Consider the following 57671-nt stretch of genomic DNA (forward strand, 5'->3'; position numbering starts at 1 on the left):
AACTATCCACCAAAAACCTTCAGGGAATGATGATGGGAATGTGGTTCCTGGCTTCCGCCTACGGTCAGTATGTTGCAGGAATCATCGGAGCAGGGCTTGCTACGGCAAAAGAGGGTTCCACCAATTATGATTCACTGATTACGTATACTGATGGTTATAAGCAATTGGGACTATACGCCGTTATTGCCGGTGTTGTATTAATAATGATTTCTCCTTTTGTAAAAAAATTAATGCAGGATGTGAAATAAAACTGACTAAATGCTTACTTTTACTTAAAATACCAAATCATGAAGAAGGTGATAAGCATACTCTGCCTGTTTTTGATGACGTTCAGCTTTGCGCAGGTAAAGTGGATGACGATTGAAGAGGCCCTGAAAGCACAAAAAGAAAATCCTAAAAAGATACTGATCGATTTTTACGCAGATTGGTGCGGCCCATGCAAGATCATGGATAAAAAAACGTACGGTCATCAGGTGATTGCCGATATTTTAAATGAAAATTACTATCCGGTAAAATTTAATGCAGAAGAAAAGAAAACCGTTGAGATCTTCGGCAGAAAGTTTTCCAATGAAAATAAGGAACATAAAAAAGGAAGAAATTCACTGCACGGATTTACCCAGTATATGAATGTCGCCGCTGTTCCGAGCACGGTATTCCTGGATGAAAACGGAGGTCCGATTACGATCTTACAGGGCGAGTTGTCCGCAAAGGAACTGGAACCCTACCTTGAATTTATTTCCAAAGACCTCTTCAAAAAAATACGTTCCCGGGAGCAGTGGGAAGATTACCAGAAGAAATTTAAATCAAAAATAAAAGATTAATCTTACAAAGACTTTCAGACCCGAAAGTCTTTTTTAATTTCTAATTTTTCCCGAAATTCGTGGCTCTCTAAAAATGACGTTAGAAACTTCCATAGAATACGTAAAAGGAATTGGTCCCGAAAAAGCCAAGCTCATCAAAAGTGTGCTGGGAATTTCTACGGTGGAAGATCTCCTGAATTTTTTCCCTATCCGTTATCTCGATAAAAGCAAGGTGCATAAAATTGCCCAGCTGGGAGAGCTTTCAACAGATGTTCAGCTGAAAGGGCGAATTACCAACATTCAGGAAATACAGACCGGAAAGACCAAACGACTTTCAGCCAAATTTAATGACGATACCGGTTCTATGGATCTCGTCTGGTTCCAGTATTCGAAATGGCTGAAAGAGCAGCTTCCGGTAAATAAAGAAGTCTATATTTTCGGGAAGATCAATGTTTTCAACCACCAGTTTTCCATGCCGCACCCGGAAATTGAGATTGAGGAAAAAAAAGATACGGAAAAACGGCTGCGACCAATCTATCCGAGTTCGGAAAAGTTAACCAAGCGAGGACTGAATCAAAGGTTTTTTCAGGTGGTTATTAAAAATATCTGTAAGGAAATCCCAAATCTTATTTATGAGAACTTTCCGGATTACCTGATGAAAGCTTTTAAGTTTTTATCGAAACAGCATACCTATCTCAACATCCATTTCCCAAAAGATATGGAACATTTCGAAATGGCTAATTACCGTTTGAAATTTGAGGAATCTTTCTTTTTCCAGCTAGGATTCGGTTTGAAGAAACTACATCATAAAACCCATACCGCCGGGAATCCTTTTCCGGTAATCGGAGATTATTTCAATGATTTTTACGAAAACCATCTGCCGTTTGAATTGACGGGAGCCCAGAAAAGAGTACTGAAAGAAATCCGCATGGATATGAAGCGTCCGATCCAGATGAACAGATTGCTGCAGGGAGACGTAGGTTCGGGAAAAACGATGGTAGCCCTCCTTACGATGCTGATTGCCAAAGATAACGGTTTCCAAAGCTGCATCATGGCGCCGACTGAAATTCTGGCCCAGCAGCACTATAATGGAATAAAAGAACTTCTGGAAAATACGGAAGTTAGCGTCAGGCTTTTAACAGGGTCCAGCAAAAAATCCGAACGCAATGTTATTCATGAAGAGCTGGAAAACGGCGAGCTTTCGATCCTTGTGGGAACTCATGCGATTCTGGAAGATAAGGTTAAATTTAAAAATCTGGGACTTGCTATTATCGATGAGCAGCACCGTTTCGGCGTAGCACAGCGGGCAAAACTCTGGGCTAAAAATAAAATTCCGCCGCATATCCTCGTGATGACTGCCACTCCTATTCCACGGACTTTGGCCATGAGCTTTTACTCAGACCTTGATGTTTCCGTGATTGATGAGCTTCCTATCGGACGAAAACCGATCATTACCGCTCACAGAAGAGAAAAAGACCGGGCATATGTCTACAATTTCTGCCGGGAAGAGATTCAGAAAGGGCGGCAAGTATATTTTGTGTACCCTCTGATCGAAGAATCAGAAACATTGGATTACAGAAACCTGATGGAAGGAATGGAAAATATCATGGATAATTTTTCGAAATACAATGTAACGATGCTTCACGGGAAAATGAAACCTGATGAAAAAGATGCGGCAATGACGTACTTCGCTTCCGGCAATGCCCAGATCATGGTGGCGACTACCGTGATTGAAGTGGGAGTTAATGTCCCGAATGCTTCGGTAATGGTGATTGAAAGCTCGGAGAGATTCGGACTTTCACAGCTTCACCAGCTGCGTGGACGTGTGGGGCGTGGTGCGGAGCAAAGCTATTGTATTCTGATGACTTCGGATAAATTATCTAAAGACAGCAGAACCCGCATCAAAACTATGGTGGAAAGTACCGATGGCTTTAAAATCTCTGAAGTGGACATGCAGCTTCGGGGTCCCGGAGACATCCTGGGAACGCAGCAAAGCGGTATTGTCGATTTTAAAAAGCTGGATCTGGTAAACGATTCGGCCATTATCAGGACGACGAAGAATACCGTAGAAAAAATTCTGGAAGCCGACCCTTTACTTACCAAACCGGACAATCAAATCATTAAAAATTATTACCTGAGGAATTATAAAGGTAAAAACAAATGGAGTAAAATCTCATAAAAAAACCGCACAAAGACATAATCTTTATGCGGTCCCCCTTATAAAACTGTTATTTGAAGAAATTACTTTACTTCGATGATAATTACTTTAATATTTTGTGATTTGGTTTGAAAATATTTATTTTAATGTGATTGGTTTACGATTTCATAAATAAAAAAACAAAATGAATTATCTTCCAACTTGTTATTATAAAAACTAACTGATATTTCGCCGAAAGGTTAATGAAACGAATAACGCCTTCCGACTCCATTTAAGTTTTCATGATTGTACCGTTTTGTTTAAAGATCTCCTGCGCTTTCTAATTGGAAATTCTATAATTCATTTTGTTCAAATTAACATTGTGATTTATATAAGCAGTTTCGCGAACGAAACCAATTTCTTACTATACACTCTGAAGCAAAAATTCTAAAATATTCTGCTGCTTTCCGGTAATAATTATCACCATTATGTGAATATTATAGTACAAAGATAGTATAATAATTTTAACTTCAAAATAATTAATCGATTTTTTTCACTCTTGCATGATAAATTTATTTTTGTTCAGTTCTGGTACATGATATTTCCGATTAACCATCATGATCTCCACAAAATTTTTCCTATATCTATATAATGATCAGCATGTTGCAAAACGGTAAAGATATTTTGAAAGATCGCCTTTTTTTTATTTTTTAATACTCCGAGGCTTGCTAACGAATGGGTAGGAATCTATTTCACAAATATTTTCATCCTATACCTTTTACCTTCAATATTTAAGATAAATAGTATAATCCCGTTTAGTAATAAACTAGAGGTAACTGACCACAGAGCAAAAAAACTCCTGCATTATTGATAAATACAGGAATTTAAACACTAAGGATGAAAAAAATATACTGATAAAAAGCTAAAAAGCTTAGCACCAAGCATATGAATGTATTGTTTTACGTGATTTGGTTCTGAAGCAAATATACAAATTTATAAATCACTTTTAATAGAATTATAAAAAATTTTATAAAAATTTTTTATCTGTTTGATTTTCAATAGGTAATTGCATTAGATAATCGTCCATTACAAAACCGTTGCCGATATCGAAAACCCCTTTGTCATATACGCTGAAGCCTTGGGATTCGTAGAAATTCCTCGCCGGATTATATTTGTTAACGTTCAGAATAATTCTTTCATCACCATATTCGGCCACTTTCTCCTTCAAAAATTCAAGACCATACTTCCCTATGCCCTTTCCTTTGCTTTCCGGAACCAGATAAATCCTGTGGAGTTTTGTCGTCCTTTCCTCATAGTCGTTTTCATATCCGATAAAGCCTGCAAATACACCATCACTTTCATCCTTAATTAAATAATAATGATACCGAGGATTCTGCAGCTGTTCTGCAATTTCTGATGCAGAATACATCGTGGAAAGCATATATTCCATCTGTTCACCGGACAGAATTTCTGCATATGCATTTTCCCATGATCTTCTGGCGAGATCCTGAATAGCCGGAATATCTTTTTCTGTCGCTTTTACCATTTCCATAATTCCAATGATTTTAAATTCAAAAATAAAGGTGAAAAGCATTCAACCTTTCACCTTTTTATCATACAATTTTTAGTCTGGTACCAAACTGAAATTTCTTTTAAATGTTTGCCATTTCGGCTTTTATTTTAGCATAAAGGTTTTCAGAAGCAGGAACCAACGGCAATCGCAAATAATTTTTAACGATCCCTTTTTCCGTTAGAACCGCTTTAATTCCACATGGGTTTCCTTCTGCAAAAATAAGTCTCGTAATGTCTACCAGCTTATTGTGGATTTCGTATGCTTCATTTACCTTACCGTCAAAAGCCAGCTGAACCATCGTCGAAAACTCTTTCGGATAAGCCTGGGCAATTACTGAAATTACTCCGTTTCCTCCGGCCAGTGTTACCGGAAGTGTATATTCGTCATCTCCGGATACCAGATTAAAGCCTTCCGGTTTCTTTCTTAAAATATCAAAATACTGAAGAATATTCGGTGCCGCTTCTTTAATCAGGAACAAATTCGGGAATTCGTTTGCCAGGCGTAAAGTGGTTTCCGCTTCAATATTCTGCCCTGTTCTCGAAGGAACATTATAGATGATAATATTCTTGCCTGTGGAAGCCAATGCTTTATAATGCTGATACAGGCCTTCCTGATTGGGTTTGTTGTAGTATGGAGATACAGAAAGTACAGCTTCAAACGCCGATAAGTCTGTTTCTTCGATCTGTTTCTTTACTTCAAGAGTATTGTTTCCGCCAATTCCCAACACCAGGGGAACGCGTTTACTATTAACTTTAATGATATGCTCAATTACCTGCTTCTTCTCTTCAGCAGAAAGCGTTGCCGCCTCCGCTGTAGTTCCCAGCACTACTAAATAATTGGTTCCGTTTTCGATGTTATAATCCACTAATCTGGTGAGACTGTCGAAATCTACGGATAAATCTTCATTAAAGGGTGTTACCAGCGCAACACCTACTCCTTTTAAAATGCTCATCTGTTAGAATTAATTTTCGCCAAATTTAATAATTTACGGTAAGAATTTCTAATAATTACTAATGTTTTATTATACATATAATTATATTTGCATATACTAAAAGACAGAATGAAACCGCCCCGGAAAAATCTGCGGCGGACATCTGTAACGATAATCTGCTGTATATGAAAAATAAATTCTTGTTATTAGGAATTGCCCTGGCTGCACTATCCGGCTGTAAGACGGCTTCATCAGCCTCTTCCATGCATCTTGGAAAAGTGGAGATCCGGAAGAATATTTCTATTAATAATGAGCTAAAGAATGATGAGGAGTTTGTAAAAACAATTGCCCCCTATAAACAGAAGCTGGACAAGGAAATGAACCAGAAGATCTCCCATACCAATGTGGATCTTACAAAACAGGGCGACAATAGTAACCTAGGTAATCTTTTAGCAGATTATACCTTCGACGGGGCTGATGAATGGGCAAAAAAAAATCTGCAGAAAAATGTAGATGCAGCGCTGATCAATATCGGCGGGATCCGTACAACCATCGGTAAAGGCGATATTCTACTGAAAAGCGTATTTGAAGTAATGCCTTTTGAAAATGAAGTGATTATCGTAAAAATGAAAGGCACCGATCTTCAGGGGCTTTTCGATTATTATGCAGAACATCAGGTAAATAATCCGGTTTCTCATTTATATATTGAAACCAACAACGGACAGCTTACCAAAACGCTGGTTAATGGAAAAGCAGTATATCCTGATCAGGAATATTACATTGCCACATCTGATTACCTGGCTTTAGGCGGGGATAATATGAAATTTTTCTCCAAAGGACAGATGATCCCGACGGGAATTAAATTAAGGGATCTTTTTATCGATTATTTCAGAAAAAGTCCTGAGGTGGTTCCCAATACAGATGTTCGTTTAAATTTTATCGGTAAGAAATAATGGATAGAAAAAGTTTTTTAAAAGCAATAGGTGGCGGAACTCTGGCAATGGCTTTGGCTCCGAATATGATGATGGCGGAAGAGCTGAAGATCATCGATCTTAAATCCGCAAATAAACTGACCATTCTTCATACCAATGACCAGCACAGCAGAATAGAACCTTTTGATGAAAGCTATACCAAAAATCCCAACCAGGGAGGTTTTGCCAGAAGGGCCAGCCTGATCCAGCAGATCAGAAGCCAGGAGCCGAATCTTCTGCTTTTGGATTCCGGGGATATTTTTCAGGGAACGCCTTATTTCAACTTTTTCGGAGGAGAACTGGAATTTAAGCTGATGTCCATGATGAAGTACGACGCTTCCACCATGGGAAATCATGATTTTGACAACGGCCTGAACGGATTCTTAAAAGTACTTCCGAACGCTCAATTCCCTTTTATCTGTTCCAACTACGATTTTAAAAACACCGTATTGGATGGTAAAACTTCACTTTATAAGATCTTCAATAAAAACGGAATCAAGGTAGGAATTTTTGGAGTAGGAATTCAACTGGAGGGGCTCGTAGGGAAAAAGCAGTATGGAGAAACCGTATATTCGGATCCGGTAGAGGTAGCACAACATTATTCCGATTTCCTTAAAAACGAACAGAAATGTGATCTTGTGATCTGCCTTTCACACATCGGCTACGATTACAAAGACGAACCCAATAAAATAAGCGATAAGATTCTGGCTTCCAAAACGGAAAATATAGATCTTATTCTTGGCGGCCATACCCATACTTTTTTACCGGAACCCCAGACGTTTACCAACAGAGCAGGTAAAAATGTTCTGGTAAACCAGGTAGGATGGGCAGGGCTTCTACTGGGCAGGATCGATTTCTTTTTTGATTCAGATAAAAACATAAACCATATTTCCTGGAACAACCAGGTCATTGACAGCAGCATAATAGCATAAGCATGAAAAAACTCTCTTTAATTTCTCTTGGTATTTTAGCATCCCTGCACGTTGCAAATGCACAGACCATTTCTTCAAAAAAATGGGCCGACTTATTTTCTTACAATAATGTCCTGGCCATGAAGGAAGATAATGGAAAAATAGTTGCAGCAGCAGAAAGCGGAATTTTTTATTATACCATTTCCACAGGCGAAATTACCAAGCTGTCCAAAGCGAACGGCCTGCATGAAGTTAAGATTTCAGCTTTTGATTATAATCCCCAAACCAAAATCGGTCTGGTGGGCTATCAGAATGGATCCATGGATGTAATTACTCCTGACGGCGTTACTTATGTGGTGGATATTCCTATTGCAACAGGATATAACGGGAGCAAAAAAATCAACCATATTTCCATTACGGGAGACCTGGCTGTAATTTCTGTGGGATATGGGGTTTCTATTTTCGATTTAAAGAAAAAAGAGTTTAAAGATTCGGCATTTTTCTTATCAGGGGGTGTCTATGAAGCCAGTAATGAAGCAACAATCTTCGGAACAAAGGCCTATTCCGTTACCAATACAGGCTTAAAAAGCCATGAGATGAATACCACCTTCCCAGTTTATACTACATGGACAACGGAAATGGCAGGTTCATTCAAACATATTGATTCAGAAGGGGTGTTAAGTTTTTCATCTGCCAATACTGCTTATGTATCAAATGGCGGAGCTCCGACGCAGATTGCGCAGTCCTTTACGGATGTACATGATGTGGTAGTAACTGCCGGCAATATCGTCGTTACCGATCTCACCAGAGTCTATACCTTCAATACCAACGGAACATTTAATAATAATGTTACTTTCGGAGAAGAATGCAATACGGCCATTAAGGTCGGGAGCAGTGTGTATGGAGGAAGCATCATGTCGGGGATAAAAAACGAAGGCGGAAATTCTTTCAGACCGGACGGACCCTATTTAAATTTTGCTTACAAACTGAGTGTTTATGGCGATAACCAGATTTTGGTTTCCACAGGAGCAAGGGAAAGCAGGTTCAATACTGCCGTTTCTAATTTAAAAAACCCTGGGTTCTACTATTTTAATGGAATGGAATGGATCCATCCTACTTATTTTAAACCCAATACCAATATATTTAACGTACTGGATGTAGTCTCTGATCCGGTAAATCCAAACGATGTATTTTTCACCAATTATATGCTTGACGGAACCCGAGGCGTATATAAGATGAAATATGATCCGGGCAGTAAAGATTTTGTATTTAATAAAAGATATAATCTTGGAACAGATGACGGTTCTGCGAGACGTCCTGTCGGACTGACATTTGATGACGTAAATAACCTGTTTGTAACCATCGCATTTTCTAATGACGGACCTTCATTCGGGCCATATACCGCAGTTGGCGCTTATGACAGGGCAACCGATGATTTCCTGATCAGAAACACTACTCAAAGTTTCGGGGTAGCACAAAAACCTCTTTATTATGAAGGGCTCCTTTGGATCCCAACTCCGAGGGTTAATAACTTCATTGCATACGACGCAAAAAAAACCGTTAATACGTCTGATGATAAAGATTATATATTAACACAGGCAAACGGCTTTGCCCCAACTTCCGGAGGTACCATCTCCGTAGCCATCGATAAATCCGGTGATGCGTGGATCGGCGGTGATATCGGATTACGAGTATTGCCGAATGCAGTGACTGCAGTAAAGACACCTGCAACCGCTAAAGTAGAGCCAATCATCATTGAGCAGAACGGATTAGGAGAAGAACTTTTCAGGGACGGACAGATCTTACAGATCGAAGTGGATGCCGGAGACCACAAATGGGTTTCTGTAGACGGCGGAGGTGTTTATTACCTATCTGCAGACGGCCAGCAGACCATTAAGCATTTCACCAAAGAAAATTCTCCGCTTCCTACCAATACCATTACCGATATAAAAGTTGACAGGAAAACCGGGAAAGTTTATTTTGCTTCCTATGACGGAATTGTAACGTATCAGGGGGATGTTTCGGATGTAACTTCGGATTTCGGAAATGTTCTTGTCTATCCCAACCCGGTGGTGTATTCCAATTTTAAGGGGAAAGTTACCATCAAAGGACTGGCGGAAGTTACCAACATCAGAATCGCTGACGCTACAGGAAATGTAGTTCATTCGGCAGTAGCAAGAGGAGGATATTATGAATGGGATCTTAATAATCAGCGGGGACAGCGCGTCGCTTCCGGGGTTTATTTCGTGTTGATGACCAATGAGGACGGCAGTGATAAAGCAACGGCAAAGATCGCTGTGGTAAATTAAATGAATTCACAGAACGGATTTTTATTATCTTATATAAAATATGGTGAAAACGATGCCGTGCTGCATTGTTTTACTGAAGAAGACGGGTTTCAGTCTTATTTTTTAAAAGGAATTTATACCAAGAAAAATAAGAAAAAGGCCCTTCTTCTGCCATTGAGCAAACTCAGCTTTTCTTTAAACCCGCTGAAAGGAAACGGGATCCAGACGATTTCAAAATTTGAGATGGTCAAAAGCAACGATATCTACATGGATATCCGGTGCAATACCGTGGTGTTTTTTATTTCAGATTTCCTGAATCAGAATTTGAGGCATGAAAATAAAAACCATACGATTTTTTTCTGTCTGGAGGAATTTATCGACGAGCTGCAGAACCGGAATTACCAGTCGCACCTTATTTTTTTAGTCAAAATCCTGAAAATTCAAGGGGTGGCACCACTTATCGGTAGCGGCATCTACCTTGACCCGGAAACCGGAACATTTACTTCCGAAAGCATGCACCAGCTGTTTACTGCGGAAATTTCTGAGGTATGGAAAAGTATCCTTACGGCAGAAACTCCCTACCATACAAGAATTCCTTCCCGGTTACGGAAAGACTTTTTAGACAGCATCCTTGTCTATTATCATTATCATATCACCGAATTTAAGATTCCTACATCCCTAGAGGTAATCCAGCAGATCTTTGAGTGAGACCGTTTACTAATATTTTACTTCTTTTCCGGTGCTGATTTTTCCGGCATTTCGGTTTCAGATTCTGCGATTTGTTTTTTGGAAAATCTTGGCATCAGGATTTTAGCAATCAGCCCGGTCCAGCCTGTTTGATGCGAGGCTCCTACCCCACGGCCGTTATCTCCGTGAAAGTATTCGTAAAACAGGATATAATCCTTAAAATCCGGATCTGTCTGAAATCTTGGATACTGTCCGTTAAAAGGCCTTTTACCATTTTCATCCATTAAAAACAATCCGGATAATCTTTTGCTTAAAGCATCCGCAATTTCATCCAGGTTTGAATATTTTCCGCTTCCGGTAGGAAATTCCACCAGAAAATCCGGGCTGTAATAGAAGAAAAAGCGCTGCAGGCTTTCGATGATTAAAAAATTAATCGGAAACCAGATCGGTCCGCGCCAGTTGCTGTTGCCGCCGAACAGTCCGCTGTCACTTTCAGCAGGAGTATATTTTACAGTGTAGTCCGTTCCGTTCAGTTGTAACGTATAAGGGTTTTCTTCGTATTCTTTGGACAAGGCCCGAACGCCGAAGTCGCTTAAAAACTGGTTTGGATCCAGCATTCTGCTCAGCAGTCTTTTTAATCGGTGTCCACGTAGCAGGGAAAGCAAGTGCTTGGAATCGTCGCCTTTCACATCCCAATGGGATACCAATGCCGCCAGTTCCGGTTTGTTTTCCAATACCCAGTTCATTCTTGCTTTAAAATTAGGCAACTTTTCAATCATTTCATCATCGATCACCTCAACGGCAAACATCGGAATCAGGCCGACGATCGTCCGCAATTTCAGATACATATGGCTGCCGTCGTTTGAAGCAATGGCATCGTAGAAGAATTCATCCTGCTCATCCCAAAGGCTGAAACATTCATCGCCCATATTGTCGAGGGAATTCGCAATCGCAAGGAAATGCTCGAAGAACTTCATGGCCATTTCTTCGTAGATGTTGTTGTAAAGTGCCAACTCAAGGGCTATCCTCATCATATTGAGGGCAAACATGGCCATCCAGCTTGTTCCGTCGGATTGTTCCAGATGTTCTCCGTTCGGAAGCGGCGCATTCCGGTCGAAAGCACCGATGTTATCAAGCCCGAGAAATCCGCCTTCGAAGATATTGTTACCGTTTTTATCTTTTTTATTTACCCACCACGTAAAATTCATCAGCAGCTTCTGGAACGCACTTTCCAGGAATTCAAGATCGGGCTTTTCCTTCAGGTATTCATCAATTTTAAAAACCCGGAATACTGCCCAGGCGTGAACCGGTGGATTAACGTCGCTGAAATCCCATTCATAGGCCGGAAGCTGTCCGTTCGGATGCATATACCATTCAAAAAGGAATAGTTTCAGCTGATGCTTGGCAAAATCCGGATCAATCAGTGAAAAGCTGATGGTATGAAAAGCCAGATCCCAGGTTGCATACCAGGGGTACTCCCATTTATCAGGCATTGAAATAATATGCTCGTTGTTGAGGTGTTTCCAACCGGAATTTCGGATCTGTACCCGCGATTTCGGCGGTGGAATCTCGGCTGGGTCTCCTTTCAGCCATTTTTCCACATTGTAATGATAAAACATTTTGTTCCACAGCATTCCGGCAAAGGCCTGCCGCTGGACAAGCTTTTCATCATCGCTTTGTATTCCGCACTGAATGTCGGTGTAAAATTCATCAGCTTCCTGCTGCCTTGAAGTAAAAACAGCATCAAAATCTGCAAAAGGCTGTTGTAAGTCTTTATCGGCTAGCCTGAATTCAAAAACTTTGGTCTCTTTGGCTTTAAAGTTTTCATCGATAAAAAATGCGGCTTTTGTTCCGAAATCTTTAGGATTAACTGCCTGTGAATTGCCGTTGATCACAAAATCGTTGATGCCGTCTTTGGTATATTTGGACGTATTAGGCGACTCGTAAAGTCTTTCGTTATTGGTTTCATTATCACAAAACAATACTTTTTCAGACTGCTTTGCGTAAAGATTTTTAATTTCGAGATCTTTGTGGTTGATTTTAATGAGGGTAGCCTCCTCAGCATTCATCTGCGGTTTATAACCGTCATAGCCCCAGTTCCAGGTGTTCCGGAACCATACGGTAGGCAGTATGACCAGCGGCGCTTCCTGTTCGGATTTGTTAACGATAGTCAGCTTTATCAGAATATCGTTCTGACCTTCTTTGGCATATTCTATAAAAATATCGAAGTATTCGTTCCGGTCAAAAATTCCAGTGTCGATTAGTTCATATTCAGGTTCCTGCTTGTTGCGTTGGGCATTTGTGCGGATCAGGTCCTCATACGGAAAAGCATTCTGGGGATATTTATATAACATTTTCATGTAAGAATGCGTGGGTGTGGCATCCAGGTAATAAAAGTATTCCTTCACATCTTCCCCGTGATTCCCCTGCTTGTTGGAAAGTCCGAAGAACCGTTCTTTCACTATTTTATCCTGCTTGTTCCAGAATCCGACGGAGAAAACCAGCTTCTGAAGGTCGTCACAGATCCCGCAAATCCCTTCTTCCCCCCAACGGTAGGTTTTGGCTTCCGCAATATCGTGATTGGTGTAATTCCAGGCTTTGCCGTCCGGGCTGTAATCTTCCCGCACCGTACCCCATTCGCGGTTGCTGACATAAGGGCCCCATTTTTTCCAGGTAACGTCGGATAATCTTTCTTTTTCTTTCATGCGTCAGAGGATGAATGATATTTATAATTGATGAATGATGATTGATAAATGATGAGATGAAAGCTTTTTTAGTCTGGATATAAAAGTCACGCTTTATTTCATTTGATTTAAAATACTGCCGGTCCTGCTTTAACTGGAATGCGCCCCAGATTGAGCGGCCTGTCTGAGCTCTTTTTGTAAGCTCGGAAAAGCCCGGGGACAAAAAAGCGAGTAGCGAAAGCCGGAAATGTGCGTCCTAAGCTTATCCGCCAGTTGAAAAACTTTCAAAAGTCGTCATTCCGCCATCAACGAAAATGCTGGCCCCGGTAATGTAATCGGAAAGGTCGCTGGCTAAAAACACCGCCAGATTTCCGATATCCTGCGGCTGCCCGATCCTGTTGTAAGGAATCAGGGTCATCAGCGCGTTTAAAGCTTCCGGCGTACTCCATGCACTTTTGTTGATCGGAGTCTGTATCGCACCCGGACAGATGGAATTAACACGGATTTTGTCGGCTCCGTATTCTTGGGCTAATGTCTGCATCAGCATCCGAATGGCTCCTTTGCTGGCCGCATAGTTGGCATGTCCTGCCCATGGAATCACTTCATGCACCGAACTGATGTGAATGATTTTTCCGCAGGCTACTGAACGTGACGTATCGATCCCACGGCGAAGGAATTCTTTAATGGCTTCCCTTGCGCATAAGAACTGTCCTGTAAGATTGATTCCGATAACGGTATTCCACTGGTCTAGGGTCATTTCCGTGAATTTCGCATCTTTCTGGACACCGGCATTGTTTACGAGAATATCGACTGTTCCGAACTGTGAAACGACTTCACTGAACATTTTGATGACCTCATCTTCTTTGGAGACATCGCACTGCCAGGTAATTCCGCTTCCTCCGGCATCGGTAATTTCTTTTAAAACCGCCTGAGCGTCACTTAATGAATGTTCTGAAGAATGGTTGACAATAACTGTGGCACCGGCCGAACCCAATGATTTTGCAATTCCTGAACCGATTCCGCTGGAGGCTCCTGTAACGACAGCCACCTGATTGTGAAGAGAGATTTCCATGTTTTATTATTTGATGTTACCCAAATTTAGCAGAAAGTTTCACGCCAAACCCGAAAAATAGGGATTAAAATTTATTAAAGTTTTGTAAATAGCGATTCATTTGAGGTGAATGGTAAATTTTCATGGGTGAATTTATTCGATTATTGATTTGATTGATGTTTGTTATGATTGTTGGAATGCGCAAGAGCGCAAGGGTACTGAATAATTATGCCGCTGTAAGACGCAAGGAATTTGACGCTGTCAAATTTGTATATCGCTAATACTAACGGTAAATTTTTAATCTTATTAAAACTAAGCAATATTCAATTTTATCAGAGATAAAATCTTTGCGTCTTAAAACGTTCTGCATTTTAAAAGATTTGCGCCTTGGCGTTTTCAAACAATTCTATATTTGTAATTCACCATTGACCATTCACTTGCGAAGCAAAATTCACCTATCGGTTTTAGATACTTTTAAACATTAGATACTGCGGACCGGTTCTGCCGATTCTTGTTTTGCCCTCATATTGGTAACCCACTTTTGTATAAAGTTCATAAGCAGAGATATTATTCTGGTTAACCGCAAGAACGATTTCATGGCAGTTTTCAAAATTCTTACGAACAAAATCATCCACCTGAATCATTGCTGCCCTTCCGATTCCTTTTCCCTGCATTTCAGGATGAACCGATAACGACCGTAGCAAAACCGAATTCTGATTTTCGGTAAACTCCATTTTATCTCCGCCGAAATCCAGTGTGAAAAATCCAGCGGGGATTCCATTCATGAAAATTGTCACCGGAAATTCAAGCCCGGTATCGCGGTCGGCTATTCTTTTCAGTGCATTGGCAGCAGAGGATGTATATTGCAGCTGATTTTCATCCAATGCATAATTGACACCGGAAAAATCTTCTTCTGTAAAAAATTGCAGGCTCACCATCGCTTAATGATGATAGATGTCTTCATACATTACTCCGGCACGGATTTCCACCGGCAGCCTGTTTTCTTCGGGCACAATCGGACAATTATAATCGTACGCATTGTAGGCACAGTATGGCTGATAGGATTTGTTGAAGTCCAGAATAATGGTATTGCCTTTGGGAATGGTTAAATCCATATATTTTCCACCGCCGTAAGTTTCCTTTCCATTCGTAGTATCGCGGAACGGCAGAAACAGATAATTCCGGTATTTCTCCTGTTTTATCAGATCCAGGCTTTGGTATACAGTCAGGGTGTACGGTTTTCCATCCAGTGTAAAAGTGGCTTTCCCATATTCCTGATAAGCTTTTGTTTTCCCGGAAGAAGTCGGCAGATCAAAAGGTTGTGCATTTTCCGTCCTGGTAAATTCTGCCACAACCCTGTATTTCAGATTAACCGGAAAGAAAGGATGTGCTTTGAAATTGGTAAAATTATCGCCTCTCAAAGGAGTTTCTTTCGGATTCCGGTATTCGGCATTCAGTTCCCGCTGAAACTTCTTTATTTCAGATTCTTCTTTGGAAATCTTCTGTGATAGAAAGAATACAGGCAACAGTAAGAAAAGCAATAGGTATTTTTTCATGGGATGTGAAGTGGATTAAAGAAGTTAGCTGGTGGTAATCTAGATATAAGATTCTGAAATTTTTACCCGGTAAATGTCGGATGAGTTCCTTTTGATGGACTCTACAAAAAAGCCGCCTTCTTCAGGAATAACTTCTTTCAGATCGAAACTTTTACAATCTTTGGGTAAACCCGAAAAAACGAGTGTAAACCAGAAATCCCTCATGAACGGAACCGGTGTCCAGTTCGGGTAAATGGTAATGTTTTCAGCATGAATGAGCCCGCTGCGATGTTCCGACTGGTTATCGAAAAGATAAGTCGACTGCCAGATCCTGATAAGATTTCCCAAAAACGGCGAAGCGGGAAAACAGCAATGCACAATTACCTGCTGTTCCTCTTCCACTTTTGTCTGAAGGGACTCCAAGAGTTCTTTGACGATGACGGGTTTTACTATAGTTTCAGACATGGATGATGGATGATGGGTAATGGGTAATGAGCAATGAGTAATGGTGAATGGTCAATTGTGAATTGTGAATTAAAAAATTGACATTTGCAAAATAATTGACCATTTACCATTCACATTTTAATATTCGAGTTCTAATTTTTCCTTCGAGTAGTTTCTTACTTTTTGGGTAAGTTCCGGATTGCCGGCTAATTTCTGGCCATACGACGGTACCATTTCCAGTAATTTTTCTTTCCATTCGCCGTGAAGCTTTTCAGGGAAACATTTTTCAAGAACATCCAGCATGGCATACACCGCGGTTGATGCTCCCGGAGAAGCTCCCAAGAGGGAAGCAATCGTTCCTTTTTTATTGACCACCACCTCAGTTCCGAATTCCAGCTTTCCACCTTCTTTCTCGTCTTTTTTGATAACCTGTACCCGTTGGCCGGCCACTTTCAGTTCCCAGTCCTCTTCTTTGGCATCTTTAATGAATTCCCTTAGATGCTGCAGTCGCTGGGCCTTGTTCATGGCCACCTGCTGGATAAGGTATTTCGTTAAAGGAATGTTGTGCCACCATGCTCCGAAAAGCGAACGTATGTTTTTGAAATTCACACTTTCCGGCAGATCCAGATAGCTTCCTTCTTTTAAAAATTTGGTGGAAAATCCTGCAAACGGCCCGAACAGCAATGCTTTTTCGCCGTCGATGATCCGGAGATCAAGATGGGGAACCGACATGGGTGGCGCTCCCACCGTAGCCTGCGTATATACTTTTGCCTGGTGCTTTTCCACAAGCTCCTGGTTGTGGCTTACGAGCCATTGTCCTGAAACCGGGAAGCCACCATATCCTTCGCTTTCTTTGATGTCCGAGCTGTCCAGTAATGACAGTGCATACCCTCCGGCGCCGATGAATACAAAATCGGCTTCTACCTCCTGCTTATGATTGTTGATCCTGTCTTTTACTTTCATTTCCCAGGTTCCGTCTGTCTTAGGATCGATGTCTTTTACTTCATGGTATAAAAATACTTCTACGTTGGAATCTTCTACCAAGTGCCTTCCCATTTTTCTGGTAAGTGTACCGAAATTTACGTCGGTTCCCATATCCATTTTGGTAGCAGCCATTACTTCCGACTGATTTCTTTTGTGCATTACCAAAGGAATCCATTCTCTCAGTTTATCATGGTCTGTGGTAAATTCCATTCCCTGGAAAAGAACCGATTCAGACATTTTATCATGCCTTTTTTTCAGGTATTCGGCATCTTTCTCTCCAAATACCAGGCTCATATGCGGGCAGGAATTGATGAAATCTTTAGGATTCCGAATATACTCTTTCGAAACAAGGTAGGCCCAAAACTGCTTGGATATTTCAAACTGTTCTGCAATGCTTTCCGCTTTGGATATATCAACAGAACCGTCAGGCTGTTCAGGGGTATAATTGAGCTCACAAAACGCAGAATGTCCTGTCCCTGCATTGTTCCAGGCGGCGGTGCTTTCTTTGGCAAACCGGCCTAATCTTTCAAAAATGGCAATTTCAAGATCCGGATCAAATTCATGGAGTAATGTGGCTAGGGTAGCACTCATGATGCCCCCTCCAATCAGAACCACATCGTATTTTGGTTTGGGTGTTCTGCTGATAAGTTGTGACATAAAACTAAATTTTACATCAAATTTCGGGAAAAGTTTTAATAAATGGTATGACTTTGCTGATTTTAACAGCTGTTTTTCCCGATGAAAACTAAGTTTTTAATATGCTATCAATTGTAATGGAAATTATCGATTATCAGCTATTGAAACGATTAATCATTATCAGATATTTAAAACTTATCCTATCAGATTGTTTTTCATGGGGTTATCCGATAATGATGTATTCTTCGTCGGTCTGCGCGATGCTGTTTAATACCGCACCTTGTGGCTTTATGAAGATTTTTTAATTTATGATTTAAAGAGGTATGAAATGATCACTCATTTAATCTAATTTGGCCGTGAGTTTTTTGAACTGTTTTTCTGCATTTTTACCTTCATACAAAATACTGTAAATGGTATCGACAATCGGGAGCTTTAAGCCTTTTTCTTTTGATGTCTTGTAAATGGAATCAGCAGCGTAATAGCCTTCCGCCACCATGTTCATCGACTGGATCGCAGATTTTACCGTGTATCCTTTTCCGATAAGATTTCCAAGATTCCTGTTTCGTGAAAAAAGTGAGTAGGCAGTTACCAGTAAATCCCCGAGATAAGCGCTTTCATTCACATCTCTTGGCGCTTCGTAGATCGCTTCCAGGAAGGTTTCCATTTCACGGATGGCATTGGAAACGAAAACTGCCGTGAAGTTGTCTCCGTATCCCAGTCCGCTGGCGATACCGGCACCGATGGCAAAAATATTCTTCAGGATGGCACTGTATTCATTCCCTAAAATATCTTTGCTGGAATGCATTTTTATAAAATCAGAGTTGAACATCGTCACCAATTTGGCAGATACCTCCTCTTCCACTGTAGCCACCGTTAGATACGAAAGCCTTTCCATAGCAACCTCTTCTGCGTGACAGGGCCCTGCGATCACGGCCTGGTTTCGGAAGCCGATTTTGAATTCGTCTCTCAGGTAATGTGCGACAACGTCGTTCACTTTAGGAATGATCCCTTTAATGGCGGAAACAAAGATTTTGTTTTTGCAGTCACACGTCATTTTGTCCATGGTATCGGAAAGGTAAATGGATGGCGTGGCTAGCACGACTACTTCACAGGCTGAAACCAATTCGTTGATATCGGTCGTCAGCTTCAAATTTTTAAGGTTAAAATTTACCGCAGTGAGATAGGTTGGGTTATGGCCTCTTTGCTCGATGGCCCCTTTTACATATTCGTTTCTTACGCACCAATGGACCACTTTACAGTTTTCCACCAGCATTTTCACAATAGCCGTAGCGAAACTCCCGCTTCCTACAACTCCCACCGGGACATCGTTTTTGCTTTTTTTCGGATTCGATTCTGTATCGGTTTTCTTTTTAGCCATAATAGAAAATGTGAATTGCAAATATATTAAAACAAAGATGGAAGAAAAATGTTTAGACACATGATAAAACCCACTTTTATGTTAAATTAACACTTCTGCACAATTAAATAGCTAAACAGCCGTTAATTACGGATATGCCTAAACTTATGTTAAAAATAAGCCGTAAAGTTTATTTTTAATTAAATTTGCAGGCTTAAAACCGTTTTGTAACTTACCAAGAGAAGAAAAATGAAGAGATTTCTGAGCCGTAAAAAGAACGTAAATGTACTTTTAGGGGTGCTTTTATTAGTAGTTTTTGCACAAGGGATTTTCATTGCGAAGCTGTATTCCGAGAAGGATAACAGAAACTATGAAGTAAACCTTGTAAAGATAAACACTGAAAAGGACAGTGTGGATTACTTAAGAATGAAGACCGATCTTACTTTAGTGGATCAGACCGTAGCAGAGCTGAATTCTTTCCTGAAATCCAAAGACGTGCCGAGCGAAAAGGTAACCATCCTTAGCAAAGACAGCATTTCAAATTCTATTTACCTGGCCAAGCAGGCCAACCGATACAGCCAGTATTTAATGGACCTTCAGAAGAAACTTTTGCAGGTTCCGCTGGGAATGCCTACCGAAGGGTATATTTCATCCAACTTCGGAATTCGTAAAAATCCGATCCCCTTTAAAACCGTTTTTGCCGCCGTACAAACAGGCAGTACAAAACCTGCAGCTGTTGCAGCCGCTGCTCCGGAAGTGAAAGCTGAACCCGTGGAAAAAACCATTGAGGTAACCGACAGCTACGGAAACAAAAGGGAGGTAAAAGTAATGGTGACTCCTAAAGCTGCTGCTCCGGCTCCGGCGGCCAATACTTCGGCAAAAGCAGTTGCTGCCAATACCTATAAGCCGGCCGAGAAAAACAATCCTCCTGCAGAAGCCGACCAGATGCAGTTCCATAAAGGGCTGGATATTGCCGTTGCGTTCGGTTCGGATGTCGTGGCTACGGCTGCGGGAACCGTGATTTTCTCCGGGCAAAAAGGCGGTTACGGAAATTGTGTCATCGTATCCCACGGAAACGGATTGGCAACGCTGTACGGGCATTTGTCGCAACTGGTGGCGAAAGTAAATGATAAAGTGAAGGTAGGACAGGTCATTGCCAAGTCTGGAAATTCAGGACGTTCTACAGGACCGCACCTGCATTATGAAGTACACAAAAACAATACGCCGGTCAACCCGAGATTGTTTATGAATCTGTAACAGGCTGATAGCAATTGGCTGCTGGCTTCAGTACCGTGATAAAAATAAATAGGATGCTTTTGGGCATCCTATTTTTATTATAAACAAAGCTGCATGGGCAGCGTTGGAATTCTCTTTAATGAAACTGAATTAATACGCTGCTGTAAAACGCTCGCGGATATGGTTGTTCTGCTCTAGTTCATCCACCAGGACTACTGCTACATCTTCCACGGAAAGAACGCTTCGGCCGTTTTCATCAAATACCGGATTTTCCAATGCGGTTCTGTATTTTCCGGTTCTTACGCCTGCGGTTCCCTGGTGCATTTCAATCGCCGGGCTGAAGAAAGTCCAGTCCAATGTATTGTTTTCTTTAATTTTATTCAGGTAATCTCTTGCTGCGGTAGCGCCGGGTTTGATGTCGGCCGGGAAATCCGGACCGTCTACCAGCTGATTTCCGTCGATGTACAGGCTTCCTGCTCCGCCAACGGTAATAAATCTTTTAACCCCTGATTTTTCCACTGCTTTTTCGATATTTACTGAACCGTTCAGGAAGTCATCATACAGGTTCGGGTTGGTCCATCCTGCATTGAATGCGTTAATCACCGCATCAGTTCCTTTCAAGGCTTCTGCCAGTTCATCCACATTATTCACATCAACGCTTTTGGCTGTTACTTTATCGTTCTGCTGAACTTTTGAAGCATCTCTTACGATAGCTTCTACTTCATACCCTCTGTTGGTTAATTCATTCACTAATGGTTTTCCCACAAATCCTGTTGCTCCGATTACGGCTACTTTTTTCATAGTAATTTTATTTAAATTAATTGTAATAATTATTGTTACATTTATAGTCAAAAAAATTTTATCCGAACTGATCGCGAAATTCTTTCAGGGATTTGTTGCCCAAAAAATTGATCACCAACTGATCGGTTTCGGAAAATAACGTATTTAAATGAGCATTGATATCTTTTCCGACAGGACACGCCGGATTCGGATTGCTGTTTTTTTTACCCAGCACTTCCGTGTTCTTTACCGCAAGATAAATCTCGGAAATACTGATTACATCTGCATTTTTTGCCAATTGGCTCCCTCCTTCTTTTCCCTGTCTGCTGACAATTAATCCCGCTTCCCGCAGTACACTCAATTCTTTACGGACAATAACCGGATTAATGCTGATGCTTCCTGCGATCCATTCGGAAGTAAGCCAATCCTGGGGACTTTCCGCCAATAAGGTCATAATATGTACTGCCGTGGCAAATCTTGTATTATTCATTGTAATTACAGGGCAAAGATAAATAAAATATTTAATGTAACAAATTTTATTACAATTAAATTTTATTAAAGAATAAGGCGATCAAGATCCAGCAACAGATAATTAATATTCTGGTTAATGGTTCGTGTAGCCGACTGCATCTGGTTGAGCATGGCCGCCCGGTTATGAAGATCATCGGACCGGTAAAAGCCGCCGTCGCTGAAAATAACAGAATGATCCGCTTTCTCTTTGTCATCATCGAACTGGTAATGCAGCCAAACGCTCTTTCATGCTGGAAATAATAGACTGTCTTTCTTTGTTCGAAAATCTTCTCTCGGTGTACATGTACCAGATAAACGGCGGGAAATTCGGGGATTGCAGCTTTCCTCTCCAGACATCCCGCAGCAGGTTTCTCTGGTGGATAAATTCCACTCTTTTTCCTTTCGGATTGAGGGTGGCAAGTCCGAAACCGGCTCCCAGGCCACCTCCGCCGATATCGATTGCGCTGCTCCAGGCACCATCTTTCACAATTCCTCCGGCGATGGAGGCAGCAGCCCCTGCAACGATAGAATAGAGAATAAGTTTATTGTTTCTGGAATCGTTGAGGTTATCCACATAATTTCCGATCTGCGCTACCCGTTCCCCTTCACAGTCGAACTCTGCCGCCACCGCATCCAGTTCGGTGAGGGCAATCGTAATTTTACTGTTGATCTTGCTTTTCAGCTGTAAAACTTTTACCTGGGATTCCAACGAAGAATCTTTTTTAAGCTCCATGATTTCATGAACCTCATCAAGATTATCAAGCGCATTAAGAATCAATATGCTCTGGTCGGAAAAATTACCTTTCAGTTCCTTATTGGCTGCAATAATGGAATCCGAGTTGTATGAAGGCAGTTTATTGGAGTAGTTATATTTAAAGGGCGCTTTGCAGTAGCTGTCCCTCAGGGTAAGGATATTCTGCCTGATGGCCTGGTTCTTTTTTGAAACACAGGAAGCCAGCAGAAAGATCGCGGGTAAAAAGTACAGTAGTTTTTTCATGCTGTATTTTAAAGATGAATCCATGTTTCTTCACAGTGAGACACTAAAATACATAAATAAAAAAATTTACCCGGAGTCCGGGTAAATTTTTAAGCTATTTTTAAGGAAATTTATTTAATATCCAGTAATTCCACTTCAAAAACCAGCGTGGAGTTCGGGCCGATCTCCTTGCTGATCTGCTGATCTCCATAAGCCAGATGCGGAGGGATGATCAGTCTCCATTTGCTTCCTACCGGCATCAGCTGAAGGGCTTCCGTCCAGCCTTTAATCACTTTATTCAAAGGAAAGGAAGCCGGCGTTCCTCTTTTTACAGAGCTGTCGAACACTTTCCCGGTAATCGTCGTTCCGTGGTAATGGCATTTTACGGTAGATCTTGGTCCGGGTTTCGGCCCGTCGCCTTCCGTGATGATCTCATATTGCAATCCGCTAGGCAGCTCAACAACACTTTCTCTCTTGCCGTATTCCGCCATGTATTCCTGACCGTCTTTCAGGTTCTTTTCAGCCTGCTCTTTTTTACGTTTAAATAACATATCTGCTACGCCCATAATTAAATTTTTTACAAAGATAAGATTTTAAGGCGGGATGAAGGAAGCCCAGTGATTGAAGTTTTACTTCATCATCAATATCAAAAGCATTTAGAAATTTTATTTCTATAATTTCAACTTTCTGATAATCAATCTATAATTTTTACACCCGAAAAGTTCAGATATGTTTAATACTGTGTTAACCTGTTTGCGGAAAGTTGGCGTTATAATTGGACTTAAAAACTAAATGCCAAGTCCATTAAAATATAATAAGAGGTTTGATAAGCTGACTGATGAGGAACAGGAACTCCTTGAAATCAACAAAAAAAGCATTGCCGATTTTGTAGAGCAGTCGTCTTCCGTGAGTGACGTTAACTACGCAACCCGAAATGCTCATGCGAAAACCTATGCCGTCGCAATAGCCGAACTGGTAATTGATCAGCATATTCCTGAAATGCTGCAGCCGTTTTTTGATAAAGAAAGATATGATCTTACCATACGCTTCTCCAATGCCCATCCGAAAATTATAAGAGGAAAGAAGGATATTCCGGCTTACGGCTTTGCTGTAAAGATCAAAGATGAGAACGGAACTCTGCTGGCTAATTTCCCTTTGGTAAATTTCCCGCTGTTCCCGATTAATTCCGTGGGTACCTTTCTGAAACTTTTCACTTCGGTGAATCGTTTTTTCGTAAAAAAATGGAGTTCATTCTCCCTGATGATGCAGATTATTAAAGTTATCCCTTCAACTTTTACAGGCTCATTTATAAAGAATATCATTAAGCTCTGGAGGAAAAGAAATGATTTTTTCCTGTCTTTTGACTATCATTCGGTGGGTGCTTACCGTTTAGGAGATTATATGATGAAAATTAAGCTGAAGCCACAATCCGTATCTAAAAATTTCGGAAAACGGCTGAAAGTAAAAGATGCCCTAGAAAGTTATCTGAACACGGAAAATTTTACTGCCGATGTCCTGATCCAGCTTTGTTACGACCTGAAAGATCAGCCCGTCAATCAGCTGAATGTGGAATGGAAGAACTCTCCTTTCGTAAAAATCGGGGAGATTAACATTGACAAAAACAACCTTCTTGATCCGTATGCCTGTGAAAACGAAATGCTTTCCTTCAATCCTTTCGAGAGCAAAATGTTCTTCCAGCCTGTCGGAAAACTGCAGAAACTCCGTGAGGATGCTTACAAGGTTTCGATGCAGACGAGACTGAAGATCAACAAGCTGCTGAAATATGATAAATGAGAGGTGAATTTTGCTTCGAAAGTGAATGGTGAATTATATGATACGGATGCTGTTGGCAAGGGCCGACAGGAATAAAGAAAAGGCAACGTTTAAAGACGCAAGGAATTTGACGTTTTAAATTTTTATATCGCTGATGCTGGTTATAAAACTTTTATTCCTTAAAAAATAAGCAGTCCTCAATTTTATCAAAGATAAAATCCTTGCGGCTTTTTATGCAAAGTATTTTGAGCCCTTTTGCGCCCTTGCGTTTTCGAACAAAGATCACAAGCATCAATTAAAATTGACAAGCGCAGCGAATCCACCCGCAGGAATTGACCATTCACCATTCATCATTCACCAACAAAAAAGGCTCTACGCATGGTAAAGCCTTCTATTTTTATCGATTGAATGAATTATTCTTCGATTTTTTCTTTCTCGTCGTCATCATCTTCCTTTTTGTCAGGGAAGATCAGGGAAAGGATAACGGAGATTACAAGAACCCCTCCTACGATTCCCAATGACACCGGAGACGGAATATGAATCCAGGGAGCGATCAGCATTTTAACCCCGATGAATGTCAGGATTACGGCCAACCCGTAAGGCAGCTTGCTGAACATATGGATAAAATTCGCCAACAGAAAATACAGGGACCGCAATCCTAAAATCGCGAAAATATTCGAAGTATACAGGATAAACGGATCATTGGAGATGGCAAAAATTGCCGGAATGGAATCTACCGCGAAAAGAACATCGGTAAATTCGATAACTGCTACAACTACCAAAAGCGGCGTTGCCATTTTTACTCCGTTCTGAATCGTGAAAAATTTATCCCCAACGTAGTTATCAGAAACTTTCCAGAATCTTTTGATCAGTCGGGCTCCGGCCGTATTGCTGTAATCTTCATCTTCGTCATCATCGCCGCCACCCCAGGATTTGATTCCCGCGTAAACGAGGAAAATCCCGAACAAAGCCATCACAATGTTGATCTTTACCGGATGTCCGAAAATATTCATCTCCGGCAGGTAGGTAAGATTAATCAATCCCACGCCTGCAAAGATAAAGACGGCTCTGAAGATCAGTGCTCCGATAATTCCCCAGAACAGCACCTTGTGGTGAAGATACTTCGGAACTTTAAAGAATCCAAAAACCAGGATGAATACGAATAAATTATCGACCGAAAGTGCCTTCTCGATCCAGTAGGCCGCCTGGTACTGGGTGAATTTTTCCACAGCCAGCGCATGGCTTCCGGGTCCTAAGTCCGAGTTGTACACCCAGTAAACCACACCCGAAAACACCATGGACAGCGAGATCCATACAATTGACCAGATCGTGGCTTCTTTAGAAGAAACCTCATGACTTTTTTTATTGAAAACCCCTAAGTCGAGGAGCAACATGATAACTACCGTTACCGCAAATCCCCAAACCAGACCGGGATGAAGATCTAAAATACTAGTATTTTGTCCCACTTTTACTATGTGTTGTTATATGATAAAAGCAATAGCTGAAAACAGATATTGCCATTCATTGATTATTATTAAGATTCGACAGAATTCTGCCTATTCTATAAATATTTCTGCTTTACGGTTTCAATGGTTTCCTGCAGCTTTCGGTCAGCTGTCGGATCTCCGATCGCGTTGAATTTCCATTCTCCGTTTCTCTTGTAAAAAACACCCATTACCATAGCGACATGGCCTTTGAATGAAGCATCGTTTGCAATATCATATTTGGCGAAAACTTCTCTTACATTCGTTGGCGTTCCTTCATAAATCCTGATGGATGCGAAAGGAATTGTCCCGAAGTCCTGACCTTTGTAGCTGTTCAGCACCAATGCCACGTGTTCTACATTAGCATCCAGATTGCCGAAATCTACGGTGATCACTTCATTATCCAGTCCGTCGTTCCCGTTTACGTCACCGGTTAAGTCATCCCCGCTGTGTCTTACGGCACCATTTTTAGACTTCAGGTTCCCGAAATAGATTACTTCGGTAGCATTTTTATTCGCGTCATATAAAATACAGCTTCCGTCAAGGTCTACTGCTTCTCTGGTAACACCACCGAAAAATCCTTTTTTCTCGATTGCTCCCCAGTTGATCCCGACACAAGCCTGTGAAAGCGTGGTTCCGTTTTCTTTGGTAAGATTTATTCTCTGACCTTTTTGTAAGTTAATAGCCATCTTTTTATGTTTAGTATTGTTAATCTGTTTTTTGCGAAACCATCAAAGTGAATTGATTTTTAGTTTTGCTTTAGTTGTTATTTAAATTTAAATTCAGCATTGCGCGGAGAATGTTGGTCTCTTCATTAATGTCGAACATTTTACTCATGATGTCGGTGTTTTCAAGATTTTTAATGTAATCTTTCAGCACGCTTATCACCTGATCGGGCAATATTCTCTTCCTTTCGTTCATTGTTTCTTCCAGCTGTTCGTTTTTTCTTTTGAGCTGATAAACAATGGTTCCCTGGTTTGATTCGTTTGGGCTGATGTCAAGCTTTTCCAGTTTTTTCGGATCTGCCAGATACATTCTCCTTCCTTCGATATCAAAGATAAAGTAATCATCAGACTGGAAAATCCTGAACAGCTCATATTCGTTTCCGGAAATCTGATAACCGCATACGAACCGTACTTTAAAATTCTGAATATTGAGCCTTCCCAGCAGCTTCCTTTCGATCCGGTATTCCTGATACTGATAGGCCGGAAAGTTTCCGGATTTCAGCAGCTCTTCATCCACTCCTGATCTGTAGAACTCGGCAGCATATTTTCTATAAAAATAGAGCACATGGTCCCAGTTCAGCCGGAATTTGTCTTCCGTAAGATCGTTGTACAGGCTTTTCAGCTGATTGGAAAAAATACCGCTGTACATCTTCCGTTCGGTTTCAAAACCGTCTTCGTGCTTTTCTTCAAAACCGGAAATGTACCTGCTGTTGACCTCCATTTCATTAATCACCGCCAGCATGTCGTTTTCCTTCTGTCTTTTAATCTTGGTTAAAAGTTCGATCAGGCTGTCGGTGAACTGAAGGTGGAAAAGTTCGAGCTTGCTGTAATCCAGTCCTTTGTTTTCCTGAAAAAGATTGTGGATAATATCCGTCTTAATGTAGATGGAAATGATATCGACATTTTCAAAAAAATTTGCGAGAAGTTTAAGTTTCGTTAATCTTCTCTTGCTCTGGGACATAATATTTACAGCATCGTCATTCACCTTATTCGTGCGATTATCCTCTTACGTTTGCTTTTAGTTCGTGTTCCAGGGTCATCAGATCCTGATCCAGCTTTCTTCTTCCTTCCGCACCCTGCTTCTGGATTTGTTTTACTTCATTTAAAGTATTGATCAGCTTAGCTGTTGTTTCTCTTAATACATCTACTGAAACGATGGTCTGTTCGTTCGCCCTTGCTACGTTTACGGAATTCTGCCCCAGACGTTCAGCATTTTTCCTTAAGATTTCTTCAGTAGTTGCGGAAACTTTCTGCTGGATCTCGATGCTCTGCTGCTGTCTGTACATCGCCACTGCCAATGAAAGCTGATTTTTCCAAAGCGGCAATGTTGTCGTAAGGATGGTCTGTGCTTTTTCGGCAATCGAAACGTTGTTGTTCTGAACCAGCCTGATCTGCGGAAGCGACTGCATCATGATCAGACGAACCACTTTCAGGTCTGCCAGTCTTCGGTCCAGTCTTGCGATAAAATCTCTTTTGTCGGCAATCTGATAATCCTGGAATTCCTGCGGATTGGCTTCCATGTGGGCCAATTCGGCTCCTGCTTTTTCCATTCTCAAGTTCCCGATGATCACAAGCTCTTCAATCTGCTTGATGGCATTCACATTGCTTTCGAAAATCGTCTGCAGCACGGCATTATCCTTAGTGGAAGTAATGATCCCCGCGTTTACTTTATAAGCAATCTGATCGATGTTGTTGATGATCTTATCGTATTTGGCAAATAAATTCTCGATCTGCGTCATCACGCTTTTCATGAAAGGCAATTTGCTCAGAAAGCTTTTGAATTTATTCTGGTTTAATTCTTCAACATCTACGTAATTCAGCTCGACCAATAGATTATTGATCAGCTCCCCTACTTCCCCGGAATTCGATCTTCTTACATTTCCTAAGAAACTGTCACTCTGGTTGGATAAGGTTCTCTGTAGATCGGCTCCAAAATTAACGATGGATCCGGGATTGGTTTCATCGATCGAATCTGCAAGGGTTTCGTACTTCTGGCGTTCTGCCGATTTAAGCTGGGTAAGGTTTACATTTCCGTCCCGGTCTACAAGAGGAGCAGGCGGCGTACTTGGTGTCGCCATGCTTGGCGGCGGTGCCATCGGCGTAGGTTCGAATGTCTTTAAAGGCTCGATGGATCCAAGCGGATCTATAGGTTGATTTTCCTGATTGTCCATGGTAAATTATTGATAGATTGCTACAAATTTTTCAAGGCCTTCCCTTTGTCCGGAACCTACGGCTTCAAACTTCCACTCTCCGTTTCTGTTGTAGATTCTTCCGAATTCCACTGCAGTTTCAATGGAGAAATCTTCATCCAGTTCGTATTTCAGAATTTCCTCGTTGGTATCGGTATTGAAGATTCTGATAAATGAGTTTCTTACCTGTCCGAAGTTCTGTCTTCTGGCATCCGCTTCGTGGATCGTCACCACTACGGTGATTTCTTTTACGGCAGGATCAATTTTGGTTAAATCGATTTTAATCTGCTCATCATCCCCGTTTCCGTCTCCTGTCAGGTTATCTCCTGAGTGGATCACCGCTTTATCCGGAGATTCCAGGTTGTTGTAAAAAATAAAGTGGTTATCGGAAACCAGTTTTTTGTTTTCGCCTAATAAAAATAAGGAAGCATCCAGATCGAAAGCCGTTCCGGTAGAAGTATTATTGGTATCCCATCCTAAACCTACGGTGAATTTCGGTGCATTTATATTTTCTCTCTGTCCTTTCTGTAAGTTAATAGCCATAATATAATTCGGTTTGTGTTAAAGTGTTTATATTGTTTTCGTATTCTTTTATTAAATGATAATTGTTGCTGATGGCCAGCTCCAGAAGATGATCCATCTGCTCCTTTTTTACTTTAGACGTAAGATACTCAAAATTACCTGAATCCAGGCCTAAAATATATTTTACGATTCTTGTATTGAACTGAAAATCCGGTTTTACCATTACTTCTGCAATATGCTCTACATTTTTCACCGCATAGTAATTGAAATAGTTTTCAATTTTAGGGTCCAGGTCAAAGTTCATCAGTTCCGCATAATACATGAATAAAAAATCGGCTTCCACCTGGTATTCATCCAGTATTTTATTTACAGTAAACTCGTGGCTTCCCGTAATTTTAATATCATCTATAAAAATACAAAGTTTTCCCCGAAGAAAATCTTTATCCAGGTAATAAGTATCGTTGGCTATTAAATTTTTACGGTCTTCAAAGCTCAGATTCCCATAATCTGTCGTATAGGTATGATTCCTGTTGATTTTTGAGAGAATGCTGGATCTTTTTCCCTTTTTAAACAAATAAAAATCGAGATGCTTTTTAAAGTAAAAACACAGGAAGTTGGAAGCGGTAGGAATCGCCATATATGGGCTTGGCAGGACCACGATGTCTTTATCGGTAGCTAAAACAGATTCATGTCCGGAAATAAATCCTTCAAACAGTTCTTTTGCAAATTTCTCAGCATAGGATGTATCGCCATATTTGAAAAAGCTGTATTCCTCCGGCGAAAAGGTAAATTCTTCCCCCGAATGGATGTGGTGTAAGCTGTATCTCTTGTTCATATTTATATTTTGTGGGTAAGTAAGTGTGCGCTGAAACCGAAATCCGTAGCCCCTTTGTAATCCGCCAGCGGATTATCGCCGATGTGGAGAATCTGCTTCAGGTCCAGTTCAGGGTTTTTAATTAAATTTTTCACTTCCTGAAAGATTTTAGGATCCGGTTTGGAACAGTTGATTTCATCGGAATAGATATGGAAATCGATATACTGATCGAGATTTTCACTGATCAGGAATTTCCTCATTGTTTTTCCTTTGATAAATCCTGTGTTACTCAGGATATTAATGGTTTTCCCTTGATTTTTAATTTCATCAAAAAACTGGTGCAGGTTTTCAAAGATCACAACGGGCCTGTATTCCAGGAATAAATCTTCGCTTTTCTGGTAAAACTCATTCAGCTGATCTTTACGGATTGTTTTTAAATCTATTTCCAGGGCATGTAAAATCAGTAAGTAAATTTCAAAAGTATCTACATTCCCGCCGATAACTTCATTAATCGAGTTACAAAGGTCATCATAATACTTTACGACTTTAGCCACTTCATCAACTGGTTTTTTCACCTCAAAAAACGAGGCGAACAGCTCCACTCTTTTTGCTTTAAATTCAGGGTGAGATTTTATTAAGGTAAGCCACAGGTCAAAAGAAAAATGGGAGTGACTGTGGATGTCTATATCTGTTTTCAAAATGTTACAAGTTAAAATTCATTTAGCTTTTCCTGAAAAAGATCAATGGGATCATGCTTTTTCATCATTAGTTTTTAAAGAATTGTTCCAATTCTCCCCAAAGATAGAATTTTCTGTGTTATCCTGTTTTTTTTTTAAGAATATTTAAGATAATTACAAAGCCACTGCTTGTCTTATCCTTCACGTTTCGCCAACAATTAAATAATATTGATAATTGAAAATTATATTTAATTTAATATTTATTATCTAATTACTAGACATTAAAATTAGATAAATTATATAATTAATACCACAACCACTCTATTTTTTACATTTTTTATTTTTATATTTGAACTTTAAAAATTGAAAAACTATGAAGAAAATTTATCTTTTAGCCTGTGCTCTTATCGCAGGACTCTCTCACGCGCAAACCCCAGCATATGTTCCTGCTTCAGGATTAGTTGCCTGGTGGGGATTCGGCGGAAATGCCAATGATTCCAGCGGAAATAACAACAACCTTACCGTAAATGGGGCAACACTTACCGCCGACAGGAATGGAAATGCGAATTCCGCTTATTCATTCGACGGAACCAGCAGCTACCTTACTAACAGTGCTTTGTCCTTCGCTTTTTCTCAATCGGGATCACACAGTATTTCTTTCTGGATATCCAGAACAGGAACCTCTGACGGGGTAGCAATGATGAGTGGATCTAATGCTTCTGCCAATTTTATCTGGCTCATCCAATCGGATACTTCTAAAATCGTTTACGGTACCAACAAGCAGGGAGCATCCTGGACGTGGGTAAACAGTCCGGTCTATACGGCAGGCGGCCAATGGGATCATTATGTTGCCGTATACAACAACAAGAACATGACGCTTTATAAAAACGGTGTATCGGTAGGAACCAATACCAATACCTATACCGGAACTACCCAGGCTACTTTGCCTATTTATATCGGAAGAGCCATCAGCGGCGGTTATATCGCGGCCAAAATAGACGATGTAGGGATATGGAACCGAGCGCTTTCTACCAGTGAAATCAACCAGCTTTACAGCTCTACCCTTTCTACCAAGGAAGTAAAAACACAATCGGTTTCCGGCAGCATCGCTCCGAATCCGGCCAAAGATCATATCGAGCTTCATGTCCCGATCAAAGGATCGAAAGATTACACCATCACCGATGCCAATGGCAGGCTTTTATCCAAAGGACAGGTTGCTGACAAAGAGAAAATCAATGTATCGGAACTTTCCAAGGGAATTTACTTTTTAGAAATTGAAGGCGTAAAAACGCTGAAGTTTATTAAAGAATAAGTCTGACAATCAATATATTCTGCCGTCCTGTTATATAGGGCGGTTTTTTATTTTGGCAGCCCTACTATCAAAAAAATTAAAATTCTTTTTTGGTTTCTTAAAAATTTTATTAATTTCGCAACCGGTTAACAATCAATACATGTCAACAAAAATGATAAATATTATTACTTTAAGCAATCCTATCAGAGCGGTGTACTTTGGTAGCACTGAATATTTATCTGAATAACGATCGACCTTTATACAACAAAAAATATAACGAAGGCCTATCTGTTCAGATAGGTCTTTTTTGCTACCCTACTTTCAGCCCATACCAAAAAGAAGCTGCCTGAAATTTTAACGAAAAAAAACAGATTTTATTCTTACGGATATCCAAGTAAGAACAGGGAATTGCTGTGCCTTCCCGTTAACAATGCAGCTTAATCAACCAACTATTAAAAACAAATAAAATGAAATACAACACACGAAATATAGGGATTATAGCACACGTCGATGCAGGAAAAACAACATTAACGGAACGATTGCTTTATTACACAGGAATGATTCATAAAATAGGCAATGTAGACGAAGGAAATACTACCATGGATAAAGATATCCAGGAGAAAAACCGCGGGATTACCATTTCTTCGGCTGCCATTTCTACCCAATGGAAAAAGGAGGATGATCTTTTCAGTATTAATATTATTGATACGCCGGGACACATTGATTTTGCTGTCGAAGTAGAGCGTTCTTTGCGGGTACTGGACAGTGTAGTAGCCGTCTTCTGTGCTTCTTCGGGAGTTCAGCCCCAAACGGAAAACGTATGGTTCCAGGCCGAAAAGCATGGGATTTCGAAGATCTGTTTCATCAATAAAATGGACAGGATCGGGGCCGATTTCTTTAGTGTAGTGAATGAAATCAGGACCAAGTTAAATGCTGTTCCTCTGGTTCTGCAAATTCCGATCGGTTCAGAGGACCGCTTCGAAGGCGTTATTGATCTGATTACACAGAAGGCGCTTTACTGGATTGATGAAAATGGGGAAACCATTGTAGAAAAAGAGATCCCTGAAAATTATCTGGCAGAGACAGGTGAATTCAGAGTAAAGTTAATGGAAACCCTGGCAGAATCGGATGATGTTTTCTTCGAGGCTTTCTTAGATGCAGAAAATACAGTAACTGAAAAAATGCTCGTTGATGCTGTAACCCGGACCTGCCAATCCGGATCTTTGGTTCCCGTGTTATGCGGTTCGGCTTTCAAGAACAAAGGGGTTCAGCCTTTGCTGGATGCGGTTGTGACTTATCTTCCGGCCCCGGATCAACTAGCCCGGATCAAAGCAAAAGATACCAAAACAGAAAGAACTGTCGAACTGGAAAGAAATGAGGAAGAAGTGTTTTCGGGATTGGTTTTCAAAGTGGTGATCGACAAACACATGGGCAAGCTGGCCATGCTGAGGATCTATTCGGGAAGCATACAGTCCGGTGATGCGGTACAGAATGTAAGAACAGGTGATAGCTTCCGGATTTCGAGGATCCTTCAGATACAGTCGGACAAAACTTTACCGGTAGAAAAAGGAAGAGCGGGCGATATTGTTGCATTAACGGGAATAAAAGATGCCAAAACCGGCGACTCCCTGTCATCTTTGGCATGTCCGGTCCTGCTTGAATCGATTACGATCCCGGATCCGGTGATCCGTGTTTCGATTGAGCCGAAAACGAATGCCGATGAAAAATCGTTCGGCATCGTACTGGCAAAAATTCAGGAAGAAGATCCTTCTTTGGTAGTGGAAAGAGACCGGCAAACCGGGGAAACTCTTCTGAGTGGCCTGGGAGAGCTGCATCTGGAAGTAACGCTGGAAAAAATCCGCCTCAACCACGGGATTGAAATCAATCAGGGAGAACCTAAGGTTTCTTACCGGGAAATTTTAACGGAAACCCGAAAGCACCGCGAAAAGCTCTCTAAGCAGAATGGCGGAAGCGGACAGTTTGCGGATATTACGTTTGAGATCGGTCCCCGCGAAAATAATGAGCCCGGCCTGGAATTTATTAACCGGATTAAAGGCGGTGTGATTCCGGGAGAATTCATCCCGTCCGTGGAAAAAGGATTCCGGGAAGCAATGGAAAACGGACCGATCGGTGGAAATCCGCTGGAAAGCATGAAAGTCGTGCTGCTGGACGGTTCGGCACACAGCAATGATTCAAATGCCCAGGATTTCGAGATTGCTGCAAAAGACGGTTTCCGAGCCATTGGAAATTCATGCAGGCCAAAATTAATGGAGCCTATCATGCAGGTAGAAATCCAGACCATTGAAGAATATACCGGTGTTGTGACAGCGGACCTCAACAAACGCAGAGGAATCATTACTTCTATTGATGATAAATCAGGAAGAAAGATCTTTACCGCCGAAGTTCCGCTGGCTTCTACTTTCGGATATATTTCCGATCTGAGAACCCTGGCGAGCGGCAGAGCTACGATCAGCATGAAATTTTCGCACTATGCTTTGGTGCCTGATTTCATCGCCAATACTTTAATAACCTAAAAAACGAGGGCTGTAAATTTATTTTGCAGTCCTTGTTGGGTTTTTATGGGTGAATGGTTATGGTGAATTGTCAATGGTGAATGGTGAATTTTTCTCCACGGATTTAAGATATTTATCGGAAAAGCGTACTGATTCACTCTTACAAATGGAATTTTTATACAAAATATAATCAGCTTCCAGCACCCATCTTCCGGCATCCAGCCTCTCACTTCTCCGGCATCACCTTATACGTCGGATCCTCCTGAATATTCACATCTATTACGGCTTCGGCATTTTTCAGCATTTTCCGGCAGTCTTCGCTGAGGTGTTTCAAATGCAATACTTTATTGTACTGAGTGTATCTTTTGGATAATTTATCCAATGCATCGATGGCGCTCATATCAACAATCCGGCTTTCCTTAAAATCGATTACGGTCTGCTCCGGATCATTCACGGGATCAAATTTATCGGTAAAGGCAGTAACTGAGCCAAAGAACAAGGGACCGAAAATCTCGTAATGTTTAATTCCGTTTTCGTCTATATGCTTTCTTGCGCGGATTCTTTTGGCATTATCCCAGGCAAAAACCAGAGCAGAAATCACTACCCCTACCAGAACGGCTAATGCCAGGTTATGTAACACTATCGTGACTAAAGCGACCGTCATTCCGACAAAAATATCGGATTTCGGCATTTTGTTGATAATGCTGATGGAAACCCACTGAAAGGTACTGATCGCTACCATCGTCATCACTCCTACCAACGCCGCCATCGGGATCTTTTCAATAAACGGGGCTCCCACCAAAATAATGATCAGGATGGTAACGGAAGCGATAATTCCCGAAAGCCTGGCTCTTGAACCGGCATTTAAATTCACAAGCGTTTGCGCCACCATGGCACAGCCGCCCATTCCTCCGAAGAATCCATTGGTGATGTTGGCTAAGCCCTGAGCTATTGATTCTTTATTGGCATTCCCTTTTGAGTTGGTGATTTCATCCACCATCGATAAAGTTAAAAGCGATTCGATTAGTCCTACCCCGGCCATAATCAGGGCGTAAGGAAAAATAATCTGTAACGTTTCCAGGGAAAAAGGAATTCCCGGAATATGAAAATGAGGCAGGCTTCCGCTGATGCTTGCGATATCGGATACGGTTTTGGTATTGATGCCAAATCCGACGACCACTGCAAAGACAATTATGATCGCGACCAGAGAGGCCGGAACCGCTATGGTAATTTTAGGGAAAAAGTAAACGATAGCAATCGTTAAAGCAACAAGTCCCGACATGATATATAAAGGCGACCCCTGAAGCCATCCCGTAATGCCATCGGCACCGGTAATTTTAAACTGTTCCACCTGCGCCATGAAAATAATAACGGCCAGACCATTCAGAAAACCGTACATTACGGGCTGCGGAATAAGGCGTACAAATTTCCCCCATTTAAAGATCCCGACGAGCATTTGGAGAACGCCTGCCAGCAGGACGGTAGCAAAGAGATATTCCACGCCGTGGGTTTTGATCAGAGCTATTAAGACAACAATGGTTGCTCCTGCACCACCGGAAACCATTCCGGGACGGCCTCCGAAAACTGCGGTAACGAGCCCCATCATAAAAGCGGCATATAATCCGGTAAGAGGAGAAAGCCCGGCAAGAATAGCAAAGGAAAGTGACTCGGGAATCATGGTCATGGCCACGGTAAGGCCCGCCAGCAATTCATTTTTGTAGTTGATTTTCTTTGAAAAGTCGAATAAAGCGATGGTATTTTTCATGCGCTGCAAAGGTAGGGGTAAGATTTATTCCGTACAATCTTTTCGATGATCACTCGTTATTTAATTATCTTTATATTGATAAGATATTTATTAATTTAAAACTTTGCAGGTTATTATTAAATTGTCGTTGACGGTATTCTTATTAGCAATATTAAATCTATTGCCAACCCTATGTGGGCTTATTATAAAAACTTTGTCAGTAACCTTTTAATTCTCTTAAGCTCGATTCATTGTATGCAAAGTGGAGCTAAGTGAAATATTCTAATCAGGCGAATTAAAAATTTGCTAAATAAGCATTGTGGCACCACATTTTTTTCACTAAATGAAGATAATTTTACATCATTTTTAACATTTTTTCACATTTAAATAAATTTCCTATTTATTTTTTTTGAGAAAATATATAATTTTTTTCTATATTTGAATTTGTAAAGAAACATAGTGCACGGAAAAAATTTAAGGAAGCATATCTTATTATCCATACTTTAAAAAAGTTGGAAAACGTATGTTTTTTTAGGGCAAATTAATGATGGATAGGAATGGAACTCGGATCATTGCCAAACAGAGTAACATGCAAATTTCTTTATGATTCAAAAATACAGATTGTTTCTGGCCGTTATTTTGGCAACTGAAATCTGATTTTGTTGTATTTATTACACTTCATAATTTTCCATCAACCTTTTTTAAAGCCAGCTAAAAGAAATGAAAATAACATAACCTTGCGGTTTAAAATTGAAATTTATAACACCTAGATTGATTAATAAATAATGTTGTACAAAGAAATACATATCGGAAAGTTCATTCAGGAAAGAGTTAATGAACTGGAAATGAGCTTAGAAAGAGTATGCAGCTTCCTGAAAAAAGATGAAGAGGCCGTTGAAAAAATGTTTGAAAGCAAATCTCTGGATACGGATCTTCTGTTGAGATGCTCGAAGTTACTGGAATATGATTTTTTCAGAATTTACAGTTCTCACCTGATCCTTTATTCTCCGCCTTCTGCAGTGGATAAGACGAAAAATCCAAAGTCCGATAAGATCCCTTATTTCAGGAAAAACATTTATACCCAGGAAATTAAGGATTTCATTATCGGAAAGATACAGTCCGGCGAAATGACGCACAGTGAGATTATTGAAGAATATTCGATTCCTAAAAGCACCCTGCACAGGTGGCTTCAAAAAATTTAAATTCTGAAAGAAAATGATGCGACCCAATTACACAAAGATTTATCGTGATATGCTGAAGGAAAGGAATCCGGAAAAACTGGAAGATCCTAAAGTACAGCGCCTTATAAAGAATTTAAAAACAACGGAAGATATTCTTAAGTTTAATGACCTGGTTTTCGAATCGTCTAAGGAAAGTTTGCGAAACAACCAGAAACTGAAGACTTATGATAAGAAAACCATGCTTAAGCTTCTTCAATATCAGGAAAAACACGGCCTTTCTACGAATTATATGTCTAAAAAATATAAGATAAGCAGAACGACCATCGCCAAATGGAAAAAAACTTTTGAAGAAGAATATCAGAAAATAACGTCTAAAAAATAACTGAGAGGTCTATACCTATAAGAAAATCCGGTGCATTTATTTTCACCGGATTTTTGTATAAAGGGAATGGGCGGGAAAAGAAAAACAGCGGGGCATCGTTGTGCCGGAATCGAACCGGATAGCCTTGCAGAAGTGATCTGCTGCGCTATTCTTCCCCTTCAAATGGTAACGAAGCATCTTTTCCCTACGACACTTTATGTTTAAAAAAACAAGGCAACATCCGAAAAGCGTATGTGCGTGCTCTAACCAACTGAGCTACTTTTCCTATTGAAATTTTGTGTTTTTGATTGTGGAAAAGGCGGGACTCGAACCCGCGACCCCGTCGTGATGAGCGAAGTAACACTATTCTACGGCACTTGTTTATTTGATGCAGATAAGGTAAAAAGCGGAAAAGGGATGCTCTTTTCAGAGCGTCGCTCTTACCCGTTTCCGGGCAGGGAGCGGGCAATTCTACATCTGCGGGAGACTTACGCTTTCTTACGAAAACTTTTGCCCGGTTGGTTTTCAACCCAACTTCACCAGTTCGGTCGCCCGAATTACGCTACCTTAGGACCGTTATATTTACGAAGTACCCTTTTTCTACGACACTTATCTGTAATTTTTAATTAAAAAGAGGCAACAGACGGGAAAACCTTTATATAAACCGTTCAGGTTTATTCTGGAGTCGAACCAACATCATAAGATTAACCGAAGTAGGTTTTCTCTGACGGCACTCTTTGGTTTATATCAGGGTAACTTTTCGTACAGACACTTACGGCTTACGTCCTACTCTTTAGACGACTGTTTTTCACAGGCAGGATCGGAACCTGCATCTTAAGCCTGGAACGAAGTATTTCTGTACTACGACACCCGATATGAATTTATATTGTAATAAGAGGCAAAAAGCGAAAAAGCAGACATGCACCTGATCCCTACTTTTATTCGGGAAATTGCACCTGTTCATAGATTTCTGAGGTCTATATTTTATCCGAAGTAAGCCTTTTCTACGGCACTCTTTTGTTTTTAAATCAAGGTAATAATGATAGAATCTTCCGTTCATCTGCTCTACCGGCTGAGCTACATCCCGCTTACAACAGGGATGGCAGGAATCGAACCTGCGACCCAATGGTTAAATATCGAAGTATGATTCTAAAACGACACTTAATTTTTATACTTTTTGTATATTTTTCTAAAATTACAAGGCAAAGAGTAATAAAAGCTGTCTTAAAAACGTCTAGCCACTCGACCACACCTTCCGGCGAAAGGATTTGAACCTTTGTAAAAATCGAAGTAACTTTTATTTACGGCACTTGTAAGTAATGGTAAACCGAGCAAAATTCAGGAAGAGGCTTTTTTCAATTTGGATTCGAAGGAACTCTTTCGTACGGCATCGGTTGTTTTAAGTTTTTATGGTTATTGTTTTAAAGTTGTTGCTTTAGTGCGCATTTTTTACGCCGTTGAATGTATTTAAAAAACCAAGTAACAGGTTATAAAAGTTTTTGAATTCAGTTCAAATTAAAAGTTTGACGATGGAACTCTTATGATAACGACATTGGTTTATTCAAACAGGGCGATGCAGCGAAAAGACTCTTATTCAAGTGGAAATCGAAGGAATTTTTTTCTTACGGCACCGGTTAGTTTTTTTAAGCAAGGTAAAAAGCAGACAGAGACTTATCGGCAGAGCGATACCCTTACGCCATTCCTTAAAGGAAACAGGATTCGAACCTGTATTGCTGCCCCCTGAAGTAACTCTGTTTTACGACACTTGCTTTTTTAAGTTTTCATGGTTGTTGTTATTTGTTGAAGCAAAATTATACGGTTAGTGCGCATTGTTTTTACGCAGTTGAAATTATTTTTATTTTTTTTATTTCAATCCGGAAATTATTTCTGAAATACCTTCTGCATCTTTAATGTTCATCCTGGTTAAAATATTCAAAATTTTATTCTTAAAGTGTATAGGATGACTTCTTACTCTTTCAAATCCATATTTTAATTCAGTTTCACTAATCCTCAAAACAGGTTTTATATCTATGGAATTGTCCAAACTTACTTCAGTATAATCTGAAAACAGGATTTCCTCATTTTCTTTTTTATAGAAAATCCAAGGATGTCCAATTTCCAGAATTTTCCATTCGTCTGAAGGATTTTTAAAAATTTTTTCCCATTCTGAAATATCCCTTAAATCTCCACAACATGTGGGTTTGATTAAGATTTTTTCATCCTTCATTAGAACAATACCTCCATTAAAAGGCACCATTATATTTTCAGGGCCTTCCATATCTGCTTGTTCTAAAAGCTCGATTAAAATAATTTGTAAATTTTCATCATCAATAGTTTCTGTGTCAATAAAACAAGAGCCTTTTTCGACGCTATCCAAATCCAAATTAAGCAATGTCTGAGACTTTATCCATGCCTGAAACCAATCTTCAGGACTTTGATGATCAGAAATTTCCGATATATCGAAGTCTTCTTTCGGATATTTTAAAGGAGAAACTTCGATGACATTAATAAACCGAATCATGGTTGCAAAATTTTTATTATTATAAATGGTGCCTGTTACAGCACCACTTTTTAATTATTTCCACCGGGTATTCCGGTATTTTTTCCAGTTTCTCTGAAACTTATACTGCTTTGCATTCACTGTTTCAATGCCGTGCGGAAAGCACCAGGAACACCCCATTTCTATTCCATATATAATCCGGGAAATTCGGACATTTGAGATTTTCTGTGGAAAATGAATTAATCCGTATTCATTAACTCCAAAAGCTTTTTTTAATGATTTACATTTTTTCATAAGTATTGAGTATTTAACTCAATACAATGCTCCTTTAAGAAATGGTTTATAATAATTCATGATTCCTTATTATTTGTAATTATAAAAATATTTTAAGTTCAGATCAATTTATCTAGTCATTTTACGTTGAAACAAAGAACCCAAAAGTTCAAGGCTTGAAAACTCCGGCTAAAAATTCTAAACTTGCGTAAATCTAATACTTGGTTTTCGTTTTTTACCATTGGGTCTTTCCTAGCCCCGATTGCAACGGCATCCTTTTTCTGCAAGGGCTTTAAAAAAAAGCGCCGGCGAAAAAGATACAGTGGAAAGCGGGATCAGGCTCCTGAAAAAATCTATGGTAGGCATACATCATTCATCACCCATTTAAAAGCAGTGCCTGTTACAGCACCACTTTTTTAATCATTTCCACGGCTGATTTCCGGTCTTCCAGGGCATTCAGGACATCGAAAATTTTATCGGACCAACCTGCGATCAGGTAAACGTCATTTTTTCTGACATCCAACGGCTGTTTTCCGTAGCCCGCCAGGTCAAAAATATAGAGTTTTGTCTCCGGATTGAATCTTTTATACTGATTCCAGGAATCTTCAAAAGAATTCCGCGTTACGTTGCTGTTCCACAGCTGGGTATCGGTGAAGAGCATTACTTTATTTACTTTTTCTCTTCTGTTCAGCAGATCTTCGATCACGAGGTAACCGTTGGTAGAGTATCCTACTTCACCTTCCCTTTTGTAGAAGGCATCCACATTTCTCAGAATTCCGTTTTTAGGCATCGGAACCCGTTTCCAGGTGTCACCGAACATTCCGGAGATGACGTTTTTGCACTGTGACTGCAGCATCATCGACATCAGCAGGCCAATATCGTACAACAGTACTTTGGATTTCGGAGAAACCGGCTGCTGCATCGATCCCGATACGTCGGCCGCAATAACCAAGGAAGTATCAAAACCAAAACCTTTGATGTTTTTGGCACTTACCGTCACCGCATCTTCTAATGCTGCAAGAACAGACGAAAGATAAGGTGAATCGATGGTTTTCAGTTCCCTGTACGCCGCCAGGAACCTGAACGGCAGCTGCTTTGAATTTCGTACCGCTTTTTCATCTGACAGATACCTGCATACTTTCTCCATCGCCTGAGAAGAAACATTTGCTTCCAGAATATTTCTCAGGTTCCTCAGGGTCGCCATATATCCCAGCTTGTTGCTGAAAACCAGTTCTTCCCATTTGTTTTTAAAAGCTGCTTTTCTTTCAGCCTCATCGGCAAATTTGGTTTGTCCCAAGACGGAAAGTTCTACTTCCCATGTATAAGGGGTTTCCAGCGAGTCGTTTACGATTTTATTGAAAATAGCCTGCTGGCTTTCATCTTTTGCTTTCGGGTGAACGAGAAACAGCGCATCTTTCAGGGTAACCTCCGCTTTCCTGTTGTATTTGGCAAACTGGTATTCGTCAAATTTATTGAAAGATTTTACCAAACCTTTCTGAATTTGCTTTGAAAGTTTATTCAGCTTTTTCAGATCCGTTCTTTCATTGGCCATCTGGTAATACGCCAGCAATTCGGTGATTTCATCCGCTCTCTGGATGACGCCGTCAACGGTTCTGCTTACGAGGTCGGTACCTGAAGCTTTCTTAGCCAATTCGGTCGTCAATACCAAAGGAATGGAACGCAAGTACATATTTTTTCTGGCATAAACCGCCAGTTTGGCTACGAATTCCGGATCGTTCTTCCGGATCAGGGATTGTATTCTGGCCAGCCTTTCATTTCCTTTTTCATAGGTGGTATTTGATAATCCTGTTGTTACAACAGCACTGTACAGCTCTTCTGCCGGCGTCATGGTATAGGCTTTGGCACCTTCGTAGTTCGTTACTACATTATCCGATTTTCTTAAAAAATTAAATTTCATGGTTACTGTTTTTTTGTTAAACATATCAGAGGATTATCAGTTCCTCCCTGATTTCTGATGCAAAGTAAGCGTGCATTTACGCAATCTTTTTGCGCAGTATAATTTTTTTTGAAAAAGTTTTTATTTTTTTTGATTTAACCACTAATGACACTAATCTTTTTGCGCGAATAACACAAATGATTGGAGACAACTTGTGTAACTAAAGAATATAATTTATCTATCATTCATTTTATATAAAGGGATTGAGGATTTAAAATTTTTGAAGATGCATTTTATAGCTTTGTTTCATTCAAATAATAGCAATGATTAAAGGATTATACGAAACCCACATTCAGGTAAGCGACCTGGAATATGCGATTGAATTTTATACCGTCGTTCTGGGATTGGAACTGGCGCACCGGGATGAAGCCCGCCCGATTGCCTTTTTATGGATCGGGAAAAACAAAGAATCCATGCTGGGATTGTGGGAACAGAAAGAAAATCTGCAGACGCGGCATTTTGCTTTTACCGTTGATCAGGAAGACCTTCTGAATCACTCTGTTGAATTTTTAAAAAATAAAGATCTGAAACCTTATAACTTCCTGGAAGACGGAAGCGAGAAGCCCATGGTTTTTGCCTGGATGCCTGCTCTGGCAGTCTATTTTAAAGATCCGGACGGAAACCAGCTGGAATTTATATCTATTCTGGAAGGTGAAGGGCGGCCGGAACTGGGAGTGGTTTCATATGAGGAGTGGCAGGAGAAAAATAAAAACAGATTTAAAATTTAAATTTGTTCCGGTTACTTACTTTTGATTTTATTAATCGGATTGGCATCCGATTCCAGTGTAAACCGTCCCTGCGTAACTCTTTTGATTTTAAAACAAGACAGGCTTTGCTTTCGCAAAACCCGCCTCTATAATAACAGTTACTAGTTTTTATTTTGTGAAGATCTCTTTCAGCTGAGAAACAATGTTGCTGTTTCCGGAAACGGTAATATCTCCAATTTTGTCGGCGATTTTTTCCATATATTCCATTTCCTTCAGTTTCCAGAGTACTTCGTTCTCTTCCATCAGCTTTGCCGTATTCAGCAGGCTTCTGGTAGACGCGGTTTCTTCCCGTCTCATAATGCTGTTGGCCTGGGCCTTTTTCTCTGCAATCAAAACCTGGTTCATGATGTCCTTCATTTCCCCTGTTAAGATTACATCTCTTATTCCCGCATCAGAAGCTTTCAAGCCCAATTCATCGGCCTTGCTGCCCAAATTTCCAAGAATTTCTTTTCCTACGGAATCTTTTTTCAACAGCAGTTCGTCCAATGTTAGAGCCCCGACGAATTCACGTAAAGCCAACTGCATCAGAATATATAATTGCTTATCATATTCTTTGTTCTCCATCAGTGCTTTCTGAATATTTGCCACCTGAAAACGTACATAAAAATTGATCCTGAGCATAGCTTTATCTTTGGTCAATAGTTCCTGACCGGCGATTTCCATCTGCTGCATCCTGGTATCAATCGATTTTACTTCTATGGAAGTTTCGTTGTTCCAGAAGTAATACGTTCCTGCCTCCAGAATTCTGTTTAACTTTCCGTCAATCAGCAAAAGACCTTTGTATTGATTGGTGATTACGAATTTTCTTATAAAATTTTTCAGTTTCATATTTTCCAGAATCGTTCTGGGAATCTTTTCTGTAATTTCCACTTTCGTTAAGTCTGCTTTCTGAAATTCCCTGTTTAAAATTCCTTTCCAGAAAGCATATTGCCCGACCTGCAGAACTTCTTTAAAAATTCCGTTTTCGTATACCAATACTATTTCCCCATCTTTTACCTCCACGACTTCGAGCATGGATTTCAGGTTTTCGTTTTTCAATAAGAGATTAAGATCGGCACCTGACTTGAACAAAGCTTTCATATCATACACCTCCACCGATTTATTTCCGAAAATCCAGAAACTGCCTTCTTTAAGAATATCGGTTAAGTTTCCGTTCCTGAAAACCAACCCCCGCTCATATGCTTTAATCTGTACATTTTTTATCATGACTATATTTTTAATGGTTATCATTTTAATTAAAAAGTAAATCCGGAATCTCTTCTTCCAAAAACGGCGGAAGAAAAGCCATTCTGAAAAATTCATAAATCTCAGCATCTTATTTTCGAAATCATTTCTCAATGTTCAGATTTTGGCCGTGTCCCTTGCCCTGGCTTAACCAACAACCCGGGTCGCTACGTTCACTGCTATCTTTTTTGCAGGCAAAAAAGGATATCCGTTATCATCGCTCACGGAGAAAACCGTCCTTTTTAGAAAACTCATTCAAGAATGATTGATCTTCGTATCTATTTCATTTTCAGAAAAATATCTTTTCTCACAGGCTTTTTCAAAATGTTGATTTGACAACTGAAAAAATCCCGGATTTTTTCCGAATATTTTTAATGAGAATATTCAAACTCGAAAAAAAAATAGATTTTGAGTCTATTTTCAACTACAGTTATTGTGTAGTACTCTAACCAACTGAGCTACCTCATCCGAAACGAGGGTGGGAGTCGAACCCACGCATAAAAATCTATTGTTCTACCATTTGAACTACATCCCCATTCAGGAGATAGAAGGACTCGAACCTTCAACCCATAGAGCCGTAAGATTTTTCTGGCTAAATCTCTGAAACCTTCAGGTCAAGCTGAACAGAACGAAATCATGTTCCTCAACAAATTCTTCTGCAATGGTGTTATCCAGAAACACTCAACAAGACCTGCCTGATATTTTGACTAAAATCCGTTTTTCAAAATTTTAGTGTTGTTTTGTTTTGATGATGCAAAGTAAGACAACCTGTGCGTAATGTTTTTGCGTAGTAAAAATTTTTATTTTTCCCGCCGGATGTTACCGTATTTCACCCTTTCAGGGCTTGGATTAACTGTGCTTTTTGATGACATCGGGCTATACCCGATGCTGGTGTATGTCGCCCTTTCAGGGCTGACGATTATTCCTTTTATTTAGACATCTCTTACGATCAGCTTTGCTTTTATTGAAAATCGTAAAAAAAACTCCCTTTAAAAAGAGAGTTCAATTATATCGATATATACATAAATTGCTCCATTGACAAAGTCACATTGTTATATCGTTACATTATTAGATTGCTACATTATTCCCAGTTTACCTTTTCAGGCACCAATGCAGAATTTTGGCAATATTCCTGGCGTCATCTATACCACGGTGGTGGGTACCCTCCAGCGTAAGGTTCAGTTCGCCCAGCGCACGGGCCATGCCGACACTTTTACGGACGGTCGGATGCAATTCCCCAAATAAGGTTTTCACATTGATGTGGTCGTCGTTCAACGGATAATCCACCCTGAACCTTTTGGCCTGGTTCTGAAGCATTTTCAGGTCGTAGTTTCCATAGCTGGCCCACGTCAGCTCTTCGGAATCGTATTCCGCTCTTAGGATATCCAGGGCATCTTCCAGTAAAATGCCTTCGTCATCAAGCATCTGCTGGGTAATGGAAGTCAGTTCCGTACAGAACGGGCTTACTTTTGAAAATTGAGGCTTTACCAAAATGCCTTCGCTACGTAAAACCTTACCGGTTGCGGCGTCCATAAGGCATACCCCGATTTCGATGATTTCACTTTCCTGACCTCTCGGCGGCCGGTCGTTCCAGCACGTTGCTTCAAGGTCTATAATTAATATGTTGTCTGTTGTTTTCATTTGTTTAAAATTTGATTGTTTAGCTGGAAGATGGATGATGGAAGCGGGATGTTCGTGTGTTTTAAAACTTCCCGTTTTTCATATCCTAGTTCCTCCAGATTGATTGGCTGGAAGATGGGTGATGGAAGCTGGATGTTTGAGTATGCTACACAACTTCCAGGTTACCATATCCAGATTCAGCTAGATTATTTGTTGAAACTGGAAGCCAAGCTGATGGATGAATGATTACTTTGAAAATCCGGTTTTTTTTAAACCAAATACCATACTGAATATCACATGAAAGGATGAGTGGGATAAATTAAATACCGTAAAAACTTCCAATATCCAACGTCTTACTTTCCTTTGCTGCTGAAGACTGGACCTCATTCCACACTGCTATAACTTCCAGCATCCATCACCCATCTTCCCACCTTTTATCTCAGCATTTCCCTTAAAATCCGGGCGGCATTATAGGCATCGTCGGCTCCGCTGTGGTGGTTGCCTTCGAAGTCCATGTTCAGGGCCTTCAGGGCTCTTTTCAGGCCCATTATTTTATAAAGGCCGTTGTAGGCTTTGAACTGATGCATGATGTTGATGTAATTTCCGGAAAAGGGGTTTTCGATGCCGAGGTAATCACACTGTTCCACGATCTGCTCTTTGTCAAAAGCTCCGAATCCGGCCCAGGCGATCGATGCAGGATGGTATTCTTCCCTGATCTTTTCACAGGCTTCCTCGAAATAGATTCCTCTTTCTTCGATCAGCTTCGGGGTAATCCCTGTAAGATCCGTGCAGAACCTGTTGATTTTGGATCTTTCCGGAATGACATAAATGCTCTGCTTTTTGGAAATTTCGCGGGTGGTCCTGTTCAGTTCGCAAATTCCTATTTCTATAATATCGGTTTTCTGGCCGGGTGGGATTTTATCGTATTCCCAACACGTCGCTTCCAGATCGATAACGATTATTTCGTTGGTTGTTTTCATTGTTGTATGTAAGGCCGGAGGATGGATGCGGGGTGAGGGATGTTTTTCTCTCACACCCGTTTTCCGACCTTTTTATAAATTGTTGTTTACTATTTTATGAATAATGCCGAAAGTTTTGCAGTATGCTGTAAGACCGGCATCAGTTCCATTTTAATTTCTAGCGGCAAACGGCGGAGTCCACTTTTTCCGGGCCATCACTGCTTTCACTTCTTCGTAGGAAACGGGATAGAAGTTATGGCAATCGACGCCCACATCAAAACTTAACGCCGCTTCATCATCCGGCAGTGTTCCTTGCGAATGACCGTAGAGCTGCCAAGTGCCACGATGGGAACCGTTCCAGGTCCGCATGGCGTAATGGAAAAGAATGATTTTCTGTTTGCCATTGCTGTTTTCAGGTTCATCGATCCTCAGCTCGTGATAATCCCGAATGGAATCAAATCTCTTCGGATAGGTTAAGGCCGCTCCTTCATGGTTGCCCTTAATCAGGTGGATATTTCCATTCAGACGGTCCAGAACTGCTCTGGTAAAATCAGGCTTGCCTAAGCTGATGTCTCCCAGGTGATAAACCGTATCTCCGGGACTTATTTTTTCATTCCATCTTCTGATAAGTTCTTCGTTCATCTGTTCCAGAGACTCAAAAGGTCTTTCGGAGAATCTGATGATATTTTCATGACCGAAATGATGGTCTGCTGTAAAAAATATATTGGGTTTCATTTTTTTTAATTGTTTTTTCTTATAAGTTTAATACTATTATTAGTCTCATTAGAATAAATTTTAAGAGTTTATTGCTCTAAAAACTTATACATTTTTAGGAGTCTAAGGTTTAATTAACATCCAAAGATCTTTCAGATCAGGAATGAATGTTGTTATCAGTGAAGAACTTTTTCCAAGATTTTCTTCCGCTTTCCATGATCCCCATTCGCCACGGGTTCTGTAAGGAATAACCTCTGCCCAGATCGCTTTGGAAGGATCAATAGCCAGTAAAGCGGCTACCGTATCATGAAGTGCTTTCTCTTTCATTTCTACTGCTTTCAAAAAAAGATCCAGCCCTTTATTATAGTTTCTGAACGGGATCAACATTTCCGCATCAATTTTAGTAAAAACCGCCGCATGGCAGACATTTTTACTGATCAAACGTCTTTCGGCTATCGGGATTGAAAACAGTTTTTCAGCAGCCAGAGGATTTCCGTTCAGATTAAAAGTTGCGCAGGTTGTTTTCCCGTCAAATTTTTCCAGCCGGTGTTCTTTCGGAACGACATTGTCCCCTGCAAAACCTCCTTGGCAAAACCAGCGGTCGAAGAAGATCCCGGTTTCAGATAAAGCATACGGGTTTGTAAGTGCTGCCCCTGTCAACAGCGTACTATCTGGAAACTGACGAAGAGTGTCGGTCATAATATCGACCGCAGAACCATCTGCTTCCGAATCTTTAAAACCTCCGACCCAATCCCGATGAAATCCTGAAACACGCTGGGCATCAGACTTAGGAGAACCGGCTCCGATACGAATATCTTCACGGTCCAGAATAGTAAGGATCTTTCTTACGAAACCGATCTGATCCGTCCCTCCCGGATGTACGGAAACACTTGCAAGATGGACCCTGGGATGCGTTGCTAAAATTGCAAGCGTCATGGCATCATCGGGATCCGCTGTTTCCATATCAAAATGAAAAGGTATTTTAAGTTGCATAATTCAATTTTTAGTTATTAGTTTCTGCTTTAAAATTGTTCTAATTAATCTTTGAACGCCTTGTAAAAAGCAGTTTCAATTTCAAGCCTGTCGTTTTCCGTATACCTTCTTGAAAAATGGACAGGAATGGCTTCTTTTACTTTACAAGCTTTCATAATCGATCCGGAAGCAGAAGCGAAACTGTGATGGTTCAATCTTGCAAATTCCTGATCTTCATCTTTATAAAAGGTTTCGATGTACACCAGATCCGCGCCGCTGAAAACCGTCTTTATTTTTTCATAGTTGCCTTCCTCTGCCGCATGATCCATGATCACACCGAGTTTATAACCCTCATTCCGGGTCAGCAGATGGAATAATTCCGAAGCTTTGTAAACCGTTCCTTCTATTTCAATCGCTTTATTGGTTTCATTCTTTTCAAAAGCATTCTTCAGTTCGCTGATCCATTTTCCTTTTTTGAATTCAGAAACGTTTTCATTAAAACTCACTGAATCTTTTCCCTTAAATAGGTAAGCAATGGAATCCGTTTTATGATCCAGAATAGCGAAATCGACTGTTACATATTCATCTTCAAAAAGAAAATCCTGTGTTTTTACCTCTTCAAGATTCCAATGCGGCGGACGGATTTTATACACGTTAATTTCTTCGGGTGAAACGATTTCGCGGATTTCATATTCGATGGCGTTTTCGTCGATCAGGTTCCAAGTGTAGGATTTTAACCTTGCTTCAATTTGTTGATGAATATTTTCCGGTCCGCAGATCACCACTTTTTCCCCGCTTCCGATCTGGTGTCTGAAAATGCCGTCAAAGTTTGAAAAATGGTCAATGTGGGTATGACTGATAAATACCGCCGATACCGATTGCACTTCTTTTACCGTCAACAAACTCGCTTCACCACAATCGCACAGATAATGCTTTGCTGAATTCGGGACTTTTATTAATATGCTGATGTCTTCTTTAAAAAGACTTTTTATTTCTGCCTGTAACATTTTTTCTAATTTTTAATAACCATAAAGATGTAAATATAGCTTATGATTCCACAGGAATCTAAACGTAATTTTTTCTCTAGACTTTGCCTGGATTCATACGGAATGACAAACAGCTGTCTAATCATCTTACTTTTAAGGTTAAGTTTAACACATAAAAAGTTCCGATAAAATATTTACCGAAACTCAGTTTTATTTAAAAACGGGTTCTTTAGCCGTTTTTCTACGGATCCCGAAGTCGGACTTCCTGATCTTACACATCCGGCCGTCAGCAGTATGATGGAAAACAATACCCTTCCATGTTATTTTCCAGATTGCTTAAAAAGCTTTTGATCCATTCGAAATCCAGTCTTTCCAGATTCAGAATTTCACTTCCGTGCTTTACCAGCAAATGACCTATGATATTTTCAGGATTTCCCTGTACTTTCTCACCGATCAGTTCGTAGGTACCATCTTCTACTTTGCCTGATTCAGCCAAAGCATGGAAACCTTCCCAAAAGTATACGTCTTCTTTTCCGGCAGGATGACAAGCTACCCAATGCGGGTGATGCCCTGTCACCGGATCTGCTTCCTGACACGGGATTGCGCCTTCCGGAGCTGTTTTTCCTCTTTTGGCATCGTATCTTTTGAACAGCTTACCGTTGATGACCGCGCAGGCGGAACCGTCAAACTTCTGCGTAGCGACAGCCTCCCCATTGAGAACCCAATGGTTCTCCGGATTGATTTCGTTAACTACCCTTCCCAAGTTTTTTATATCTTTCTTAAATAATGTACTTATCTTTTTCATGTTGATCACTTTAATGGTTATCTTTTCAGTTTCATCACTTCCGGTATAGACCGGATCAGCAGTTTTCTGCCTTCGGATTGATCAGCTCTTCTTTCACCACATCAATGACCAAAGTATTCAGCTTCTTGTTGATCTTTTTCTGTTCTTCTTTTTCAATATGATTGAACGCATCCGGAAAATCTTTTCCGAAATCCTCCAGGATATCCTGTGCAAAAAGACCGATGATCTTCCCTGCCATTTGAGGCTCGAATTCGCCGGTTTTGCTTACGACGTTATTCAGTCTGTTGACGGTCGCATATTGCTGAAGCTCATCCCAGATGTGCTGTGCTTTTTCGCTGAAACGGATCTGCTTCTGAACTTTTTTCTCCTGCTTTCGTACCACTTTGGATTTTTCAATCCACTTTTCATTCTTGTTTTTCAGGATAACCCTTGCTCCGTTTCCAAAATATCTGGTTTTTAGAGTTTTCACAATCGTTCCTTCGCACATATTATGTTCTATTTCTGGTAATCCCAGCCATGCAGGAATTCTGGAATTGAAAACATTCGGAAAATTCAGAGCATCTTCCAGCGTTCCCTGAAAAAGGGTTTTGGCGTAGAAAAATCCGGTTTCCTCAAAAATCCCGTTGATCATCTCCGTATCCAGATAGGTGGTTCCGTTCAGCTTGATGTCGAAGGCGTAAAACTCGTTATGAGGAGCATATTCAATGCCTTTCTGCACCTTTACCGCATCCGGTACGGGCTCTACTGCTTTATGCTTGTAACCTCCGCCGAACAGTTCCCCGTAGATGACTATGGTTTCAATATCGGGATACAGGTCTTTCACTTTTCCAAATGCTTCGATGACCTTTTCCCTGTAGCGTTCCAGCACCTGATGGGCGTTGAAAAACTTTTCTTCCTTTTCAATGAAAGCAGTCCTTTTGGCGATCCTGATTTCCTTTCCGTCGGTAAAGAAAGAGAAATTGGCCCCATGAACCTTTTCCTGCACGATGAAAACCTCATCCCCAAAGCCCTGAATCCTGATCTGATCAATCACGCGGGCCTGGTAAGCATTTTCTATCGAGTTATATGTTTTGAAAATCATTTTTTTAATATTTTATTTATTATTACCTACAACCTGTTAGGTTTTATTGCTGTCTGAAAAAAATAGATAACCTAAGCAGTCAAAAACTCAAATCGCTTCTTTTTCATTCTTCTCCATTTGGGCAAGGTGTCTTGAGGCATGAAGCGAGAGGAAATAGATGTATTCATACACATTAATTTTTCCCAATTCATTTACCGTCATCATCGTTTTGCATAAGAGTCCTTCGCCGTTTTTCATCCGGTCCAGATAAATCAGACATTGTTTATACTGCATAGAAATTAAACTTCTGATTTCGTGCAATGCCAAATCCCCTTTAGGCTCCATATGTTCCGGCCTAATCCATTCAAAAGCACCGTACTCTTCTATTTTTTCAAACTTTTCTTTAGCAAAGCTGTATTTTTTTATTTCACTATCTAAATCGAGCCGGAGATTATTCCGAAGGGCTTTCTTTGAGCCTTTTTCTATAAGGATTAGCAGGTAGAAGTTCGTCAGATAAATATGCTCCAGAATCTGCTGAACCGTCCAGCCTCCGTTTGAAGGCTGATAGGCCAGCGTTTTTTTATCTTTATCAAACCATCTGTCGACCTTGTCAAAACTGAGCTGCAGATGGATTTTTATTTCCTGTATACATCTAAAAATATCCATTATTATTTTTAAAATTGTTTAAAAGGCTTTCAATATTCTGTTTCCCCACCGGATTCATGGAATGACAATAATATTCCGGCAGCGCCAGGTAACGATCCATACAGTATTCGATCAACCATTTGGCACAATCGTAACCTGTTTTTTCAACAAATTTTCCACCGTCTGTTTCCAAATAATGTTCATCAGCAAGGTCATGATCAAAAGAGATCATTTCCGGAAGGCCTTTTTCCAGAATCCTGTCGACAAACGCCTGATAATTGCGGACAATATGCCAGTCCTCTCTTTGGAAAATCTCCTGTTTCGTATATCGATAAGCGTCTTTCGGACGCCTGATGTCATCAAGAAACAGTAATCTTTTTGTCAATTCCATTGCTTTATTTTTTTATGTTGAAAAGTAAATATTCAATGCTTTGATGATACTTTTCACGTTTGTATTGGGATAAAATCCTGAACTGTTGATGCAATTGATTTCAACTATTTTCCAGCCCTCATCCGTTAAACAGATGTCCATGACAAAGGCTTCTTCAAGATTAAAAAGCCGAAGCATTTCTTTGGCAAACCAGATTCCGTCTTCTGATACCATTTCAAAGGGCGCCTGATCATTAAATTTATAATATCCGGCATCAATAATCTGCCCGCCAACAATCCAGAGTCTCGCTTCTTTGATCGTCTGTTTCGCTTTAGAAATCTGAATCCAAGAATCTTCCGTAATTCTGCCGGAAGGACTTTTAAAGGCTTCGAAAACAAAATCTTCCCATTCCGCTTCGCTGAAAACCCTGCCCGTAAAAATTTTTGCTTCCCGGTAAGGCTTAATGAATTTTATTTCATCTTTTTCCCAGATCATTTTCTCTGAAATTTTCTGAACGGATACATTACTGTTGAGAAGGTTGTCGCCATAATACCCGGAATAGATTTCATACAAATGATTGCCTCCGTAAAAAGAGCCGGGAAACCAGTGGGTTTTCTGTTTTGCCAGTCGGGCAATCGTTACCGAACCATATACAAAAACATCATTACGGTCTGTTTCAAAATCTAATGTCTCTACCGTTGGAGGAATATTGATGACTCCGTAATCAATATTCAATTCTTCCAAAGCGTCAAAGATTTTATAATGATCGGGATCCAGATATATATATTAGACTGAATGAGAAAATACATGGTTACTAGTTTTTATATTATTTACTTTTCACAATTTCTGCCAGCTCTGTTTTCGCTTCTTCAGGAAATCCTGAGAGTCCGGGAATATCATTGTATTCTAAAATGAATTGTTCTCCGCTTTCCGTTTGAAGGACATCAATCGCCACAATATCGGCTTTGATATTTCCCTGCAATTCTTTTACTTTTTCAATCCATCCTTTCTCCGGTTCGATGAGCTGATAATCCTGGGTTAAAGAATTGGCTTTCCAATACCTGCCTCTTCTTTTCATTGCCCATACTTTGTCTTGTACTGCCAGATAACGGATATCATATTGATAGTTGATAAACCTTTCTGCAGTTACATAATCCTCATGAATAAACAGCAGATCTTTCAGTTCATTCCATTGTTCTTCATTTGTAACGAGACTTTTCCCATATCCGCCATGATGGTTTCCCACTTTAACAACGAAAGGAAAATCCATCCCAATATTTTTAAGCTGGGTAATATGGGTAGCTACATTAAAATTAATTACCGGCAACCCAAGCTTCTTCAATTTGTTCAGCATCGACAGTCTGTCGTACCCCGTTAATAAGGTTGATGCTGAATTTACACACGGAATTCCCGAATATTCAATTAATTCCAACATACTTCTGTGTTTTGCCTGAGGATTGACAGCGCCTAATCTCCAGAAAACAATATCCGGTTTACAGACTCCTTCTGCATCAATTACATACAGGGAAGAATCTTTTACCACAAATTCCGATGTCTGAACTTTCTTCTGAATGACATCGTATCCTCTGAAATAATCCGGCCAGTATTTTTCACCGTTCATGATTAAAATAGTCTTCATAATTTTAATTTTTTAGATTGAAAATAAAAGCCGGATGATGAAATTAACTTCCAGCCTCCATCATCCTGCTTCCCGCTTCATTACACCATAAGATCGGCGCAGTTGGAGCTTGCGAAGGCAAAAGGTTTCGCTCTGAATACATATCCCATTCCGAGAATATATCCCATGGCATCTTTCAATGCGGCATTGGATTTGAAATCCGGATCGGTATTGATGTCTGCGTGTACCTCCATTTCCACTCCATAAGCATCCAGCACCGCACAGATTGCATAGGCAATTTCTACGGATTTGTTGACTTCATTCAGCATTCGTTCTTTGATGCTGATCCGCTGGAATTCTTTTTCTTTTCTGATAAAGGTAAACGCTCCTTTTCCCTCCCGAACCAGAACGACTGCCGTAGCATAGCTGATGATATCTCCATATACGTGGGAGTCTGATCCCACACATACTTTCAGTCGGTGGCCATTGGCCTGTTCGCGGATGATGGCTTCTTCTACCAGCTGGGTAATAGAATTCTGAAAGATTTTTCCGTTCATGTTCTGCCATGTTTCTTGTTGCGTTTCCATTTTTTCTACATGTTTTTTAATGTTTAAATTGTTGATTTGTTACTATTGTCAATGGTCAATTCCTGCGGGTCAATCCGCTTCGTTCGTCAATTTTTATTGATGAAAACCACCCCGTCAAAAATTCTTTTAGAATTTTCGCCACCCCTCCAAAGGAGGGAAATTGCGGTTAAGGGTTTTGCCCAAGTGTACTTTTAATTAAAGTGTAGCCTTAAAATTCACCATTCACTTGCGAAGCAAATTCACCCTTCACTTCATTTCAATCGTCAATTCCTGCGGGTCAATTGTGAATCTTAATCATTTTAAAATTGACCATTCACTTGCGAAGCAAGATTGACCATTCACCATTTACGTTTCGTTGATTCATCAGGACTCGAACCTGAACAACAAGAGTCAAAGTCTTGTGTGCTGACCAATTACACTATGAATCAGTTTTTTTCATGAGTAATGAGTAATAGGTAATTGGTAATATTAAGATGATCTTAGCATCTGCACTCCCCATTATTACTCATTGCCCATTGCTTATTACTCATATTTTGCGGAACAGACAGGAATCGAACCTGTACCTTTAGTTTTTCAGACTAACGTGCAGACCTGCTACACCACTCTTCCGGATAATCATTGATGATTGATAAGCGATAAATGATATTGTTTAAGTTGTATCATCAATCATTATTTATCATTCATCAATTATCTTTTGTACGGGAAGAGGGATTCGAACCCCCAAAGACCTGAGCCTAAATCAGGTGTGTCTGCCAATTCCACCATTCCCGCAGATATTAGGTATTATTGATAACGGGCCAACGATCTGTACCGGCTGCTATCAATGAGTATCATCAATGATGATGAATAAAGGTATGAGAAGGCTTGTCTGTTAAAGTGTTACCTGTTATGCTTTTGTAAAGATCGTCTGCGCTTGACAAAGCCTTCCCTTCCTATTTTTTACTGAATAATGAACATCCATTGCTTTGCTTATCAATAATAAAATTCACTTGCGAAGCAAAATTGGCCATTCACCATTCACTTTTTCTCATCATTTGTTTTTTGTACTCTATAAGGGAATCGAACCCTTGTTTTCTGCTCGAAAGGCAGACGTCCTGACCGTTAGACGAATAGAGCATTTGATTGTGAACTCCGATCTGCTGACTTATGAATGATAAAAAATTCACTAGCAAAGCAAAATTGACCATTGACTGTTCACTTATCTTTTGACCATCTGACCGGGAATCGAACCCGAACAACAAGAGTACATTTCCTGCATGCTGCCGTTACATTATCAGCGGTTGGTGGAAGCAGCAGGATTCGAACCTGCTCAGCAGTAAAGCAACAGATTTACAGTCTGCCCCGACTCTCCAACTTCGGCGTGTTTCCTTTGTTTATGAGTAATGAGTAATATTTCATCCTCATCTCTGGTTTTTTAGTTTTTTGAAGAAAAATAAAGCCTGTCTTATTTTTGATTTGATATAAGAACTTCTACGCCCGACAGGCTTTTCTTTTTCTCTGGAACTATCTCATTTTAGTTACTTGAGATGGTTATGGGATTCGAACCCACTCAGCTTACGCAACGGTTTTGCAGACCGCCCCGACTCTCCCGCTTCGGCGAACCATCGATTTATAAGTAATGAGAATTGGTAATGATTAATCTTTACCTGCTTTCTCTTTTTTTATCATTGATGAATGATAAATGATGATTGATATTTATCTTCACTAAAAACAAAGTCTGTCTTAAATTTTTTATTGATGTAAGAACTTCTGCGCTTTGACAGACTTTATTTCACTTAAAAATTATATTATGTTACCTTTTTCATTTTGTTTTATTCCCGAGGTTAAGAAAAAGCCCGCCTTTATATTTTGTGTTTTTTTGGCTTAAAGATCGTCTGCGCTTGGCAGGCTTTTCTTGCTCTCTTTGAAACAATTATTTTTATGTCAATGGTCAATGGTCAATTCGCTTCGCTTGTCAATTTTAAAATTCACCGTTGACCATGCACTTTTTGTAATCCCAGAAAGATTTGAACTTTCAACCCCCGGTTTAAAAGACCGGTGCTCTAACCATTTGAGCTATGAGATTATTTGTAATTTAAATAGTAAATGATTAATCCGCTTTTCTTATTAATTGTCAATTCCTGCGGGTCAATAGTCAATTGTAACCCATTTCTAAAATTTGCTTACAAAGCAAAATTCAATATTCACCATTCACTTTAGTAATTTCGGAAGGATTCGAACCTTCAACCTTCGGCTTATGAAACCGATACTCTAACCATTGAGCTACGAAATCGTTATTTGAGACTTTTGAAATTCGCTTGCAAAGCAAAATTCACTATTCACCATTCACTTTTGTACTCCATAAGGGAATCGAACCCTTGTTTTCTGCTCGAAAGGCAGGCGTCCTAACCGTTAGACGAATGGAGCGTTATATGAATTGTCAATCTGCTGCGCTTGTCAATGGTCAATTTTAACCCGTTTCTAAAATTCACTTGTGAAGCATAATTGACCATTGACCATTCACTGATAGAAAACCACCCCGTCAAAAATTCTTTTAGAATTTTCGCCACACCTCCAAGGGAGTGGAATTGCGGTTAAGCTTTTACAGGCGGGTTTTTTGATTAACCTTTAGCCTTAAATTGACCATTCATTTGTGAAGCAGAATTCACTATTCATATGATGTCAATTGTCAATTGCTGCGGGTCAATGTCAATCTTGCATTTGTAAAATTCACCATTCACTTACGAAGCAAAATTGACTATTCACCATTGACCATTCACTTTTTGTCTGGAAAGCAGGGTTCGAACCTGCGACCTCCCGCGTCCAAAGCGGGTAAACAACCACCGTTATCTTTCCAGTTTTCAGGTCCA

At 40.3% G+C, this 57671-nt stretch carries 50 protein-coding genes and 10 tRNA genes (1 of these 60 running past the window's edge); 14 read left to right on the forward strand and 46 right to left on the reverse strand.

Annotation, left to right across the window (positions count from 1 at the left end; translation table 11 throughout):
• From QE422_RS18010 to recG, 3 genes are all read left to right on the forward strand, one after another.
• Positions 1 to 248, forward strand: the end of a protein-coding gene (locus QE422_RS18010) for a peptide MFS transporter (protein WP_307461471.1). 1264 nt of this gene lie to the left of the window's left edge; the window shows 248 of its 1512 coding nt (coding positions 1265–1512); its start codon lies beyond the left edge, outside the window; the stop codon is at positions 246 to 248.
• A 39-nt stretch (positions 249 to 287) separates the two neighbouring features.
• Positions 288 to 821, forward strand: coding sequence for a thioredoxin fold domain-containing protein (locus tag QE422_RS18015; protein ID WP_307461473.1), 534 nt, complete (start codon positions 288 to 290; stop codon positions 819 to 821).
• Positions 822 to 894: 73 nt separating this feature from the next.
• The gene (gene recG, locus QE422_RS18020) at positions 895 to 2979 is read left to right on the forward strand and encodes an ATP-dependent DNA helicase RecG (protein ID WP_307461474.1); all 2085 of its coding nucleotides are present in this window, start codon (positions 895 to 897) and stop codon (positions 2977 to 2979) included.
• Positions 2980 to 3964: 985 nt separating this feature from the next.
• Here recG and QE422_RS18025 read toward each other — a convergent pair.
• Positions 3965 to 4489: a GNAT family N-acetyltransferase gene (locus tag QE422_RS18025; protein WP_307461475.1), complete on the reverse strand. Its 525-nt coding sequence runs from the start codon at positions 4487 to 4489 to the stop codon at positions 3965 to 3967.
• A gap of 100 nt (positions 4490 to 4589) precedes the next feature.
• Positions 4590 to 5462: a 4-hydroxy-tetrahydrodipicolinate synthase gene (dapA, locus tag QE422_RS18030; protein WP_307461478.1), complete on the reverse strand. Its 873-nt coding sequence runs from the start codon at positions 5460 to 5462 to the stop codon at positions 4590 to 4592.
• 164 nt (positions 5463 to 5626) lie between these two features.
• On the opposite strand from dapA, the gene QE422_RS18035 reads away from it, so the two are divergent.
• Genes QE422_RS18035 through recO form a run of 4 tightly spaced genes read left to right on the forward strand, consistent with a single transcriptional unit; the run spans position 5627 to position 10319 of the window.
• Positions 5627 to 6394: a 5'-nucleotidase C-terminal domain-containing protein gene (locus QE422_RS18035; RefSeq protein ID WP_307461480.1), complete on the forward strand. Its 768-nt coding sequence runs from the start codon at positions 5627 to 5629 to the stop codon at positions 6392 to 6394.
• Complete coding sequence (locus QE422_RS18040; protein ID WP_307461482.1) at positions 6394 to 7344, forward strand: bifunctional UDP-sugar hydrolase/5'-nucleotidase; 951 nt, start codon at positions 6394 to 6396, stop codon at positions 7342 to 7344. Before QE422_RS18035 ends, QE422_RS18040 begins: the two co-directional genes overlap by 1 nt.
• A gap of 2 nt (positions 7345 to 7346) precedes the next feature.
• A complete protein-coding gene (locus tag QE422_RS18045; RefSeq protein WP_307461484.1) occupies positions 7347 to 9632 on the forward strand; it encodes a T9SS type A sorting domain-containing protein in 2286 nt (761 codons plus the stop codon).
• Complete coding sequence (gene recO / locus QE422_RS18050; RefSeq protein WP_307461486.1) at positions 9633 to 10319, forward strand: DNA repair protein RecO; 687 nt, start codon at positions 9633 to 9635, stop codon at positions 10317 to 10319.
• A 17-nt stretch (positions 10320 to 10336) separates the two neighbouring features.
• On the opposite strand, the gene QE422_RS18055 is transcribed toward recO, so the two are convergent.
• From QE422_RS18055 to QE422_RS18085, 7 genes are all read right to left on the reverse strand, one after another.
• Entirely contained in the window at positions 10337 to 13003 is a 2667-nt protein-coding gene (locus tag QE422_RS18055) for a glucosidase (RefSeq protein ID WP_307461488.1), read from the reverse strand.
• Between the two features lie 241 nt (positions 13004 to 13244).
• On the reverse strand, positions 13245 to 14054 hold the full coding sequence (locus QE422_RS18060; protein WP_307461490.1) for a glucose 1-dehydrogenase: 810 nt from the start codon (positions 14052 to 14054) through the stop codon (positions 13245 to 13247).
• Positions 14055 to 14497: 443 nt separating this feature from the next.
• Positions 14498 to 14971, reverse strand: coding sequence for an N-acetyltransferase (locus QE422_RS18065; protein WP_307461492.1), 474 nt, complete (start codon positions 14969 to 14971; stop codon positions 14498 to 14500).
• A 3-nt stretch (positions 14972 to 14974) separates the two neighbouring features.
• Positions 14975 to 15589, reverse strand: coding sequence for a DUF1684 domain-containing protein (locus tag QE422_RS18070; RefSeq protein WP_307461494.1), 615 nt, complete (start codon positions 15587 to 15589; stop codon positions 14975 to 14977).
• A 39-nt stretch (positions 15590 to 15628) separates the two neighbouring features.
• A complete protein-coding gene (locus tag QE422_RS18075; RefSeq protein ID WP_307461496.1) occupies positions 15629 to 16033 on the reverse strand; it encodes a hypothetical protein in 405 nt (134 codons plus the stop codon).
• A gap of 117 nt (positions 16034 to 16150) precedes the next feature.
• Positions 16151 to 17653: a malate dehydrogenase (quinone) gene (gene mqo, locus QE422_RS18080; RefSeq protein ID WP_307461498.1), complete on the reverse strand. Its 1503-nt coding sequence runs from the start codon at positions 17651 to 17653 to the stop codon at positions 16151 to 16153.
• A gap of 319 nt (positions 17654 to 17972) precedes the next feature.
• Entirely contained in the window at positions 17973 to 19010 is a 1038-nt protein-coding gene (locus QE422_RS18085; protein ID WP_307461500.1) for an NAD(P)H-dependent glycerol-3-phosphate dehydrogenase, read from the reverse strand.
• A 228-nt stretch (positions 19011 to 19238) separates the two neighbouring features.
• Between QE422_RS18085 and QE422_RS18090 the strand changes: the two genes are divergently transcribed.
• A complete protein-coding gene (locus QE422_RS18090) occupies positions 19239 to 20246 on the forward strand; it encodes a M23 family metallopeptidase (protein ID WP_307461501.1) in 1008 nt (335 codons plus the stop codon).
• 129 nt (positions 20247 to 20375) lie between these two features.
• On the opposite strand, the gene QE422_RS18095 is transcribed toward QE422_RS18090, so the two are convergent.
• From QE422_RS18095 to QE422_RS18110, 4 genes are all read right to left on the reverse strand, one after another.
• Positions 20376 to 21026: an NAD(P)-dependent oxidoreductase gene (locus QE422_RS18095; protein WP_307461503.1), complete on the reverse strand. Its 651-nt coding sequence runs from the start codon at positions 21024 to 21026 to the stop codon at positions 20376 to 20378.
• 58 nt (positions 21027 to 21084) lie between these two features.
• The gene (locus QE422_RS18100) at positions 21085 to 21495 is read right to left on the reverse strand and encodes an Rrf2 family transcriptional regulator (RefSeq protein ID WP_307461505.1); all 411 of its coding nucleotides are present in this window, start codon (positions 21493 to 21495) and stop codon (positions 21085 to 21087) included.
• Between the two features lie 234 nt (positions 21496 to 21729).
• Entirely contained in the window at positions 21730 to 22512 is a 783-nt protein-coding gene (locus tag QE422_RS18105) for a hypothetical protein (RefSeq protein WP_307461507.1), read from the reverse strand.
• 110 nt (positions 22513 to 22622) lie between these two features.
• On the reverse strand, positions 22623 to 23057 hold the full coding sequence (locus QE422_RS18110; protein ID WP_294199052.1) for an FKBP-type peptidyl-prolyl cis-trans isomerase: 435 nt from the start codon (positions 23055 to 23057) through the stop codon (positions 22623 to 22625).
• 226 nt (positions 23058 to 23283) lie between these two features.
• Here QE422_RS18110 and QE422_RS18115 point away from each other — a divergent pair, with 226 nt between their 5' ends.
• Positions 23284 to 24285, forward strand: a complete 1002-nt coding sequence (locus QE422_RS18115; protein ID WP_307461509.1) for a catalase — start codon at positions 23284 to 23286, stop codon at positions 24283 to 24285.
• Positions 24286 to 24677: 392 nt separating this feature from the next.
• On the opposite strand, the gene QE422_RS18120 is transcribed toward QE422_RS18115, so the two are convergent.
• From QE422_RS18120 to QE422_RS18150, 7 genes are all read right to left on the reverse strand, one after another.
• A complete protein-coding gene (locus QE422_RS18120; RefSeq protein WP_307461511.1) occupies positions 24678 to 25730 on the reverse strand; it encodes a TerC/Alx family metal homeostasis membrane protein in 1053 nt (350 codons plus the stop codon).
• Positions 25731 to 25825: 95 nt separating this feature from the next.
• Entirely contained in the window at positions 25826 to 26437 is a 612-nt protein-coding gene (locus tag QE422_RS18125) for a TerD family protein (protein WP_307461513.1), read from the reverse strand.
• A gap of 70 nt (positions 26438 to 26507) precedes the next feature.
• A complete protein-coding gene (locus tag QE422_RS18130) occupies positions 26508 to 27458 on the reverse strand; it encodes a hypothetical protein (protein WP_307461514.1) in 951 nt (316 codons plus the stop codon).
• A 13-nt stretch (positions 27459 to 27471) separates the two neighbouring features.
• Entirely contained in the window at positions 27472 to 28644 is a 1173-nt protein-coding gene (locus QE422_RS18135; protein ID WP_307461516.1) for a toxic anion resistance protein, read from the reverse strand.
• 6 nt (positions 28645 to 28650) lie between these two features.
• Positions 28651 to 29205 (reverse strand): TerD family protein, encoded by a 555-nt coding sequence (locus QE422_RS18140; protein ID WP_294302863.1) that lies wholly within the window; start codon positions 29203 to 29205, stop codon positions 28651 to 28653.
• The gene (locus tag QE422_RS18145) at positions 29195 to 30019 is read right to left on the reverse strand and encodes a phosphoribosyltransferase family protein (RefSeq protein WP_307461518.1); all 825 of its coding nucleotides are present in this window, start codon (positions 30017 to 30019) and stop codon (positions 29195 to 29197) included. Before QE422_RS18145 ends, QE422_RS18140 begins: the two co-directional genes overlap by 11 nt.
• 2 nt (positions 30020 to 30021) lie before the next feature.
• Complete coding sequence (locus tag QE422_RS18150; RefSeq protein WP_307461520.1) at positions 30022 to 30696, reverse strand: HAD family hydrolase; 675 nt, start codon at positions 30694 to 30696, stop codon at positions 30022 to 30024.
• A 352-nt stretch (positions 30697 to 31048) separates the two neighbouring features.
• Between QE422_RS18150 and QE422_RS18155 the strand changes: the two genes are divergently transcribed.
• Both QE422_RS18155 and fusA read left to right on the forward strand, forming a co-directional pair.
• A complete protein-coding gene (locus QE422_RS18155) occupies positions 31049 to 31987 on the forward strand; it encodes a LamG-like jellyroll fold domain-containing protein (protein ID WP_307461522.1) in 939 nt (312 codons plus the stop codon).
• 446 nt (positions 31988 to 32433) lie between these two features.
• Positions 32434 to 34500 carry an elongation factor G gene (gene fusA, locus QE422_RS18160; RefSeq protein ID WP_307461524.1) on the forward strand — a complete coding sequence of 689 codons (2067 nt, stop codon included), beginning with the start codon at positions 32434 to 32436 and terminating at the stop codon, positions 34498 to 34500.
• 205 nt (positions 34501 to 34705) lie between these two features.
• On the opposite strand, the gene QE422_RS18165 is transcribed toward fusA, so the two are convergent.
• On the reverse strand, positions 34706 to 36244 hold the full coding sequence (locus QE422_RS18165) for a SulP family inorganic anion transporter (protein ID WP_307461526.1): 1539 nt from the start codon (positions 36242 to 36244) through the stop codon (positions 34706 to 34708).
• A 764-nt stretch (positions 36245 to 37008) separates the two neighbouring features.
• Here QE422_RS18165 and QE422_RS18170 point away from each other — a divergent pair.
• Together QE422_RS18170 and QE422_RS18175 are read left to right on the forward strand one after the other, a co-directional pair.
• Positions 37009 to 37425: a transposase gene (locus QE422_RS18170; protein ID WP_307461527.1), complete on the forward strand. Its 417-nt coding sequence runs from the start codon at positions 37009 to 37011 to the stop codon at positions 37423 to 37425.
• Positions 37426 to 37438: 13 nt separating this feature from the next.
• Positions 37439 to 37786 carry a helix-turn-helix domain-containing protein gene (locus QE422_RS18175; RefSeq protein ID WP_307461529.1) on the forward strand — a complete coding sequence of 116 codons (348 nt, stop codon included), beginning with the start codon at positions 37439 to 37441 and terminating at the stop codon, positions 37784 to 37786.
• Positions 37787 to 39629: 1843 nt separating this feature from the next.
• Here QE422_RS18175 and QE422_RS18180 read toward each other — a convergent pair.
• Positions 39630 to 40286: a hypothetical protein gene (locus tag QE422_RS18180; RefSeq protein WP_307461530.1), complete on the reverse strand. Its 657-nt coding sequence runs from the start codon at positions 40284 to 40286 to the stop codon at positions 39630 to 39632.
• A 652-nt stretch (positions 40287 to 40938) separates the two neighbouring features.
• A complete protein-coding gene (locus tag QE422_RS18185) occupies positions 40939 to 42456 on the reverse strand; it encodes a TROVE domain-containing protein (RefSeq protein ID WP_307461532.1) in 1518 nt (505 codons plus the stop codon).
• A 302-nt stretch (positions 42457 to 42758) separates the two neighbouring features.
• Here QE422_RS18185 and QE422_RS18190 point away from each other — a divergent pair, with 302 nt between their 5' ends.
• The gene (locus QE422_RS18190; RefSeq protein ID WP_307461534.1) at positions 42759 to 43223 is read left to right on the forward strand and encodes a VOC family protein; all 465 of its coding nucleotides are present in this window, start codon (positions 42759 to 42761) and stop codon (positions 43221 to 43223) included.
• Positions 43224 to 43370: 147 nt separating this feature from the next.
• Here the strand turns inward: QE422_RS18190 and QE422_RS18195 are convergent, their stop codons facing one another.
• From QE422_RS18195 to QE422_RS18305, 23 genes are all read right to left on the reverse strand, one after another.
• A complete protein-coding gene (locus QE422_RS18195; RefSeq protein ID WP_307461536.1) occupies positions 43371 to 44468 on the reverse strand; it encodes a slipin family protein in 1098 nt (365 codons plus the stop codon).
• A gap of 1110 nt (positions 44469 to 45578) precedes the next feature.
• Positions 45579 to 46127 carry a 3'-5' exonuclease gene (locus QE422_RS18200; protein ID WP_307461538.1) on the reverse strand — a complete coding sequence of 183 codons (549 nt, stop codon included), beginning with the start codon at positions 46125 to 46127 and terminating at the stop codon, positions 45579 to 45581.
• Between the two features lie 413 nt (positions 46128 to 46540).
• Positions 46541 to 47086, reverse strand: coding sequence for a 3'-5' exonuclease (locus QE422_RS18205; RefSeq protein WP_307461540.1), 546 nt, complete (start codon positions 47084 to 47086; stop codon positions 46541 to 46543).
• A 150-nt stretch (positions 47087 to 47236) separates the two neighbouring features.
• Positions 47237 to 47800: a metallophosphoesterase gene (locus QE422_RS18210; RefSeq protein ID WP_307461542.1), complete on the reverse strand. Its 564-nt coding sequence runs from the start codon at positions 47798 to 47800 to the stop codon at positions 47237 to 47239.
• Positions 47801 to 47902: 102 nt separating this feature from the next.
• Entirely contained in the window at positions 47903 to 48772 is an 870-nt protein-coding gene (locus QE422_RS18215) for a nucleoside hydrolase (RefSeq protein ID WP_307461543.1), read from the reverse strand.
• Positions 48773 to 48816: 44 nt separating this feature from the next.
• Positions 48817 to 49758 (reverse strand): MBL fold metallo-hydrolase, encoded by a 942-nt coding sequence (locus QE422_RS18220; protein ID WP_307461545.1) that lies wholly within the window; start codon positions 49756 to 49758, stop codon positions 48817 to 48819.
• Positions 49759 to 50023: 265 nt separating this feature from the next.
• Positions 50024 to 50542 (reverse strand): hypothetical protein, encoded by a 519-nt coding sequence (locus tag QE422_RS18225; RefSeq protein ID WP_307461546.1) that lies wholly within the window; start codon positions 50540 to 50542, stop codon positions 50024 to 50026.
• Between the two features lie 55 nt (positions 50543 to 50597).
• Complete coding sequence (locus QE422_RS18230) at positions 50598 to 51623, reverse strand: RNA ligase, Rnl2 family (protein WP_307461548.1); 1026 nt, start codon at positions 51621 to 51623, stop codon at positions 50598 to 50600.
• Between the two features lie 87 nt (positions 51624 to 51710).
• Positions 51711 to 52268 carry a DinB family protein gene (locus QE422_RS18235; protein WP_307461549.1) on the reverse strand — a complete coding sequence of 186 codons (558 nt, stop codon included), beginning with the start codon at positions 52266 to 52268 and terminating at the stop codon, positions 51711 to 51713.
• On the reverse strand, positions 52255 to 52638 hold the full coding sequence (locus QE422_RS18240) for a cyclic-phosphate processing receiver domain-containing protein (RefSeq protein ID WP_307461551.1): 384 nt from the start codon (positions 52636 to 52638) through the stop codon (positions 52255 to 52257). The genes QE422_RS18235 and QE422_RS18240 overlap by 14 nt, the downstream gene beginning before the upstream one ends.
• A 12-nt stretch (positions 52639 to 52650) precedes the next feature.
• Positions 52651 to 53361 carry an ATP-grasp domain-containing protein gene (locus QE422_RS18245; RefSeq protein ID WP_307461553.1) on the reverse strand — a complete coding sequence of 237 codons (711 nt, stop codon included), beginning with the start codon at positions 53359 to 53361 and terminating at the stop codon, positions 52651 to 52653.
• Positions 53362 to 53443: 82 nt separating this feature from the next.
• Entirely contained in the window at positions 53444 to 54256 is an 813-nt protein-coding gene (locus QE422_RS18250) for a RimK family alpha-L-glutamate ligase (RefSeq protein ID WP_307461555.1), read from the reverse strand.
• 80 nt (positions 54257 to 54336) lie between these two features.
• Positions 54337 to 54822 (reverse strand): ribonuclease H-like YkuK family protein, encoded by a 486-nt coding sequence (locus tag QE422_RS18255; protein WP_294246131.1) that lies wholly within the window; start codon positions 54820 to 54822, stop codon positions 54337 to 54339.
• A gap of 355 nt (positions 54823 to 55177) precedes the next feature.
• Positions 55178 to 55250: transfer RNA gene (locus tag QE422_RS18260), tRNA-Gln, on the reverse strand.
• Between the two features lie 108 nt (positions 55251 to 55358).
• A tRNA-Phe gene (locus QE422_RS18265) sits at positions 55359 to 55431 on the reverse strand.
• A gap of 88 nt (positions 55432 to 55519) precedes the next feature.
• A tRNA-Leu gene (locus tag QE422_RS18270) sits at positions 55520 to 55593 on the reverse strand.
• Positions 55594 to 55866: 273 nt separating this feature from the next.
• Positions 55867 to 55938, reverse strand: a tRNA-Glu gene (locus tag QE422_RS18275).
• Between the two features lie 165 nt (positions 55939 to 56103).
• A tRNA-Tyr gene (locus tag QE422_RS18280) sits at positions 56104 to 56190 on the reverse strand.
• A 156-nt stretch (positions 56191 to 56346) separates the two neighbouring features.
• Positions 56347 to 56428: transfer RNA gene (locus QE422_RS18285), tRNA-Cys, on the reverse strand.
• A gap of 385 nt (positions 56429 to 56813) precedes the next feature.
• Positions 56814 to 56887: transfer RNA gene (locus QE422_RS18290), tRNA-Lys, on the reverse strand.
• A 134-nt stretch (positions 56888 to 57021) separates the two neighbouring features.
• A tRNA-Met gene (locus tag QE422_RS18295) sits at positions 57022 to 57094 on the reverse strand.
• Positions 57095 to 57156: 62 nt separating this feature from the next.
• Positions 57157 to 57228 (reverse strand) — tRNA-Glu (locus tag QE422_RS18300).
• Between the two features lie 359 nt (positions 57229 to 57587).
• Positions 57588 to 57659, reverse strand: a tRNA-Pro gene (locus tag QE422_RS18305).
• Between the last annotated feature and the right edge of the window lie 12 nt (positions 57660 to 57671).

Origin of the sequence: Chryseobacterium sp. SORGH_AS_0447 (assembly GCF_030818695.1) — a bacterium.
Taxonomy (GTDB): domain Bacteria; phylum Bacteroidota; class Bacteroidia; order Flavobacteriales; family Weeksellaceae; genus Chryseobacterium.

Excerpts from the sequence above, each read along its gene's own strand:
- QE422_RS18015 (WP_307461473.1), top strand. The coding sequence starts at position 288 with ATGAAGAAGGTGATAAGCATACTCTGCCTGTTTTTGATGACGTTCAGC.
- recG (WP_307461474.1), top strand. The coding sequence starts at position 895 with ATGACGTTAGAAACTTCCATAGAATACGTAAAAGGAATTGGTCCCGAA.
- QE422_RS18025 (WP_307461475.1), bottom strand. The coding sequence starts at position 4,489 with ATGGAAATGGTAAAAGCGACAGAAAAAGATATTCCGGCTATTCAGGAT.
- dapA (WP_307461478.1), bottom strand. The coding sequence starts at position 5,462 with ATGAGCATTTTAAAAGGAGTAGGTGTTGCGCTGGTAACACCCTTTAAT.
- QE422_RS18035 (WP_307461480.1), top strand. The coding sequence starts at position 5,627 with ATGAAAAATAAATTCTTGTTATTAGGAATTGCCCTGGCTGCACTATCC.
- QE422_RS18040 (WP_307461482.1), top strand. The coding sequence starts at position 6,394 with ATGGATAGAAAAAGTTTTTTAAAAGCAATAGGTGGCGGAACTCTGGCA.
- QE422_RS18045 (WP_307461484.1), top strand. The coding sequence starts at position 7,347 with ATGAAAAAACTCTCTTTAATTTCTCTTGGTATTTTAGCATCCCTGCAC.
- recO (WP_307461486.1), top strand. The coding sequence starts at position 9,633 with ATGAATTCACAGAACGGATTTTTATTATCTTATATAAAATATGGTGAA.
- QE422_RS18055 (WP_307461488.1), bottom strand. The coding sequence starts at position 13,003 with ATGAAAGAAAAAGAAAGATTATCCGACGTTACCTGGAAAAAATGGGGC.
- QE422_RS18060 (WP_307461490.1), bottom strand. The coding sequence starts at position 14,054 with ATGGAAATCTCTCTTCACAATCAGGTGGCTGTCGTTACAGGAGCCTCC.
- QE422_RS18065 (WP_307461492.1), bottom strand. The coding sequence starts at position 14,971 with ATGGTGAGCCTGCAATTTTTTACAGAAGAAGATTTTTCCGGTGTCAAT.
- QE422_RS18070 (WP_307461494.1), bottom strand. The coding sequence starts at position 15,589 with ATGAAAAAATACCTATTGCTTTTCTTACTGTTGCCTGTATTCTTTCTA.
- QE422_RS18075 (WP_307461496.1), bottom strand. The coding sequence starts at position 16,033 with ATGTCTGAAACTATAGTAAAACCCGTCATCGTCAAAGAACTCTTGGAG.
- mqo (WP_307461498.1), bottom strand. The coding sequence starts at position 17,653 with ATGTCACAACTTATCAGCAGAACACCCAAACCAAAATACGATGTGGTT.
- QE422_RS18085 (WP_307461500.1), bottom strand. The coding sequence starts at position 19,010 with ATGGCTAAAAAGAAAACCGATACAGAATCGAATCCGAAAAAAAGCAAA.
- QE422_RS18090 (WP_307461501.1), top strand. The coding sequence starts at position 19,239 with ATGAAGAGATTTCTGAGCCGTAAAAAGAACGTAAATGTACTTTTAGGG.
- QE422_RS18095 (WP_307461503.1), bottom strand. The coding sequence starts at position 21,026 with ATGAAAAAAGTAGCCGTAATCGGAGCAACAGGATTTGTGGGAAAACCA.
- QE422_RS18100 (WP_307461505.1), bottom strand. The coding sequence starts at position 21,495 with ATGAATAATACAAGATTTGCCACGGCAGTACATATTATGACCTTATTG.
- QE422_RS18105 (WP_307461507.1), bottom strand. The coding sequence starts at position 22,512 with ATGAAAAAACTACTGTACTTTTTACCCGCGATCTTTCTGCTGGCTTCC.
- QE422_RS18110 (WP_294199052.1), bottom strand. The coding sequence starts at position 23,057 with ATGGGCGTAGCAGATATGTTATTTAAACGTAAAAAAGAGCAGGCTGAA.
- QE422_RS18115 (WP_307461509.1), top strand. The coding sequence starts at position 23,284 with ATGCCAAGTCCATTAAAATATAATAAGAGGTTTGATAAGCTGACTGAT.
- QE422_RS18125 (WP_307461513.1), bottom strand. The coding sequence starts at position 26,437 with ATGGCTATTAACTTACAAAAAGGTCAGAGAATAAATCTTACCAAAGAA.
- QE422_RS18135 (WP_307461516.1), bottom strand. The coding sequence starts at position 28,644 with ATGGACAATCAGGAAAATCAACCTATAGATCCGCTTGGATCCATCGAG.
- QE422_RS18140 (WP_294302863.1), bottom strand. The coding sequence starts at position 29,205 with ATGGCTATTAACTTACAGAAAGGACAGAGAGAAAATATAAATGCACCG.
- QE422_RS18145 (WP_307461518.1), bottom strand. The coding sequence starts at position 30,019 with ATGAACAAGAGATACAGCTTACACCACATCCATTCGGGGGAAGAATTT.
- QE422_RS18155 (WP_307461522.1), top strand. The coding sequence starts at position 31,049 with ATGAAGAAAATTTATCTTTTAGCCTGTGCTCTTATCGCAGGACTCTCT.
- fusA (WP_307461524.1), top strand. The coding sequence starts at position 32,434 with ATGAAATACAACACACGAAATATAGGGATTATAGCACACGTCGATGCA.
- QE422_RS18165 (WP_307461526.1), bottom strand. The coding sequence starts at position 36,244 with ATGAAAAATACCATCGCTTTATTCGACTTTTCAAAGAAAATCAACTAC.
- QE422_RS18170 (WP_307461527.1), top strand. The coding sequence starts at position 37,009 with ATGTTGTACAAAGAAATACATATCGGAAAGTTCATTCAGGAAAGAGTT.
- QE422_RS18175 (WP_307461529.1), top strand. The coding sequence starts at position 37,439 with ATGATGCGACCCAATTACACAAAGATTTATCGTGATATGCTGAAGGAA.
- QE422_RS18180 (WP_307461530.1), bottom strand. The coding sequence starts at position 40,286 with ATGATTCGGTTTATTAATGTCATCGAAGTTTCTCCTTTAAAATATCCG.
- QE422_RS18185 (WP_307461532.1), bottom strand. The coding sequence starts at position 42,456 with ATGAAATTTAATTTTTTAAGAAAATCGGATAATGTAGTAACGAACTAC.
- QE422_RS18190 (WP_307461534.1), top strand. The coding sequence starts at position 42,759 with ATGATTAAAGGATTATACGAAACCCACATTCAGGTAAGCGACCTGGAA.
- QE422_RS18195 (WP_307461536.1), bottom strand. The coding sequence starts at position 44,468 with ATGATAAAAAATGTACAGATTAAAGCATATGAGCGGGGGTTGGTTTTC.
- QE422_RS18200 (WP_307461538.1), bottom strand. The coding sequence starts at position 46,127 with ATGAAAACAACAGACAACATATTAATTATAGACCTTGAAGCAACGTGC.
- QE422_RS18205 (WP_307461540.1), bottom strand. The coding sequence starts at position 47,086 with ATGAAAACAACCAACGAAATAATCGTTATCGATCTGGAAGCGACGTGT.
- QE422_RS18210 (WP_307461542.1), bottom strand. The coding sequence starts at position 47,800 with ATGAAACCCAATATATTTTTTACAGCAGACCATCATTTCGGTCATGAA.
- QE422_RS18215 (WP_307461543.1), bottom strand. The coding sequence starts at position 48,772 with ATGCAACTTAAAATACCTTTTCATTTTGATATGGAAACAGCGGATCCC.
- QE422_RS18220 (WP_307461545.1), bottom strand. The coding sequence starts at position 49,758 with ATGTTACAGGCAGAAATAAAAAGTCTTTTTAAAGAAGACATCAGCATA.
- QE422_RS18225 (WP_307461546.1), bottom strand. The coding sequence starts at position 50,542 with ATGAAAAAGATAAGTACATTATTTAAGAAAGATATAAAAAACTTGGGA.
- QE422_RS18230 (WP_307461548.1), bottom strand. The coding sequence starts at position 51,623 with ATGATTTTCAAAACATATAACTCGATAGAAAATGCTTACCAGGCCCGC.
- QE422_RS18235 (WP_307461549.1), bottom strand. The coding sequence starts at position 52,268 with ATGGATATTTTTAGATGTATACAGGAAATAAAAATCCATCTGCAGCTC.
- QE422_RS18240 (WP_307461551.1), bottom strand. The coding sequence starts at position 52,638 with ATGGAATTGACAAAAAGATTACTGTTTCTTGATGACATCAGGCGTCCG.
- QE422_RS18250 (WP_307461555.1), bottom strand. The coding sequence starts at position 54,256 with ATGAAGACTATTTTAATCATGAACGGTGAAAAATACTGGCCGGATTAT.
- QE422_RS18255 (WP_294246131.1), bottom strand. The coding sequence starts at position 54,822 with ATGGAAACGCAACAAGAAACATGGCAGAACATGAACGGAAAAATCTTT.